This is a genomic window from Nostoc sp. FACHB-190 (assembly GCF_014696905.1).
In the GTDB taxonomy this organism is placed as follows: domain Bacteria; phylum Cyanobacteriota; class Cyanobacteriia; order Cyanobacteriales; family Nostocaceae; genus Nostoc_B.
On sequence record NZ_JACJQW010000022.1, the window covers coordinates 1 to 57,671 of the forward strand.

Consider the following 57,671-nt stretch of genomic DNA (forward strand, 5'->3'; position numbering starts at 1 on the left):
GTATCAACTATTTTTTGGCGAAAGTCGAGGGAATATGGTTTCATTTTTACCCTTGAGTAGATACACTGATTTATTTTAATTAGTGTACTTCATTAGACTGGTAAACGCTATAAGGCTACTGAGCATTGAGCGACTTGCCTTGAGCGTAGTCGTTCGCGTTAGCGTCTCCGCAGGAGAAAGGAGTCGAAATGCTTCTTATAAATAAATAATTGTGTCTACCTACTTACAACGTCTCTACAGCAACTTGATTAAATCTAGAAATTGTCAACCTCTCAACTGCTATACATCTCAAGATATAGAAGCAATATAATTTTTTGATTTAAATCTATTCTCAAGATAGTAGATATACTTGCGGCAACATTCTAATCTAGTTCTCGAAGCTATGAAACAACATACTTTTCTTTAAATTCGAGGGCATAAATTATGGCTAATGAAAAATTTAAAAAAGCAGTAGATTCATCCGAAAGAGCAGAAGTAGATACTTATGATAGAGGCATTGTACCTGCTGAAACTGCTGCTCGGAAAGAAAGAGAAGGAGATTTATATAAAACATTACCCACAGAAGAAAGAGAAGCAGCAGCCTCTACTGATGACCAAACCGACGCAGAAAGTATCCACACTACAGACGGTTACACAGTGGATAAAGAAGGTTTATTAAATAACTACGCAGTTGAACCAGAAATGTATTACGAAGTTCCTGGTGATGCACGTCAAGAAGCCGCCGAAGATAGCACACAACGAATGAACGAACTTCAAGAAGTCAATGAAGATAAAGCAGGCGAATTAACAGAAAAAGGTGACAAACGCGGTAGAGGCCCAGGAATAATTTAAGTAAGTGGACATAATTATCTTAGAAGACGCATTTCGACTGACGCTACGCGAACGCTCAATGCTCAGTACGTAGGATGTATTAGCGACAGCGTAACGCATCTACGCAAAGTTTTCGGTGCGTTCGCCTTACTCTAAATCCTTGGCTCTCTTCGCGGTTTGTTTCTTAAGATTCTGTGCATCTTCATACAGAATTAGTATCACTTGCCAACTGTTTGATAAAACTCCACCAATAACCTCTCTTAAAAAGTTTAAGAGAGGTTTTATTTCACAGCACTTTCAACTCAGCACTCAGCACTTTTATTAAGTACTGCTTTTCCTAAAGATTGACAAATCACATCATTTTGTGGTGTGTGAATACGACTGCACAAAACATCACGATAATGTCTTTCTAAAGGATTTTTCTTCATTAATCCAGGATTACCAATAAGTTCTAAACCAATTTCTACTGCACGAATTGAATTGGTGGTGCTGAGATATTTTACAGCTTGTGCTTGTAATTCTACATTAGGTTCAGACTCGCCTTTGTCAACTGCTTGTGCCAAGTTGTAAATTAGTTGGCGGTTAGCATACAGCAGTGCTTCGATTTCACCGACAGCTATTTGAAAGCGTGACAAACTAGCAAGTGGTGTTCCCAAATTTGACGGAGTGCGATCGCCCAGGTATTCTATTAACCAGTCTCGCCCAGCTGTGGCAACTCCCAAATACAAAGCACTCAATGTCAAGCTGTTCCACACGGCTGTCATCGGGTCTGGTGGTGATTTAATAGAGACAGGACGAATATCTAAAGCATATTCATCGGGAATTAGGACATTTTCTAAGATTAAATCATGACTCCCAGTTGCTCTCATTCCCAAATGATCCCAAGTTTCGACAATTCGCAACCCAGGTAAATCACAAGGAACTAAAAAATTACCAACTTGGGGTTCATCTTCATCTGTTTTTGCCCAAACCACAAAGTAGCTGAGAATTGGACTACCTGTGGTGTATTGTTTATGTCCAGTTAACAGCCAGCCTTGTGGTGTTTTTTGGGCGGTTGTTGCTGGTAAACCGCCTCTGGCTGGTGTACCTAACTCTGGTTCTACACGGGCGGCGTTGATGAGGGCGGAGTTGGCGATCGCTTCCCGACAAACTTTCTTGTATACTTCAGGATGCCAGGAACGACTACGATTAGCTTTAGCATGTTGTAAATAGTGCATATTCAACACTAAAGCCGTAGAAGCATCACCACTGGCTATCCCCTCAATAACTTGACAAATACTAGCCAGCCCTAAATCCTGTCCACCCAAATCACGGGGAATAGTTAAACCCAACAGTCCTGCTTGATGCAGCGCCGTAAAATTTTCAAAAGGAAATGAACCATCTTTATCATGCACTGCGGCGCGAGTCGCAAAATCTTGTGATAGGGTTTTAACTTGATCAAAAAGTGACAAAGAAGTTTCTAAGCCTTGATTTACAAAGGTTTCTAATACTACTTGCTTCATTTTAATGCCAGCCCAAAATGGACTTAAAATTACAGATATTAGTCAATAAATCGCAAATAACAAAGTTGATATTTCCTCACTCAGCATATCTGAGTGAGGAGCAAAAACAAGAATTGGATAGACGCTTAGAACTACATTGACAAAACCCAAACCGGGGTTCCAGTTGGGAACAGGTTAAACAGCGACTGGGTTTTTTAGGACTTACGCATAAAAACGAAAAATCAAGGGTTTTGGCGAGGGTGCAAGGGTACAGGGTATAGGGGTGTATATATCTAAAACCCTTAAGCCACACACCCTTACACCCTTACACCCAATCTTCATAGACAATCTTTGTGCGTAAGTCCTGTTTTTCTCAAAAATATATCAGTTAATAGTTGCAATTTATGACAAATATCTGAGAAAATGAGAAAAATATGAAAAACTCCTAGTAACAAAAATACTGCCTGTGAAACTTGACACTGCGCCTGTGGTTATTTCTGCGAAAGACCTGCCAGAATTAAAAGAAAACGCTAAATCTCAACTGGATGCTGCAAATATTGAGCCTCTGCAATCTGTAATTACGGAAAGTCCCAAAAAGCGAGAATCGACATTTGTTGTTTTCAGCACAACATTCATTACGATATTTCTCGCAGAAATTGGTGATAAAACCCAGCTATCAACCTTATTAATGAGTGCAGAATCTCACGCGCCTTGGGTAGTGTTTCTGGGGTCTGCGGCTGCATTAATCAGCACAAGTTTACTAGGTGTACTTTTGGGAAGTTGGATATCTAGCCGCCTCAGTCCCAAAACTGTAGAAAAATCAGCCGGAGTTATGTTGCTGTTAATTTCCGTCATGCTGTTTTGGGATATATTGCAAGGTTAATTTATATCCCTATTCCCCACTCACCATTCCCTACTCCCCTTAACATTATGGATTGGCATCTTTTAGGACTAAGTTTTATTACAGTTTTTTTATCAGAATTAGGTGACAAAAGCCAGTTAGCTGCGATCGCACTTTCTAGCCGTGGCCAGTCTCAAAAGTCGATATTTTTTGGCACAGCAGGCGCGTTATTATTGACTAGCCTTTTAGGCGCATTGGCTGGCGGTGCAGTTGCAGAGTTATTACCTACACGGATATTAAAAGCGATCGCGGCTGTAGGTTTTGCAATTCTGGCTGCAAGGTTATTATTTTTTAACAATGAAGAATCACCCGAATCGGAATAAACACCTTGAAGAAGCAGTCAGAATCAATTTAATAAATTTTGACTAAAAAATGAGAACCCCAGTTTTTCTAAAAAGCTGGGGTTTTTTCACCTTCAATTTTCACCGACGGATTAGTTTTTCAATTCAAAGACAATATTTGTAGCACTTTTGAAGTTAGTGAGGTACACCATGAGTAATAAGTAAATTTCTAACTCATTACTTTTTTCAATCAGTTGCTGTAACTCATAAACATCGAATCTGCTGTAGGTGAGTTTCCTGTTATCGACTCCCAATTCCCTATTATTCAGCCTGCATCCGCCAGCATTGGCCTAACAATATTCCGCCAGTCAACAGCTTCACTGCATCCAATACCCAGTAACCACCATGTAATAAATCCATTGCTGCGGGAATTGTGGATGTTTCAAACAAATTGAGATGAACACCAGCCGCGCACATATTGGGAGTTAAAAAATAAGTTTCTAGAAGAGATACTGTGAGTAAAATAACCGCAAACACAATAGTGTTAGGATGCCAGTTATGTTGAGTTTTACTCAAAGCCAATACACCAGTTAAAATGATCGCCGCCGATAACAACTCTATGCGATTAAAATTCCAAAAAATTGCGTAGCCTGCTGTAGTAAAACCAGCTTCATTCATCATGCCAGAAAAATAAAGGGTAGGCATTATTACCCAATCTAAAATCAGACTAGCACTTAACCAAAAACCCAAGGTCAACATAATGGCGGGTTGCCAAATTGACCGCTTGAATGCAAATGTAGAAAGTGTATTCATAATACGAAATAATTACTGTGCTTTTACTCTTAGTTTCTAACTTTAAGAGTAACTTTGACAACAAATATCAATTAAATTTTGCAAAATAGTATTAACTAAGACCAGAAATAAGTAACAAAGATGTAATAAAAATATTTATGCTTGTGCTTGTTTAATGCTGAAGATGATGGCAATAATACAGGCACGACGCACTCAACTTACAATATAAATTAAGTAACCATCCCAAAAATTTATGCGTCCTAAAGTATTATTGGGTGCAGCGATCGCCAGCATAACCTTAATCAAGGGCTATCTCCTGCCAAGTTACGCCATTCAATTACAAGATGGCACAGTGTATTTTGCACAACCACCCCGGTTAGTTAATACTGTCACTACTTATAACGAGATTTACGCCTGGGGTGCGACATATTACTTTACAATCAGTTTGCCAGAAAATGCGGGTGAACCACTACAACGCCTAGCAATTAATCAGCATGAAGGTGTAGACAATATTACTTTTGATTTAAACGACAGTGTGGCTTTTGAAGGTAAACCTTCTGGTAAGGGACAAAAGGTAGCATTACAAACTGTAACAGGCGATCGCAAAACCAGGACAATCACCTTGACATTTGACCCGCCAGTGTCTCCCGGTAAAACCATTACCATTGGTTTAAAACCTTGGCAAAATCCCCGCAGTAGTGGTGTTTATCTGTTTGGAGTTACGGCTTTTCCTACAGGTGAAAAATCTCACGGACAATTTTTAGGTTATGGCAGATTACACTTTTACAATAGCGGTGACTCAGTTTGGCGGCCTGGTTTCTGGCGCTAAAAAATCGTCATCAATTAATAAATAAGCTTGATAATTTATGTTTAATTTACCAGCGATCGCCATCAGATATCTTTTGTGATTATGGAGGGCGATCGCTTTGGTAAAATAACAGACATTATCCGGCGTAAATCATTTAAATAATGACGATATTTATTCATGATCAATTCTCCAAAGACTATTTAGAAGAACTACTAAAACCCTTCGGACAAGTCCAAGCACCAAGCCGAGTCGCAGCCGAAGTCAAAGAAATAGACGTGTTATTTACACCAATTCCCAACCAAACAGCTAACTTAAACACCTTGGGAATATTAGGCAGAATGGCGACAACACCAGCCATCTTTGAACCCTTTCGCAACCCAGTATCCATCGAAGAAATTAAAGATTGTCTTTCAAAATCATTAGAAGTAAACAAGGCAATTCAGCGAGAAGCAAATCGCAGCAAAAGCAAAATCTCAGACTCAGAAATTCCTCAACAATGGATACTCACACCCACTGCATCAGAGTCAATCCTTACTGGTTTTGGTGCAGTTCTCAAATCAGATTGGGTGGAGGGAGTATACTTTTTACCTGAATATTTGCGAACAGCTATAGTCGTAATTCATCAGTTACCATCTATTCCCGAAACACTATGGCTGAGAATCCTGGGGCGTGGGAAAGTGCAGCAACGAGCGATTGATGAATTAACAGCACTACCAGCAAATCACCCCTTTCAAAAAGTGACGCTAGAATTACTTTATAGCCTGCAACAAAATTTACGAATTAACCAAAATATCGAAACAGATGATCGGGAGTTAGTGATGAGATTAGCACCACTGTATCAGGAAGACAGAGAACGCGCTAGACAAGAAGGTTTAAAACAAGGCTTACAACAAGGCTTACAACAAGGAGAACAACAGCTAATTCTGCGGCTGTTAAATCGGCGTTTAGGAGAAATCGATCTATCTTTAATCGAGCAAATTCAAGGACTATCTATTGAACAATTAGAATCTCTGGGAGAAGCATTGTTAGATTTTGCCACAGTGGCAGATTTAGAAGCTTGGTTAAGCCAACACAAAGATAAAACGAATCAGTAAACCGATTGAAAAAAGTAATGAATAATGAGTAATGAGTTAGAAATTTACTTATTACTCACTATTTATTACTCATAGTGTGATTCACTTACTTCAAAAGTGCTGTAATACCTGATTGTAGAGAATTGTAGAGACGTTGTATACAACGTCTCTACAGTATTTAATAGTAGTCACATATATCAAATATCAAATATGAGTCCTATATAACAATCCTAAATGATATGTGAGAGTTCAAAAAGCCTCAAACGCTTATAAAACAAGGATTTTTATCTACGTATTTTCTCACGTTTGGGGTAGGATTGCTATAGCAGTCATATTTGATTTCTGAAAAAAAATCAGTACACTCGGATCAGACTTCTTTCCTACTCCCTACTCCCCATTCCCTACTCCCTACCTACACAAATTCAGGAATCAAACCTTATTCCTATAAATTGCATCTGCTCATATTACACAGATAATTTTACTTTTCATTAAACGTCCAAACGCCGTCATCCCAATCGAAATCAGTTGGGGGTGATTGTAGCCAATGCTGACAACGCAAAAGATGTAACATTGCTGCTTTATCTTGGTTGTCAAATGCTAAAACTTTGGCAAATTCAGCCCTCGCATAAGTGAACTGACGCTTGAGATAATACTCACGTCCTTTGTGATAGTGTTCGATAACTTGCAATTTTTCACTGGGAATTGGGTCAGAACGTAAACCAACTAATTCATAGATAGATACTGGTTCGTTTCTACCTTTGACACGAATGTAATCTAATTCTCTCGCCCAAATATATTCTTGGCAGGGTTTAAATGTATTGTCACTCAGAATAATATCGCAACCATATTGTTTGCTGACGCTTTCTAAGCGAGAACCCAGGTTAACACCATCACCAATGGCGGTAAATTCCATCCGCTTACTTGAACCGATATTGCCACTAATCACGGTATCGGAATTAATGCCAATGCCAATATTAATTCTTGGTTTATTCGCAGCGTAACGACGTTGATTAAATTCGTGCAAGCGATGACGCATTTCTATGGATGTTTGTACCGCCATCCAAGCATGTTCTTCTAAAGGTAGAGGTGAACCAAACACGGCCATAATGGCATCACCGATGTATTTATCAAGTGTGCCTTTATGTTTAAAAACCGCTTCTACCATTGATTCAAAATATTCATTTAGCATACTCACCACTTCTTCTGCTTCTAGGTTTTCTGTCAAAGTGGTGTAGCCGCGAATATCCGAGAACAAGATGGAAACTTCTTTGCGATCGCCTCCTAATTTGGCATCATCTAACTTGAGTAATTCTTCCGCTAATTCCTGAGTCATGTAGCGGTACATAGTACTCTTGAGGCGTTTCTCATCGCTAATGTCTTCCATCACCACCAACGCACCCCGGACTTGCTGTTGGTCGTTGACATCGGCTATGGAGTTAATTGATAAATTAATACTGTGTTGTTCTTGTTCTGTACCAGTGCTGATGAGCGTGCGGTCTGGATAATATTGCTGACGGCGTTTGATATCATCTCCGTGTAGAGCGTCTTGAAACCATTTGCTAAAGTCGCCTTCTTTAATTGCGATCGCTTCATCAATTGATTTCCCTTCTAAACGTTCTTCGGCTTCTACACCTAGCAAGCGTTTCGCACTTTCATTGGCAGCAATAATACAACCTGATTTATCGGTAGAAATAACACCATTAGAAAGACTCCGCAAAATATCTCGCTGCATTTGTTCTTGTTGCTTAACTGTGGCAAACAATTGAGCATTTTGCAGCGCCACCCCCGCTTGAATATTAAAAGCTTCCATAAAATCTTCGTCGTTGCGGTCGAAGCTGGCTTGGAAGCATTCTGGCGCTTTTGGCCAAGTTGCAGGATTATAAGGCGGAAATTCACCCGATTTCTTTTTATTGACCAACTGTGTAACACCAATCAATTGTTGATCGGCGTTAAACACTGGCATACACAATAAGCTACAGGTACGGTAGCCATTTTGTTGGTCAAGTTTTTTGGCTGTTTCTGAGTCGGGATTATCGTACAAATCAAAGGGAATATTTAGGGTTTTGCCAGATGCAGCCACTATCCCCGCAAAACCTTTACCGATGGGTACACGTAATTCTCTTTTTGTCCCATCATCTTGAGTAATTTTCGTCCATAATTCATGACGATCGCGATCAATTAACCACAAGGTACTGCGATCGGCGTTCATCAGTTCCTTGGCTTCGTCCATTACCCGCTTCAGGGTATCTTCTAAATCCAAACTGCTTTGGCTCAAAGATTTGATGGCTTTCATCAACGCCGCCGCCGCCCTTTGTTTTTGCGTCGCCATGTAAAAAGAGCGCGAAGATTCTAAAATCAGGCGAATTGATGGCGCAAATTCTTGAAATAACTGTTCGTCACTGCGTGTAAAACCTACTGTATCAATTCGCTCTGCTAATGGGGCGTTGATATCGTGGATAGACTTTAATTTGTTCAGTAACTGCACTACTGCTACTAACTGCCCTTGTTCATTTAACAGTGGCAAAGCCAGCATTGTATAGGTACGGTAGCCGGTCACTTTTTCTTGGGCTTGGGCAAAGATTGACCGGGGGTCACTATAAAAATCAAACGGAATATTAACTACTTGTTTGAGGGTGGCGACTTCACCCGCAATGCCTTTATCGGCTGGGATGCGAATTTCTAAGGAGCGATCGCCTTCTCCCGCCGCTACAATTGACCATAATTCTTGTTTTTCCTCATCTAACAAAAATATAGTCGTCCGGTCTGCTCCTAATAATTCCCCAGTTTTTAAGGTAATGGACTGCAACATTTCTTGCAGGATTGTCTCAAACCCATGAGAATCTAGCATTGACAGGGTTTGGTGTACAATCTGTAACTTATGCTCAACTTCAGTCACCACTTGTTTAAAAGTGTCCTGAGTCAAAGGAGCCAGAAAAGTAGAAATAGTTCCTTTTCTTCTAGCAAGGGCACCCACAGGAGCTGAATTGGGTTGTAATTGTTGATTTTCTTGGTTGTGAACACCAATAATTAAATCAGCGGTCTCCCCAACACCACGTTGATGCACTGTCATAAGTAGTTTTTTTATAGCAAGAATTAGACTTTAGGAATAATTAACAATGTCATTAGTTTTATTTATGTATAGCTCAAAGCTATACAAGGATTGACATTACCCACAGTTTAATCGCTTGTTGAGCAAGCGTCATCCTGCTTTACCCCTGTCTTTGCCAATCCTCGGTTTGATGGAATTTGGGCGTAAACAAATATAGTGCTTTTTCTGGCCATGTTCTTTGCTGAAGATACGATAGCGAAAACTCAGCTGTCATGCGGAATTTTCGTGGATGAGACCAAATTCCGTCAGATGTGATTGATCTGGCAGACAATATCTATGAGACTAGTATTTTGATAATTCCCAAAGTTTTGGCTAAACTAACAGCCCTAGTTTTTGGAAAGATGGTAGTTCCCTGTAATACTTTAATTTTATCAATTTTTAGAATTTTCTGGAGTTGACTCAATTTTGTACAAATTGCCCAGTGGCGATGATACTGAGTTCGACAAGGTAGACAGGGTAAATTGTTGAAATTATCTGTAAAGGCGGGGAGTAGGTAGGGGCGGGTTTACTCAATCAATCTGTACATAAAATTCTTCATCAACCCGCCCTTACAGAAGTAGGAAAGAGCATTTTATTAGAGATTTTTGATTTATCAAGCATAGAAACTAGCGTTGATTATTGAATAAATCTAGATATCTGTGAATTACTAGAAATCTATCTTTAGATAAATGAAATTTCCCCAAAATTTCGTATTAAGTTTAAATTACTTTTTAATTGCTTGTTAAAGAAATATAACATTATTGAGGTCTGTAACATCGCTCTAGACTGACTTTACAGCTAGGTTTTGCCGCCGCGAAAGAATCTCCAGCCTAATACCGTAGTTTAAAAGCTGAATAGATTAATTATTTGCGAATAAACATCACTATTTTAGGGGTTATTGTTGAGTAATTCCGGTAAATTTATCGGAATTAATGTCTTCAAAAAATGATAAAAACGTCTATTGACCCCTGAAAAATATCAGATTAATGTTATAGGTAAGTCCAGCAAAGGACGCGATAAAAGCATCAAAAAATCAGGAGATTTTTCTTATGATGATGATGATGACTGAATCCATGACTGCGGAAATGCAAACCTGTATGAACGCTTGCATGGAATGTCAGAAAATGTGCATGGAAACTATGACTTACTGCATGAGTAAAGGCGGTATGTACATGGATATGTCCATGATGGGCATGATGCGTGATTGCTCTGAGATGTGCATGATGTGTATGAACATGATGATGGGCGGTTCCGAATTTATGGGACGCACTTGTATGTTGTGTGCTGAGATGTGCGATCGCTGTGCCATGACTTGTGAAAAAATGAGCGATGATGCCAAAATGATGGAATGTGCCGCAGCTTGCCGTAAATGCGCCGAAGCCTGCCGTTCTATGCACATGATGCCTGCTTAATTTAATTACTTCGCAGAAGTTTCTCTGCAACCTATTATTCAAACGCCCAGACTGATACAGCCTGGGCGTTTGAAGTTGTTTTGGAGCAGAAGTCAGAACTTGTCATACCAAATTTAAAAATGATTGCGACAAATGAATTGCCCAAAAGCTTATACCATTTCACGAAATTACTGATAGAAATCGCTTCCTCTGCAACTCTGCTTCTGGTCGCCGAGCGTTCGCGCAGCGTCTCCGTCAGGAGAAGTCGAGGCGCTACTTGCATATCCGTATCATTTTTAAAGTGAAATGGTATTACCAGTAAAGCCTGTCTCAATCCAAAATCTGTCTTGAAAAGTTTGCTCAAGTCGGGGAACCCGCCCACGCAACTTTTCGCAAAATCTAAAATCCAAAATGGTATAACCTGCTATAAATTGCGGAAATTGTTGTGGAAAAGTTGGAGCTATTATTTCTGGATAGTTTAAAAGATCAGATTCCCAGGAGTGAATTATGCAAATTCACAACAAGCAAATTCAGCAATGGATTTTGTCACCAATTTTGATGAGTTTAGTCGCAGCAGGAACAATTGCTTACCAAGTTCCAGTTAATGCTTCTGTAACTAACCAAGCGATCGCAAAACCAATAGGGACATTAGCACAAGCTTCAGGAGTTTACCGCAGCGATCGCTTTCGTTTTCGCTTTGGTTACTCCAACAAAGATTTTGTCATAGATAACAAGATATCAACTCCGAAAAATAATGTTGGTGAGCCTCTCGCAGCTATTGACATCTGGACTAAACAACACGCCCAAAAAATTCGCGCTGGAGCTTATGCAGGTGGTACAGAATATCCTGCTAATGTGCAAGTTGCCGTATACAATAATCCCCGCAAATTTTCTTTGCAGCAGTGGATAAAACAGAGTAACCAGTTTTCCGCAACCCGTGACTTTAAATCTGCGAAAATTGCCGGACAAACGGGCGTAAAATTTTATTCTAGTGGATTATACGAAAACGAACACGTTGCTTTTATTAGTCCTAAAGATTCTCGAATTATTGTTGTGTCATTATCCAAAACTGGTTACGGTAACGATGATGCTGTTTACAGACGAGCATATCAACAAGTTGTAAACTCCTTCACGTTCCTGAAATAGATCAAAAGGGATAGGGATGTACTTGCTCAAAACCCTTACACCTCATACTCTTTCACCCTTACACTCATTCTTAACTAGGACTTATACCAATTTAATATGAAGACGCATATAAAAATCAATTACCCCCCTTAATCCTCCCTGGGAAAGGGGGGAAATAAGACAATCTAGTTCCCTCCCCTTTATAAGGGGAGGGTTAGGGAGGGGTAAAATACTGTGCAGCTTTACATAAAATTGGTATTACGCATCAAAACGAAAAATCAATGGTTTTGGCGAGGGTGTAGGGGTATAGGGGTATAGGGTGTACTTATTCAAAATCCTTACACCTAATCTCCACAGATAATCTTTGTGCGTGAGTCTTGAATAAAAAACAGCAGGGGAAAGGTGAATCCATTTTCCTCTGCTGTTGAAAAAGTCTGTGATTTAATTAATTGCTAATAAGATTGAGTCGACGAATCATTCAAAGGCATTTGATGTTGTAGCCAATCTTTGCCTACTTGAATGCTGACATCAGAATATAGGCTACCAGTGCTTTCGACACGGACTTCGCCAATTCCTAGAAGATCCCGTATTGATTCCGCACTACTGCCGTCTCCTTGTTGAGCAACAATGTGGGTGACTTCTAATGGTTCAGTCCAAGGCTTGGCGATATAAACATTCCGATAACCAGCCCTTTCTAAAGCGCGAATTAAAGGACGTAGGGCGGCGCGATCGCTTCCTGTGCTATCTTGAATGGCAACGCGCACAGAACCAGGATCACTCGCTTGTGGCTCAGTATTTTCAGCCTCTGATTCTAAGCCGAATTGTTTAGCCATAAGCTTGGCAATGCCATTTTTGCTAGGCAACCAATAGCTGGCATCATACTCGCCTTTCTCGCTAAAGCGTCCTGGCAGCATTAACATCTCCATGTTGGAGCGATTAGTCCGCACACCAAAGCCTAATAAAGCAACTAATTCTTCTACCGTTAAGTTAGTGTCAATGTGTTCTTTGACTACATTCAGAACTTTGGGTAATTGCGCTAAAGTTGCAGGGTTGAGGCTTTGATCAGTTAAAGCTCGGATGACCATTTGCTGGCGTTGAATCCGACCAATATCACCTAATTCATCATGACGAAAACGCAGCAATTGTAGTGCTTGGTCGCCGTTGAGATGTTGCTTACCCGCTTTTAAATTAATATATAGATGTTGAGATTCATCTTTGTATTTCATGTCTTTGGGAACATAGACTGTAACGCCACCCAAAGCATCAATGAGTTTAGCAACTCCCAAAACATTAATCCGAATGTAGCGGTCAATACCAACACCACCCAAGAGATTGCTGACGGTTTTGGCTGTTAAAGCCGGGCCGCCTTCCACATTGGCGGCGTTAATTTTTCTTGTGCCATAGCCTTCGATTTCTGTGCGAGTATCTCTGGGAATCGAAAGCATGACTATTTTTTTGGTCTGTGGGTCAAATTTGACCAATAGCATGACATCCGAAAGACCATCAAAAGAGTTGACTTGGGGCAAGTAGCGGAGGTTTTTAGCTTCTTCGGGAGGATTTTGAACATCGGGGGGTAGTACGCTCATCCCCATGACTAAAAGATTCACCGGACGAGTTAATTCAGAAAAGCGCAACCCACCACCGGCGATCGCATCGCTGTCAAAGACGGCTTCTTCTTGGGGACTGAGATCGGCTTGCTGCAATGGCGTTCTAGTCAAAGAAACTGCCAATAAAGCACCAGCCATTGCTGATACCATTGCAATGCCGCTCATCCCCACCCAGAACCACAACCAACGTCCCGATTTAGGGTTTATCGACTTTCTACCCTTCATATTGGGGGTTTTTGAGTGGTTTTCTTCCGCCGAAGTTCTTTGAATGGTCACAGACTTCCTCACACTTGCTGATTAAATTCGGTAAATTTGCAGATTATCAGTATGCAAATAATCAACTCATAGTAGTTAACTCTTAATTAACCATGTTGACTTTTCGCTATTATGTCAACCACAACACTTATAGCAGGATTTTTATTTTTTGGGGCAAATCCTGATATGTTTTATTGAAGTATGACAACAATAAGTCACTTTGACTAGATCCGCTAGAAGATAATTTGTAATTAGATAAAAATTCAGTAAAAATACCGTCTAGAGATTGACAAAACAGCATCACGATAAATACTTGCCCAAGACTCGCTCGGCTAGGTAGCTCAACCCTGGTAAACGACTAGATTGACCGCGAATAATCCGAAAAATTAGCCAAATACTCACTAAAAAATAACCAGATGTCAGAAAGCTATTGAGTATTAATAAACGCAAGGCAAAAAATTCCGAAGATGCTGATCCAGTTGCTAATAAGAGATAAGCTAAAAGCCAAGCAAATGTCATAGTAACAGACTGGCGGCTAACTATTAGTTGTTCCCGACTTCCTTGACGACGGTAGAGAGTCCACAGAGATGGCAGCACCCCAATCACGGGAATAACATAAATCACTAAATTTATTTTATTGGGGCGGGAGTTTTGACTAAAAATCTCAGGTGAGGTAGGGTGATCCCTGTCCTCTCTGCCGAAAGAATCATGAATTGGGTCAAAATTTTCCATTTGGCTGAGTCTAATCCTAAACTAGAGGGATGAAAGACTGTAATGTAGTTAGAGATAATAGGCTTTAGAGAAAGATTTTATTTAGTTTTATCTCGCAAGCGGCTAAAGATGCAGACACGCAAGCTAATCGACTGGTGGCAGACCCTAACACCAATAGCGCGAATCGGAGCGATCGCTCTATTCGCACCAGTGCTAGTCCTCAATGGGTGGGCAATTTCCGCAATTTTTGATTATTTCCATTCTCTAATAGTTATTTTAGTCGGAGCCTCAGTACTGGCATTTCTCCTCAACTACCCTGTTAGCTGGATGGAACGCCACGGGGCAAAGCGAGAGCAAGTTGCTGTGCTGGTGTTTTTACTAGCATTATCAATTTTGTTAGCATTGGGCGTGACTCTGTTTCCCCTGGCCCTCACCCAAGCGCAACAACTGGTGGCGCGTATACCAGAGTTAATTGACTCTGGGCGATCGCAGTTGATGATGTTAAACGAAAAAGCAGAACTCCTCGGCTTACCAATTAACCTTGATGCACTTGTAGTCCAAATCAACGATCGCGTCAAGGGACAATTACAAGCGATCGCGGGACAAGTCCTCAACTTGGCTGTTGTCACCTTCACCAGCTTGCTCGATTTTCTGCTGACGATGGTTTTGACTTTCTATCTTTTGCAGCACGGTGATGAACTCTGGCAAAGTTTAGTAGAGTGGCTACCCAGCCGATTTCGGGAACCTTTCTCCCAAACAGTCCGCCTCAGTTTCCAAAACTTTTTTATCACCCAGCTAATTTTATCTACCTGTATGGCATCCGCCTTAATTCCTGCCTTTTTATGGCTCAAGGTGCCATTTGGGTTGTTATTTGGCTTGACGATTGGGATTATGGCGCTTGTCCCCTTTGGCGGTTCTGTGGGGATTATTCTCACGACTTCATTGGTGGCGTTGCAAGACTTTTGGATGGGAACCAGAGTTTTACTCGCAGCTGTAATTGTGCAGCAAATTTTAGAAAATTTAATTGCGCCGCGCATCTTGGGCAGTTTTACTGGCTTAAATCCAGTGTGGATACTAATTTCTGTCTTGACTGGTGCCAGAATTGGCGGATTGTTGGGTGTAATTGTCGCTGTACCTACGGCTGTGATTGTTAAAACTGCATTAGTCGCCCTCCGTCCTGGGAAGTTTAGTGAAACCGATGACAGCACGGCAAAATGTGATAAACAAACCACCAGCGTAGTTGATGAATCACCCAAAGCTGAAGTCAACAACCCCCTCAGCTTTTCGGAACCGACTTTACCTTAATAATTCAGTTGGTTTTTAAAGGGTAAATAAAATTTATGTATTTTTGTGATGGCGATCGCATAAGTTGGGTGCGATCGCTTTTTAGTCAAATCTGGTATGAGTAATTTCTCTAGATCAGGACTTACGCAAAAATTCCCAAAAAGCTTAATTTATCGTAGACGCGAAGCGGCTTCCCGCAGGGTACCGCCAAGTCGCCGAGAACGCCAAGAAATCGTAGAGTCTGTGTAAGTCCTATAGATGTGATGAACTAATACATTACAGTGGTAATTAACCGCAGATAAACGCAGACGGACGCAGATGATTATGGAACAACAACCGATACAAGTAATTGGAGGTGGACTAGCTGGAACAGAAGCAGCATGGCAAATTGCTCAAGCTGGAGTACCTGTCATTTTCCATGAAATGCGCCCTCAACGCTTCAGTCCTGCCCATCACACAGAACATTTGGCAGAGTTAGTTTGTAGTAATTCTTTTGGGGCGATGGCCAGCGATCGCGCGGCGGGATTACTGCACGAAGAACTGCGACAATTAAATTCTATTGTCATATTTAAAGCTGATGAACATGCAGTGCCGGCGGGTGGGGCGTTGGCTGTGGACAGAGGCCAATTTAGTCAAGATTTAACCGCAACTTTATCGAACCATCCTTTAGTAGAATTTCGGCGCGGTGAAGTCAAGGCTATTCCTGAAGGTATTGTGGTGTTAGCAACCGGGCCGTTAACTAGTCCTGAATTGGCAGAAGACTTGCACCGCTTCACGGGAATGGAGTATATGAGCTTTTTTGATGCGGCTAGTCCCATTATTGTTGGTGAATCGATTAACCGTGATGTTGCTTTTATGGCATCGCGCTATGACAAAGGTGAAGCCGCCTATCTCAACTGCCCGATGAATAAAGAACAGTATTTGCAGTTTTGGCAAGCTTTGTGTCAAGCAGAACAAACAGAATTGAAAGATTTTGAACGGGAAACAGCCAAGTTTTTTGAAGCTTGTTTACCAATTGAAGAATTAGCACAACGGGGCGAAGATACAATGCGTTACGGCCCCTTAAAACCAGTCGGTTTATCTGATAGCCGGACTGAGGAACGTCCCTATGCTGTGGTGCAGTTGCGTCAAGAAGATAAAGCTGGGCAACTGTGGAATATGGTAGGTTTCCAAACTAATCTGCGTTGGGGTGAACAAAAGCGAGTTTTTCAATTGATTCCAGGTTTGGAAAAGGCAGAATTTGTGCGGTTGGGAGTAATGCACCGCAACACTTTTATTAATGCACCCCAACTAATGCAGCCTACTTTGCAATTTAAACAACGTCCCACATTACTAGCGGCTGGACAGTTAATTGGTACGGAAGGTTACACGGCGGCGGCGGCTGGTGGTTGGTTGGCGGGAACTAATGCCGCCCGGTTGGCTTTGGGCAAAGAACCGTTGATTTTACCGCCTACGACAATGCTAGGGGCGTTATTAGAGTTTATTAGTTCAGCTTCACCGAAACATTTTCAACCAATGCCGCCTAATTTTGGAATTTTGCCAGATTTAGGTGTGAAAATTAAAAGTAAGCCAGAGCGTTATGGACGTTACCGCGATCGCTCTTTGGTAGATTTAGCTAACTGGAAAACTCAATTAGAGTGCTGAATGCTGAGTAAAAATTCTCCTGCCCTCTTCAAGCACTCACTAACGACACCAGCACACCATTCAAATCGCGCACACGCGCAACTGTCTGTCCTCCTGGTATGGCTTTAGGTGCATCTAAGGGTTTTGCCCCTGCACCTATCGCTTTCATGTAAGCTGTGCCAACATCCGGTGTGACAAATGAAAGTTGCATTAGTGCTGGTGGTTGTGCAGGATCATGACTGCGAAAACCACTCGGAAATAATGTTTCGGCTTCACTGGTTGAGGAGAATGCTAAGGTGGTTTCGCCAGTTTCCATTTCAGCCCAAATCGATTTATCTGTTTCTTTGAGAGTACGACGCACTAGCCCGAATGCTTTTTCGTAAAATTCCACGGTCTTAATGACATCGTTGACCCAAATAATTGTATAACCCAGTTTCATTGTTGATTCTCCTATCAGCACAGTAAGTAGTTGCCCAAAATTAAATTCATTAATTTAACTTCCTAAAATATTCCCGTCGGTGGCGAGGGTTTTCGCTGCTGTTTGCACTAAATTGATATCTGCTTGCGACCAAATGCGGGGTGCTTGACATTGATGCGCGACTAGCAGCCCCCACAAGCCTTTGGGAACTAAAATCGGCACTACTAAATTGGCACGTACCTGGATGCTGTGGAGAAACTGACGGTGACAAGCTGGTAAAGGTTCAAGGTTAGTATCTGCGATCGCTCTCACTCTACCAGCTAAATATAAAGCTGCATATTCATTGGTAAAACAATTATCTGCCCCTGTGGAACCCAAAATCGAATATTTATCAGAACTTAAGGATTCAAATGTAACTTGGCCATGCCATTGCCAATAAAAGTAATATAAGACTACGCGATCGGCTTGGAGTGATTCTCTCAATTCATGAGTTGTTTGCCGAATCAAAGCATCGCGCTGCATTGTTCTGACAAGGCGCTCTAAAACTCTTCGTAACCCCTGCTCAACAGGCTGGTTTGATCTAGGATCAAATTCTGAGTGAGAATGAATTTGCACAGTTCTACTAATGACGAGTTAGGTCAAGTCTGTAGAAATTTTATAGTAATTTATCCAACATCTGAGAGTCGATTTCTAAAGTAAATATTAAGTATGTTATTTTACAGCTAAATCAGGATTAGCAGTCGAGTAACAGAGTTTTGGGTGCGTTAGATTAACGATAATTTAAGCTTTGCTAGATAAAGTATCTCTGAAATAAACAACCTTAAAACATACATCTTACTAATTTGATGTTAATCGAATTACCTATAGGAATAATATTTTATTTCTGAAAAAATGTCAGTAGTGGCGTGGCAAGCCTTAAATGTTGCATTAAAAAATAGATTTTATCTGTGTTCATCAGCGTTTATCTGCGTTTTTATCCAAATCTAATGCACTACTTTAGCCTTGCCACGCCAGTAGGGTGTGTTAGTTGTAAGCCGTAACGCACCGAAAACTTTGCGTAGATGCCGTACTCTCGCCAATAAAACATCCTAAGTACATTTCAGAAATAAAATCATAGTTCTATATTACTTACCCAGCAGCATATTCAAGGATAAATCAGACCAAATTATATGTGCATAATAAACAAAAATAAATCTAAATCTCAATTATAAATTACATATAAAATCTAGTATATCTCAAAGTTAATTCGGATTTTACGCAGTTTCATTTTTGCAACCATTGATAATTATTATATTCTAGCGAATACCAACTTATAATAGTTAGCTATAAATTTAACAATCTCTGATTTTGAATATCATAAAAACTAGCCGAGCAATTTTTATGATATTTTTCCTAGTACTCAAAATAACTGTTTTTTATTGATTTAAATGATATTTCTAGAAGAACCGCTTCACCTCTAGTGAAGTTGACAAATAACTGTTAACTCGCAGAATCACATTTCGATGCGTAAACCTAAAATTTTTAATAATCCAGAGCGTTTTATTGAGGGCTGGTATTGGGTAATGCCATCTCAAAATCTGCGAATAGGAGAGGTAAAGCCTGTTACTATTTTAGGAAGAAATTTAGTTGTTTATCGTGGTCAAGACAAAAGAGTAGTTATTTGTGATGCTTACTGCCCTCACATGGGCGCTCATCTTGCAGAAGGTAGAGTAGAAGGTAGCGAATTACGCTGTTTTTTCCATCATTGGAAATTTAATGAACAGGGGATTTGCGTAGAAATTCCTTGTTTAGATGAGCCATTACCGATTAAGTTAAAAACTTGGCCGACAGATGAAGAATATGGAATGATTTGGATTTGGACTGGAGAAACACCACAACACCGATTGCCATATATTCCAGATTTAGCAGCTTATGAATTTGATGTGGCTTTTGGGTTTCATTTTGTGAAAAACTGTCATCCGAATGTGGTGATGTTGAATGCTATTGATGCTCAACACTTTAATACAGTTCATCAACTAGGATTAGACATTGTTTTTGACAAACATGAATATCATCACAATGCCATCATTTTCACAAAAATTACAGACCCAAGGAGAGATTTTAACTTCACTAAACTGATTCGTGTTTTTTCTAAACACCCCATTACCTATAGTATTTGTTATTGGTATGGCAGTACTAACATAGTCACTCTTGGCCCTGATTTTTTAGGGTTTCATATTATGTTTGCTCTACGTCTGTTAGCAGAGGGCAAAACAGAAGGGCGAACTATTTTTATGATGAAAAAACGTCGGGGAATTTTGGGCAGGTTGTTTAATAAATTTGCGTTGTGGTTAGCCAAGCTTGTGGGTACACATTTTGTTAAAGGTGATAGTAAGATTTTCCAAACTATTCGCTTTGACTTAAAAACACCCATCAAAGCAGATCACTCTATTGTGCAGTTTATTAACCATGTTGAAAAACAAAAGCCATTGATGTGGGGAACTTGGCAATTAGCAAGAGTACGTGAGGCTGAACCTCCAGAAAATCTCAATAAATGGCGTGATGATTTGACTAATGATTAGGTAATGCGAAAAAGTGAAAAGTTAAATCAGACTTTTGACTTTTATATGGGATATGGCTCAAATAAAAAGAAGTGGCAGAGCCACTTCATCATTCCCAGGTAGAACCTAAAAATAAGTATAGCGATTTCCAAAATCAAAAATGGTATAAATAGACACTAATTAACTTGAGCTTCCGTTTTTTCTGTCGGTAAGCAATAAAATTTTCATTCCTACTAATGTGCAGGCTAAACTCCAAAAAATAAATCATCCCATGTTCTAACTCAACAAGACTTATATCTTCCTTGTCTTCTTTGTCTCCCTTGTCCCCCTTGTCCACCTTGTCTCCCTTATCTCCCTTATCCACCTTGTCCGTAAATGATGAAGTCCCTTAATACTGACTGGGGTTAAGTATGACAATCATCTCAGCAACTCTCATATCTAAAGGTTTCCAGTGAGAATTGCTAGAGGAAAAAGTGCTGTCACCGAGGACGGCTTGATAGTCTTGGGGGTATTTTTGGTCAGCATTAGGCGCAGAGTCTACGCGGAGGATGAGTTTACCTTGATAGCGGGATAGTTTACTGCTGTCTAGCAAAATCGTACCGCTATAGTCCCAACCCAATCCATAAAGTTTAAAGTTACCTAATTTTTGGCGTAACTCGCGCCACGGCGTACCCATACCAATACCTTCGCGGGTTTTCCACGCTGTACCTAAGTTACGCACATCTAGGGGTTTAGTGCGCGTGTTATCACTCCAGACTACCAAAAGCGATCGCTCTCGGCCTAAGTTTACCTGAGTAGCGGCAAAACGACCGATTCCTTCTGGGCCATAAATGGTTTTATCAGTTAAGCGCGATGTACCAAATAGCTTGACTAAATCTTTTTTGGTGGTTTTGCGGGTAATTAGCCCGACTCTTTCACCAGGCACAATTAAAGTATCGTTTAAATGTTTTGATTGAGCAATGGTGAAATTATGAGTGTTACTTTGTGGTAATGCAATTGCTGGGTTGGCTGAGTAGCTAATTAATAAAGCTAACACAGTAGTTGTGATGTTTTTAATTGGTAGATTCACTTGATTTCTCTATTAAGTAGTAGGAGTTAAACTGACGACTCCTATAGCAGACAGTTCCCTGACTACTTCATAATTCTGGTGGCGTTAAAAATTGCCAGCAAGGCTACACCAACATCAGCAAATACAGCTTCCCACATGGTTGCGACACCTAAAATTCCTAAGCCAATAAATGCAATTTTAATTGCTAAGGCAAAACTAATATTTTGCCAAACTATTTGGCGAGTTTTTCTGGCAATTTGAATTGCTGTAGCTACCTTAGAAGGTGCATCTGTCATGATGACGATATCGGCAGTTTCAATTGCTGCATCTGAGCCTAACCCACCCATAGCCATACCAACATCGGCTCTAGCAATCACAGGTGCATCGTTAATACCATCACCAATAAAAGCGACTTTATTATGTTTAGGATTAGTGCTAATTAACTTTTCAATTGCCGAAACTTTTTCTTCTGGTAATAACTCGGCAATATAAGAGTCTATGCCAATTTTTTGAGCAATTCGAGCCGCGATCGCCTGATTATCTCCTGTTAACATAACTGTTCTTTCTACGCCGATTTTTTTGAGTGCTTGTATCGCTGCTTTCGCATCGGCTTTTAACTCATCTGCAATAATAATATATCCAGCGTAAATATTATCTACCGCTAGATGTACAACTGTACCTTCTACGTCGCAGGTATGATGGGTAATCTGCTCTTGATGGAGTAGGCGATCGCTTCCTGCTAATACTAGTTTATTGCCTACAGTTGCCTTAATTCCCTGTCCTGCTATTTCTTCATAATTTGACACTTCGGAAATATCAAAACTCTCAGTATATGCGGCTCGAATTGATTGAGCGATGGGGTGATTGGAATGAGCTTCTACTTTGGCGGCTAATTCTATTATTTCTTTTTCGCTATATCCGTTAAATGGCACAATTTCGACTACTTTAAACACACCTTTTGTTAAAGTTCCTGTTTTATCAAAAACTACTGTTTTAACTGTAGTTAAGGTATCTAAAAACATCGAGCCTTTAATCAAAATCCCGCGTTTGGCTGCACCACCAATTCCCCCAAAATAACCCAGAGGTATACTGATTACCAATCCACAGGGGCAAGAAATTACTAATAATATCAAAGCGCGATAAACCCATTCTGAAGAGGTCGCCCCAGGAATTAATAAAGGTGGTAATATGGCGACTGCTAGAGAGATAAAAACAACTATGGGCGTGTAATAACGAGCAAATTTTGTAATGAATTTTTCGGTTTCTGCTTTTTTACTTCTGGCATTTTGTACTAAGTCTAAAATCTTGGCGATGGAAGATTCATTAAATAGTTTTGTGACTTGAATTTTGAGCAATCCAACTTGATTGATAGAACCAGCTAATACTGTATCGCCAACCCTAACGGTTTGTGGTACTGATTCTCCTGTTAAAGCTGATGTATCAACTTGGGAATTTCCTGTAATAATTTCCCCATCTAGAGGAATTTTTTCCCCTGGTTTAATAACTACGATGTCGCCAATTTTTACGGCTTCTGGAGATACTTTATTGATAGTACCTTCTGTTTCCAGATTAGCATAATCTGGGCGTACTTCTAATAAAGCTTTGATGGAGTTACGCGAACGGCTTACAGCTATATCTTGAAATAATTCGCCTATTTTGTAAAACAACATCACACCTACAGCTTCGGGTAATTTATGAATTGCTAAAGCTCCTAGTGTGGCGATTGTCATTAAAAATGTTTCATCAAAAATTCTGCCTTTGAGGATATTGCGTCCGGCTGTTTTTAACACAGTCCAACCACTCAAAAGGTAAGCAGGAATAAACACTAAATATTCGCCAATTGCATAAGGTGTGTTATGTAATTGTTGTTCAAAAATTAGCCCAGATATATACAAAACACCAATGACAATTAGAGAATATATCTCATTTTTGAAAATAAATTCTCCGCCGTGGTCATGGTTATGATTATCATCGTGATGATGCTCATGGTTATGGTTATGATTATCATGATGATCGTGACCGCAACAATCGGAATGGTCTGAATGTATTTTATGTTGCATTTTGGCAAAATCCCGGTTTATTTAATATATGAGCATATATTCAAATTTATGAGAAATTGCTATTTTATGCAAGTTGAATTTTTTAAGAAAGAGAATCTTTATCAAATTCGGATGATTTGAATGTTATTAGTTAAAATATGGAAAATTACTGCAAATATGAAGGGGTGAAGTTGATGAAGTATATCCAGCAAAAAATTGCAGTTTTGGGAATTACAATTTTGTTGGGTGCAACACCTGGGGTTGTCTATGCCAAGACACCAAATGATCAAACAAGTTTTCAAGTATCTTATCAACAAGGGATACAGAAGTTAGAACAAGGCGATTTTCGTGCAGCGATCGCAGATTTTGATAAAGTAGTACAGCAGAATCCCAAATTTTACGAAGGTTTTTGTCTGCGGGGTTTAGCTAAATCACAAATTGGAGACTTAAGCGCCGCAATTACCGACTTTAACCAAGCACTCAAACTCAATCCCCAGCACATAGACGCTTATAATAGTCGGGGAACAGTTTATGCCCAAATGGGAAATTTACCAAAAGCAATTGCCGACTTTAACAGCACAATCAAAATTGATCCGCAGTCTGTAGATGCTTACTATAATCGGGGACTGGCTTACTTTAAACAACAAAATCCCCAAGCCGCAATTGCTGACTTTAATCAAGCAATTAGCTTGAATCCAAATTTAGCAGATGCTTACGGTAATCGCGGACTGGCTAAATATGCTTTAGGAGATCAGCGTAACGCGATCGCGGATTTACAGCAAGCCGCAACACTTTTCCGTCAGCAAGGCGACACCGTAAACTATCAACAAACACAAAACTTAATTCAACAGGTACAACCTTAGACTTGTAGTGTCAGCTTGACTGGTAATTGCGGTTTACTAGCTTCAGCCTCAAAAGGTATAATTTGACCAATTGGCGGTTCCGTAGTTAATTGCACCCTTGGTTGGGGTGACTGAGACAAACCCGCAGAGTGATGAAAGCCAACACTCATCAACCCAACCGCTCTACTAACGAGTAGATAAACCTTAAACTTTTTGATTTTCAGCATATATCCAGAAGCGGCTAGACTAGCTTTTTTAGCCCTAGGGATCGCCATCATTTTGATAGATTTTGTCATTAGTAGTCATAGTAGTAACCAAGGCTTACCCCATAATTTAGTCAACTTGACCCTAGAGTTACCACTTGTTATTGTCCGAAGCATGAAATACCATTAGGACAGTTAGGACAGCCTTAGTAATCTTAGAAGGTGAAGCCTTAATGGTGTCCATTAAATTATTATTGTCCACTTTAAAGAATTATTGTCATTTTTTTAATCAGCCAGCTAATCGCCAGAGTGCTGAATAGGTAAAGGTTTTTGCGATTTTGCTTTAAAATTATCCTCTCATCACTTTTAAAGCAAATGATGTCATAAATACTTTAAACTTTTAAAGTAAATGATGTCTTTTTTTTCAGGAGCAGCTTATGCCCAGGAAGACTACCAGCCAAGCCTTTCCAGCATTTGAGGCTGAAGAGACAGCACAAACGGATGAAAAACAAACAAAACATCTGCTTGTTAACGAAGATTCTCCAGAATATCTAAAAAAGGTGGACTTGATAGATGCTATTCGTCAAGCACCTAACAAGGCGGCTCGTAGAGATGCGATCGCAGATGCAGCCAAAGCCCTGGGTAAAAGCACTCGAACTATTAAACGTATGGTAGAGAAAGTTGAACAGGTAGGAGTTGCAACGTTAGCTGTTGGGCGTAAGGATAAGGGACAATATCGTATTTCCAAGCAATGGCATGATTTTATTGTGAAGCTTCATAAATGGGGTCATAGAGAAGGTTCCCGAATTAACCATAATCAGATTTTTGGGTATTTAAAAGCTTTAGCATCTAAAGGCAAAAAACTGGAAGACCAGAAATATAATGAAAAATTTAAAGATTACTCCCAAGTGCGAGAAGATTTAATAGCAGGACATTACCCTTCTCATGTCACTGTATATAAAGTAATCAATTCCTATTTAGAAGAAAAAAATAAGACAGTTCGTCATCCTGGTTCACCGATAGAAGGGCAAATTATCCAAACAACAGAAGAGATTTTAGAAATCACCCACAGCAACCAGATTTGGCAGATAGACCATACTAAATTAGACATTTTGTTAATTTATGAGGATGACAAAAAAGTTATTGGTCGTCCATACATCACATTGGTAATGGATAGTTATTCTGGTTGTGTTACTGGGTTCTATTTAGGTTTTGAGGCTGCTGGCTCACATGAAGTTGGTTTGGCTCTGCGTCATGCAATTCTTCCAAAATACTATGGAGAAGAATATGAGCTTCAAAAAACATGGGAGGTTTATGGAATTCCTGAATATGTAGTGACAGACCGTGCAAAGGAATTTAAGTCAGAACATTTAAAACAAATTTCACTACAATTGGATTTTAAACGGCGTTTACGTGCTTTTCCCCAAGCAGGTGGTTTAATTGAATCAATATTTGACAAGATTAATAAAGAAATTTTGTCATTATATGGTGGATACACGGGTTCTAGCGTTGAGGAACGTCCTCCAGAAGCTGAAAAAACTGCCTGCATAACGCTTGATCAGTTAGAGAAAATATTAGTCAGATATTTTGTAGACCACTATAATCATCATGATTATCCAAGGGTAAAAAATCAAAAACGTATTGAGCGATGGAAATCAGGTTTTTTACTAGAAGAACCTGAACTTATCGATGAACGTGAACTAGATATTTGTTTAATGAAGATTGCTATACGCAATGTAGAGAAATATGGTTCTGTAAACTTTCTAGGTTGGGTATATCAAGGAGATTGCTTATTGAAGTATGAGGCTAAACAAGTTTCTCTAAGATATGACAAGCGTAATATTACAACAGTTCTGGCTTATACTCGCCCTATTAATGGTGAACCAGGAGAGTTTATTGGTGTTATACACGCTAGAGATTGTGAACAAGAAAGGATGTCTCTGGGTGAATTGAATTATATTAAGAAAAAATTACGTAATGCTGGTAAGGAAGTTGATAATTCTTCTATTTTGAATGAACGGTTATCTAGATTTGAGGATGTTGAACAAACTCGTAAAGACAGGCGCAGACAACGCCGGAAAAAAGCTCAACAAGAACATGAGGTTAAGACTAACAAATCAAAAGTAGTCGAGTTGTTTCCTGAAAATCAAGTGCCAGAAGAAGTTACAACTTCAGAAAAAATTTTAGTCAGTAATAGTTTTGACCCAGATTCACCAAACATTGTAAATTCTATAGATAAGCAAGTTATACACGAAAAACCTGCTACCAATCAAACAGCCAAAGCTAAACGACGACCTAAATTAGGTGTAAAAGATTGGAATCAATTTATGAGAGATAATTGGTAAGTGCCATGTCAGAGACAAACTTAGCTCATGCCAATCTAGAAGTTCAGCAGCAGGTAGGTGCAGATTTTCAACCTACTGAGGAACAGAGGCGATCGCCCCAAATCCAAGCTGAGGTTGAGCGAATTGGTAAAGCTAACACGTATTTTGCTCTTGACCGTGATACGGAATTGTTTGACTGGCTTGACGATCAGCGTGATGCAAAACTCTGTGGTTATGTGACATCTGCTACGGGTTCTGGCTTATTAAAAGCCTGTCAACTTTACAGGACACAATATGTAAAGCGAAGAGGAACTCTGTTAGAAATTCCTGCGACTGTCATCTACGCCGAAATTGAGCAGCATGGTGGGCCAACGGATTTGTATTGTTCCATTCTGGAAGAAATAGGTCATCCACTTGCTCATGTTGGCGCATTAAGAGATTTGCGATCGCGGGCTTGGGGTACTCTTAAAGGATATGGTGTAAAGTTACTCGTTATCGGTAATGCAGATTACCTGACGTTAGAAGCGTTTAACGAGCTAATTGATGTTTTCACAAAACTCAGAATCCCCGTTATCTTAGTTGGGACTTACTATTTAAGTGAGAATATTCTGGAACGAAAAAGTTTGCCCTACGTGCGCGTTCATGACTCATTTTTAGAGCCATACGAATTTCCTAATTTAACTGAAGATGAAATTATTGAAGTTGTGGATGATTGGGAAGCAAAATTTTTGCCAGAAAATGGTCAATTAAAACTGACACAAATTGAGAGTGTAATTGCTTATTTGAGGCTAAAGTCTGGGGGATTGATTGAGCCTTTGTATGATTTGCTGCGGAAAATAGCAATCTTGAAACTAGATGAGCCAAATTTTGAATTGAATCAAGTTAATCTAACTAAGAAATTTGGCAGACGCAAAGAACCAAAAGTTAAGTTAAAGATGAAAAGTTGAAGCAGCTTATTTGCTTTAGGTTTAAGTTTTAATTCAAATTATGAACCAGAAGTTATGGAGCCAGAAGCAGTTCATAATCCACCTTGGTACATCGAACCCCAGGAAGGGGAGAGTATCAGTCACTATTTTGGTCGATTTAGGCGACACGAAGCGGTTTGCGTATCGTCCCCTGGAACTTTAAGTAAAGCCGCAGGTATTGGCCCAGTATTAGCAAGGTGGGAGAAATTTCGGTTTAATCCGTTTCCCAGCCAAAAGGAATTAGACGCTATTAGTAAATTAATTGGTTTGGATACAGACCGAATTGCTCAAATGCTCCCACCCAAGGGTGAAAAAATGAAACTGGAGCCAATACGCTTGTGTGCTGCGTGTTATGCAGAGCAACCATATCATCGATTGGAGTGGCAGTTTCAATCAACAGTGGGATGCGATCGCCACAAGTTACGTCTACTTTCAGAGTGTCCCTTTTGCAAGGAGCGTTTTGCTATCCCAGCGTTGTGGGAACAGGGAGAATGTAAAAAATGCCATGCACCTTTTAGAAGTATGAAAAAGCGACAAAAAGCATACTAAGCAATTCCTAAGTTCCACAGATTAGAAGGCAAAGCCAATAAAAAAGAGACGGGAATAACCACGTCTCCAGGTGATGGAAAATTTATTTATCAACGCTTTTACGCTGCTACATCTGCCACTAGCAAACCATTAACAGCTATGATGATCAACTGCGCTTGCAAAGGAGTATCGTAACAAGGTCTTTCATCCCTATTACAAGGTTGTGCCACCCATTTACCCTCAAGATTTTGATAAAAAGTGCCTAGCAATTGCGAGCCATGCCAAACTCGATAAAGTTCTCCAAAATCATCGGTTACAGAGTCAATTTCTATTTCTGGTGGTGCTGGGTCAGTTAACTGGTCAATATATTCGTCAAACTCTGATTGCGTCAAAGTTTGGTCGTCAAATCCCTCTTGTATAATCATGTGAATAACCTCACTGATGGGGTTTTACAAAAAGCGATCGCATTACTCTTGGCGGAGGGCGATCGCCTTTGTTTTGTTACTATATTGTAGTTACTTGTTATTACTAAAGCAAGAGCGTTACTACAAAGTTTTCCAAACCCTGCAAAATCGAGGTAAATAGAGTTATTACAGATTTAGGGTTTGAAACGATAATTAACATGGCAAAGCGTCAGACAACAAAGCTGAATAATCAAATCATCGTCAGAATGGACGATGAGACAAAGGAAGCTTTTATGGCTAAAGTTCAGTCTGAAGGGAAAACGGCTTCGGAATTAATTATGGGATGGATTCGTTCTTATCTTGCAGAAGAACGCCACGAAGCGCCAGATTTAGCTAAAATGCACAGTGAATTAGAGAACTTAAAGCAACAAGTTGCAATCATTCAAAACGAACTCTTGGGAAAAACCGCAGCCTGAGAGATGAAAATGATTCTCTCAGGCGATGGATAGACGAAATTATTAATTCTGCACCCAAAGTTTCAAAAGGCCCGTCAGACACATGACGGGTTTAGCTTTATTAAAAGGTAATTTGTTATTACAAGTCTATATGAGTAGTAACTAATTAATCGCAGTTGCGATCGCACTCAAATGAATAGCTCCTTGTATCAAAGCTCTGCAAAAGCCAGTTACCAAGCCGGATTTATCCCCTTTTTTCGCACCCCCTCGACAAGGGTAAAATTCTCTTAACCTCTTACAGGTGGTATTTGACCGTGTTTGATTTTTGGCAGAATTTTGGCTAATTGCAAGCAATAATTTTATGCTTATGCCACCCACATTCCAGGGATGAGTTGCAAGTTATTGATACTATTCTTAATATAAGTTATTTTTTTGCATTAAATACTTCTATGATCCTTATAGATCATATACACTCTAAAGTGTTTTTGGCAGTAGAGTTTTAGACATTTTATAAAATTTCGGATTTTGAGAAAGCTACCCAAAAGCAATTTTTACAATATATTTACTTTTTGTGAAATTCAAGTTTTAACCAAGTGTGGTAGACTTCCACTTGATACGTTAAATCAGGCAAGTGGAGAGTATGAATAGTGTTGATAAATTGTTTCTTAACATTGAAATTAGTAATAAACCTAATATATTTAAAATGATAGATTGGAATTTACTTCGATAAATTAAAACCTATTTTTTAGGTTTTTCGAGAGCTTTTAAGTATTAAATTATATTTAGCAAATAGCATCAGTAATTGAACAAAAACAGAAATGCAGAATTTGAAAAAAAATTAAATTTACTGAAAAAGCTACATAATTCTTTTGAGATAATTTAGTCCAAAAATTGGAATAAAAAGGAGAGATTCCTTGCATAGATCAGGGATTTCCTTACTATCAGCTGAAACTCTGGGTCATCCACAAGTCTGCGTTGCTGTACTCGACGGACTAGTTGATTTAGAGCATTCCTGTTTTCAAGGCGCAGACTTAACCGTGCTACCAACGCTAGTGAGTGGACAGGCCAAATCCGATGGCAATATGTCACTTCACGGAACTCATGTTACTAGCGTCATTTTTGGTCAGCCGGGTAGCCCAGTTATGGGGGTTGCTCCTAAATGCAAAGGGCTGATTGTGCCTGTGTTTCATGACGATCGCCTCAACCTATCCCAACTTGATTTAGCTCGCGCGATCGAGCAAGCCGTTAATGCTGGGGCGCACATCATCAATATTAGTGGCGGGCAACTCACGGATGAAGGTGAAGCAGAAGGGTGGCTCAAACGCTCGGTTCAGCTTTGCCAGGACAATAACGTGCTACTTGTAGCAGCAGCAGGTAATGATGGCTGTGCTTGTTTACACGTTCCGGCAGCTTTGCCTGCTGTGTTAGCGGTTGGGGCGATGGATGAGTTAGATCAGCCACTCGCTTTTAGTAACTGGGGTGAAACTTACCAGCAGCAAGGTATTCTCGCACCTGGTAAGGACATTTTAGGCGCACAGCCGGGAGGCGGAACAACCCGGTTAAGCGGTACCAGTTTTGCCACGCCCATAATTACGGGAGTGGCAGCACTGTTATTAAGTTTGCAACTTCAACGGGGAGAAATCCCCGATCCGCAAAAAGTGAAGGAGGCAATTTTAAAAACTGCCTTACCCTGTACCACTGCTGATGGCTCTGCTCAACAACAGTGTTTAGCTGGCAAGCTCAATATTCCTGGTGTACTTAAATACTTATTTGGAGGAACAGTGTCAGATTCAGAAGAAACGGTGGCGGCTTCTGGTTGCGGTTGCGGTGGAACAGCACAAAGCGGGGTGGAATCATCAGATCGCTCTTTTGGTGAGGCAGAGGATTTTATCAATGCTCAACCTCTAATGGAAAGTGTTGCGGCCGTGCAACCTGCTGAAGTTGTTACCACTGCAAGAGAAAATCAATCTCAAGTAGTTACAAGTTCAGTAGCGCCTTCAACTCCCGCTTTTTTGATAACTACACCATCTACTCACTCGATAACTTCTCAAATACCTGCTATGACTCAATCTCCATCGAACTTTGTCACCGCCAGCCAAGCACCCAGCGAACTCGCTGACAGTCAATTTGTCTATGCGTTAGGCACATTAGGTTATGACTTTGGCTCGGAGGCGAGGCGAGATTCCTTTAAACAATTAATGCCTGCCTATAGTATTGGTGGGGTAACTGTACCAGCAAACCCTTATGATGCTCGGCAGATGGTAGATTATCTGGCGGCTGTGCCTTCGGAATCGAGATCGCTCATTTGGACGTTGAACATTGAATTAACGCCAATTTATGCAATTGAGCCACAGGGGGCATTTGCACGAGAGACTTACGCAGTTTTGCAAGAACTACTAGCAGGGCAAATTCAGGCAGAAAGCAGCGAAGAATATGTTGAACGGGTAAGCATTCCCGGAATATTGACAGGAAAGACTGTCAAGCTATTTTCAGGGCAAGTAGTGCCGTTAATAGCACCGCAAAACCCGCGCGGGATGTATGGCTGGAAGATTAATACCCTGGTGAGTGCTGCCATTGAAACAGTACAAAGTACCGTTGGAGATGCCCAAGAAGAAGCAATTCGACGCACATTAGGCAGTTTCCTCAACCGGATTTACTACGATTTACGCAATCTCGGCACTACGTCTCAGGATCGGGCGCTGAATTTTGCCGCAACGAATGCCTTTCAAGCAGCTTCTACCTTTGCTGAAGCGGTAGCAACGGGTATGGAACTCGACAGTATTACAGTGGAGAAAAGCCCCTTCTGTCGCTTGGATAGCGATTGCTGGGATGTGAAACTGAAGTTCTTTGACCCAGAAAATAGCCGCCGTGCGAAGAGAATATTCCGGTTCACTATTGATGTCAGCGACCTGATTCCGGTGACGCTGGGCGATGTGAGAACTTGGTCTTCGGCGTATTAGGTAGTGCCGCGCGAACAGTCTTCTTTTACACAGAAGCAGTCAGACCCACCGACTGAGCAATGGCTCGACAACGGGATACAAACAAACTACAAAAGGACAAAAACTCTCATGGATAAGCAAAACCTAATGCCCCAAGCAGCCGAACCTGTCAACCGCACTACCACAGGACAACTGCCGGACATACTAGCTGAACTGTCGGAAGAAGCCTTGCAACAGGAGGAGGGAGGCTCCACTGCTGCTGTGTTCGCTTCTTATTTGGATAGGGCTTGTTGGTGTATATGTGCCTGCTCCCATGACGGAGATGATGCAGAATAGTTTCCCGCTTTAAGTAATTAGACAGAATTAATTACACATTGATTCTTTGTTGATTCCTTACTAAACAAGGCTTGTAGCCCGTAGTGTTGTGTAATTAATTGTGTTCTACTACTTACCTATGTTTTCAAATTCCCTCAAAGCTTCCGTTCCCCTCGTCCTGGAACTTGGTTCGCTCGGATGAATCGCTCCGCAATTGCTTTTAAGCCAGGTAGGGTTCAACGAAAATCTTCTTTTACAAAAGGAGACGGTCAGACCCACCGACTGAGTAATGGCTCGACAACGGGACATCCACAAACCATAAAACGGAGAAATATATCTCATGGAAAACTTTAATTTGATGCCCCAAGTGGCACAACCCGTCAACCGCATCACCACCGGACAATTGCCGGATGTACTGGCGGAACTGTCAGAAGAAGCTTTGTCCCAACTGGGAGAGGATGCCTCTAGTAGTGCATCTGTACTAGCATTGAATTATGGACGATTGAAGTGTTACGTATGTTCTTATGACGGAGACGACGCGGAGTAAGTTCCTGGGCTACCCCGAACTTCTTTTCCCCTCAAAACTGCCTTTCATCCCGTCTGGGAGCCTGGTTAGCGCGGATGAATCTATCCGCAATTTCCCTCACGGCGAGGGTTTCGTCTCCCTGGCACTGTGACGGAGAAAGGGCAGGGGCAGGGAGAAATGGGGCAGGGAGAGATGAAGGTAGGTTGAGTTGGATTGGCTGAGTTGTTAGTTCGATTCTGTTGATTCCTTCCTTGGTCTCTACTCCCCTTGCCGACTTTGAGGTCTAAGCCAGCTAGGAGTTTATTTCCCCAATGACACTTTCTGGCTGTCTTACTTTTCGGGTTGTACCGCTTGCAAAATCCTCAGTATTTCCCAATACGGTTCAGTTAGCGTTAAAAAATTGATTTCGTGTAGTAGCGCGGCAAGCTTAATTTGCTAGGTTCAAAAAATGGAAATGCTAATTCTGTCATTGCGAGGAACGAAGCAATCGCAAGGGCTAGGATTGCTTCGTCGTTCCTCCTCGCAATGACATTTTAAATAATTTAATCAACCAAACATTTTAAGCTTGTCACGCTACTACAATTATCCTTTTGAATCGGTTCAATCAAGTCGTGGATGTGGTTTGACATGATGCAAACGGCATATAGCTTAAAGTTGTATTTCTCAATCGCTTGTTTGATGGCATATAAAAACACCTCCCGGCATTCTCACCGTTGTAGTTTAAACTCCCGGTTGTTACATCGAGTTGTGATGTGGTAAGCATACCCAGTCTGGAAGTGACGGCGTTTTCTCGACATAAGATAAAAAAACTTTATGGCTCATCCCAGCCATAATGCACTCCAAATTCATTCAAAATACCAACTATGAAACTTCCCAAACAATCTCCTCCCGTCAAACGCCCCGATTTAATTCAACCCCATGAAGCTGTCGATGTGGTTAACGGCAGTGTCGAACAATTGGTTAACATTCGGATGAAATTGTTGCATGGAGCAAACTTCAACGATCCAGCCGCCTTTGAATACCGTAGCTACAATCAACTCAAAACCTCTGGTGGCTGCGGTTGCTTTCGCGGTTTCGCTAGTTCTGCGTTTTTCTAATTCAGTTCCCTAAAATTTCATTTTCACAAGCTGAGGGAGATGTGTCGCAGTTATGGCTAAATCAAACAAAAGTTCAACAGAATCTTTGCAGCCAGTGCTTGTATTTGATGGACAAGATAGCGCGGTAGATTTAGGTAAAAAACCTGAATTTAAAATTAAGAAAGAAATTACTCTAGAAGCTTGGATTTGTGTAGCATCTCAAAAAGCTTATGCTGGGATTATTAGTAATATTTTCGATACTGGCTCAACAGAAAGTGGATATGGTTTGCTGCTTGACGGCAATAGTGGGATTTACTTTGGTTTAAAAGTTGCTTCACTGGGAATTCAGTATCTCAGTAGTGGAGCCAACACAATTATTCTCAATCAGTGGCATCATATTGCGGGGACTTATGATGGTCAGGAAATGAAATTGTATATTGATGGCATAGAAAAAGCTAAACAAACATTGGCAGGAAATAACATCAATTACAATCCCGAAAATGACTTATTATTTGGAATGTATAAAGATAATGATGAATTTCATACCTTTGCTGGAAAAATAGCTGAAATCCGACTTTGGAAGATAACTCGTACCCAACAAGAAATTCAAAATAATCTCTCCCAACGGCTGGTAGGTTCGGAGTCAGGATTGGTTGGTTATTGGCCTTTAAATGAAGGCAGTAACAATCTAGCTCATGACCGAACCAGCAAGAGCAATCACGGTACAATTACTGGTGCTTCTTGGGTGCAATTAGACCTGCCGATGCCTACGGCAAGCTTCGCTAACGCACAAGCAGAATCTGAAAAACTCAGCGAACCTGCGATCGCTCCTCCCAATGTCGTACCTAGTCCATCGACCGTACCAGACAAACAGTTTATACCAAGCGAATCATCTGGTGGACAGAGTGAACCTGCAACTGCTCCGCCCAATGTCGCACCCAGCCCACAACCTTCTGTAGCATCAGGCACTTCCCCTACATCAACCCCTGAGACTACTCAACCCATCCCCCCGGTTGCCTTGCAGGATCGGCAGAGTGTGTTAGTGCTGGATGACAAACATCAAGGTATATCTGCGGGTAGTGGGGCGCTCAAGATCCAAGGAAACTTCACAATTGAAGCCTGGGTGTACCCGGCTACTGATGCTGGCAAGCAGGTGATTTTTGCTGAAGGAGAAACGCTATTTTATCTCGAAGGCGGCAAACTCAAGTTTCAGACTCCCCTGGCTAAAGAAGCGATCGCATCTACCCAGACAATCGCCCCTAAAAGTTGGTATCACGTTGCCGTCGTCAGGGCGGGAAGTTCTGCTGGTGCTACCAAGCTTTATATTAACGGCGTACACAACGACAATCAAATTGCCATTCCCGCAGTTGTCTCCTCTGGCAATACCTATCTGGGGGGACATCCCGACATACCCGAATCTCGCTTGCAGGGTAGGCTGTTGGAAGTGAGGGTGTGGCGATATGGGCGATCGCTCTCGGACATTGAAGCAAATTGGCTGTATCCCCTCACAGGTCGGGAACTCGGCTTAGTGCGCTATTGGTCTTTGAATGAGAAATTGGGGACAACCCTTCACGATAAGACGACTAATCGGGCAGTGGGAACATTCAGTGGTGATGCTGTTTGGGAGGAAGTGGAAATTCCCTTAAAGCTAAAGCTAGACCCACAGGAAGTGCTAGTGCGATCGACTGGATTGGAGGATTACGGCTACTGGTTTCGAGAAATGGCCAAACAGCAGAAAACCGAGGCCGAGCCAAGCTTTCGCCGTGGTCGAATCTGGGCGTAGAGATGAAGTTGCTTGATCTCATCAGTCTTCTTTCACAAAGGAAGCGGTCAGACCCACCGACTGAGTAATGGCTCGACAACGGGACATCCACAAAACATAAAAACGGAGAATTATATCTCATGGAAAACTTTAATTTGATGCCCCAAGTGGCACAACCCGTCAACCGCATCACCACCGGACAATTGCCGGATGTACTTGCAGAACTGTCAGAAGAAGCTTTGTCCCAACTGGGAGAGGATGCCTCTGGTAGTGCATCTGTACTAGCTTCTTGGGGGATACCAGGTGTCTGTTCTTATGACGGAGACGACGCGGAGTAAGTTCCTGGGCTACCCCGAACTTCTTTATCCCCTCAAAACTGCCTTTCTTCCCATCTAGGAGCCTGGTTAGCCCTGAGATACCTGACACTGGGCGCGGTCAGCAGGGAAGTCTTCTTTTAGAAAAGGAAGCGGTTAGACCCACCGACTGAGCAATAACTCGACAACGGGACAAACACGAACAACCAAAAATTAGAGAAAAACTCTCATGGACAAGAAAAACTTAATGCCTCAAGCGGCACAACCCGTCAACCGCATCACCACTGGACAACTGCCTGCTGAGTTGGCTGAACTCTCGGAAGAAGCCCTGCAACTGTATAGCGACGATGCTTATAGTGCATCTATTGCATCTGTACTAGCGTCAAGCTGGACGGACGAAAATGCCTGGTGTTCTTATGACGGAGACGACGCAGAATAGGTTCCCACTCTACCGATGTCTCTTAATTTCCTCAAAACTGCCTTTTCTCCCGTCTAGGAGCTTGAGCAAGCTCGGATGAATTGAGCTGCAATTGCCCTCACCTGGGGGGTTTCCGTCAGGAGCCGTCGTGACGGGATAGGGAGAGGGGGAGACAGTTCGGCAGGGGAAGAAGTTGATGATTTTACTTCCTCCCTTGCCTCCTTTGAGGTCTAATCTTAATTTCCTCGACATTGCTATTTTTTATGTGAGTTGCACAATGATGACTTCTGATATTCAAACACTATTACTTAGAGATAGGAGATTGCACTTCATTGGTAAGCACCGAGCAGCCTTTGAAGTCGAACCTTTATATCCTTTAGAAATCTTTGAAAACTTTGTGGCGAATTTTGATGGTGATTGTGCAATTGAAGCTTCCTGTAAAGTCGAATCAGATAAAGTCCTAGCAGGCAGATTTTTAATTTTTTTCGTTGAACAGTTCGAGGCGCAACTAGCAAAAATTTTAGATTTTTTTCGTCGAGTTGAAAGTCGAGTAGATGTTAAAATTAGCTACGATTTGCTTCAGGAATTTCTAGGAAAAAAATTTGATTTTACTAAAGTGAAACGTATAACAACTGGAATTGATCTGCGGACAAACCTTGCTGATTCCAGCCTTAAAATTCACTTTATTCTAGAGAATTATCCAGAAAAAGTAGATACAGCTTTAGCTCTCGACGGCAATAGCTCCGCGGCTCTACGTTCGATTGCATTGCAAACTGTTTCTATAATTGGGTTTGACTTTTACTTAGATGGTCGCAGTGAGATTGAACTTTATGCTGAACTGACAGAAGATCAGTTTCAACAGCCTGATACCCAGGCTTTTCTGAAGCAAATATTTCCGCCACTTGTGCTACAACGCCTCAAGGCAGCAGATGATTTTTTAATAGGTTTGTCAAAAGCTAATATTCAGCCAGTGTTGTACTACAAATTAAAATATCAAAAAGAATTACTCAACTATTTTGCGATTAACGATACAGCACACAAAGTTCATACTTTTTACCAACATCAAGAGGTTTATTGTATGTGGATTGGCGTAACTCAAAAGGAGTTAGAGAAGAACAAAATTGAAAATGTTAGATTGTATTATACCCAGACTTTTATAAAAAACGGAAGTAAATAGATTAGATTCCAAAATTATAAGATGTTATGAAAATTCCCCAAATTAAACCTCATTTTCGCGTCGAAATTGTTGAACCCAAAAATGTCTATTTACTGAGTGAATATGCCACATACGCACTAACGGGTAGCCTTTATTGCCAAATTATTCCTCTGCTCAACGGTCACTACACTAAAGAAGAAATTATTCAGAAACTAGATGGGCAAGTCGTACCTGAACATATCGAATATGTCATAGATCGCCTCGATGCCAAAGGCTACCTCACCGATGCCGCCCACAATCTTAAGCGCGAAGCTGCTGCATTTTGGAGTCTGCTTGGTGTAGAGCCGCAAGCAGTAAACGAGGGATTACTGAATACTCAAGTATTAATTACCACAGTTGGAGCCGTTGACGCACAGCCCTTGGTTGAGTCATTACAGGCGCTACAAATTCCGGTGCATGAGGCAACAGGGGGAACAGAGGCGGCGCAATGGGGAAATAATTCTTTGCTGGTAGTTCTCACTGATGACTATCTGCAACCAGAACTGAGCCGTATTAATCAAATGGCGCTGCAAAAAAAGCAACCTTGGCTACTAGTGAAACCAATTGGTGCAATGCTGTGGTTTGGTTCTATCTTTCATCCTGGGGAAACGGGATGTTGGGAATGCCTCGCCCATCGGCTCAACGGTAACAGGGAAGTAGAAGCCTCGGTTTTAAAGCAGAAAAAACAGGAAAATGGATGTTTACCAACTGCTGTTGCTGGCTTGCCTTCGACAGTGCAAACTGCAATTAGTTTAACCACCACCGAAATTGCCAAATGGCTGGTTAACCAGTGCATCAGTGAAGCAAAAATTCCGACATTAGCCGGAAAAATCATCACCCTGGATCAAACGAATTTCACCCAGAAAACCCACACCCTCACCAAGCGCCCTCAATGCCCTGCTTGCGGAAATCCCGATTTAGTCAGCCAACAAGTTAAAAGTGAGATTGTACTCACCAGTCGCAAAAAGCTATTTACGCAAGATGGCGGACATCGCGCCTTTACACCAGAGCAAATTCTGCAACGCTACGAGCATTTAATTAGCCCCATTACCGGGGTTGTCAGCGCCCTAGTGCGGGTTTCTGACCCCAACAATCCTTTTGTGCATACCTACAGCGCCACCCATGCCTTCGGTACATCTTCTAGCCTCAGTAAGTTGCGAAAATCACTCGGACACAAAAGCGGCGGTAAAGGGAAAAGCGATCGCCAATCCCAAGCTAGTGGATTTTGTGAAGCGATCGAACGTTATTCTGGTATTTATCAAGGGGACGAACCCAAAATTCGGGCGACATTGGCTGAATTAGACGCACTCGCCATTCATCCAGCCCAATGCTTGCTGTTCAGCGATACCCAGTATCAAAACCGGGAGGAATTGAATCAAAAGATAATTGTAGACCACGATTTTATTCCCCAACCCTTTGACGAAACGCAAGCGATCGATTGGACTCCCGTATGGTCATTAACCGAGCAACGGCACAAATATCTGCCAACTGCCTTTTGTTACTATGATTACAAACTGCCCAAGGAACACCGCTTCTGTTTTGCCGACTCCAACGGTAATGCTGCGGGAGGAACTCTAGAAGATGCCATTTTACAAGGATTTTTAGAACTGGTAGAGCGGGATAGCGTTGCTATTTGGTGGTATAATCGTCTTTCTCGTCCCAGTGTAGACTTAGCCAGTTTTAACGAACCTTACTTATTAGATTTACAGAATTGGTATCGCAGCCAACAGCGCGAACTGTGGGTACTCGATTTAACCACAGACCTGAATATTCCCGCCTTTGCCGCCGTCTCTCGCTATATTGGCGGCGGTGACGAACGCATCATCGCCGGATATGGAGCGCATTTCGACCCGAAAATTGCCATTTTACGAGCCGTTACCGAGGTCAATCAAATTGGGGTGGGTGTAGACCAACAGGATTATTCAACTGCTCCAGACTCCGCCTTACATCATTGGTTTACCCAGGCCACCTTAGCCAATCAACCCTATCTCGCACCCAGCACTCAGCAAAGGGCAAAACTGTACGCAGATTACCAAGAGCAATGGAGTGATGATATTTATCAAGACGTTTTGAACTGCGTGGAAGTCGCCAGAGGTGCAGGGCTAGAAATGCTGGTACTCAACCAAACCCGCCCCGATATTGGCTTACCTGTAGTCAAAGCAATTGTTCCTGGTTTGCGCCACTTCTGGTCAAGATTTGGGGCAGGAAGGCTGTATGATGTGCCTGTGAAACTCGGATGGCTTTCTGCACCTTTGACCGAAAACCAAATGAACCCGATGCCAATGGTATTTTAATCATGTCCGATTCTTTCACCCTTTCTTTGCGCCCTGATATCGCCCTCACAACTGAAAGCGATCGCCTGATGCTGCAATCGACTCAACACCGCCTGACCTTGGAACATCCCCAACCGGGATTGAGAACCGCCTTAGAAAGCCTCAAGTATTCCAGCCAAACTTTCTCACAACTCCAAGCTGTTATTGCCGAGTTAGATGGTATCGAAGCCAGTCTGAATTTTGAGTTTGAGTTGCAAAAGCTAATTAACCTTGGTTGGATTAGTCATTCTGTTTTACCATTGGCAACGGCTATTGCGATCGCCGAAAATTATCAATTTGTTGTTCCACCTTTTGATGAGGAACAACCTTGGTTGGTGAGCGAAGCCGAACCGTTAATACTGTCTCGGTTTGCCTTTCTGCGACAAGAAAAACAACAGTTTATTTTAGAATCTCCCCTTTCTCAAGCCAAAATTATTTTACTAGATTGGCGGGCAACAGCCTTAATCGGAAAACTGGCTGAAGTTGATTCGCCATTTACATTCTTAACTTTAGCTGATGGGTTGATTGATGCAGAGATAGCGCGATCGTTCGTGCAGTTGCTCATCGCCACCAAAATGATCCAGCTAGAACCAGAAAGTAAAGCTTTAACCGAATGGCAATTTCATAACTTGCTATTTCATCGCCAAACTCGTTTAGTGCCATTAGACGAGCCACCGAAATCAGAAATTCCTCAATTTGAGGATAGCGAGCGATCGCACTTTGTAAAATCGCCCATGAGCGACCGAGTAATTTCCTTAGAGAAACCTAGCCTAGAAGCGTTAGCTCAAACAGATATTTCCCTCACCCAAGCAATTGAATCAAGACAATCAATTCGAGAATACGGTGAAGCACCAATTACATTGTCTCAGTTAGGAGAATTTTTATATCGCTGTGCGCGAGTCAAAGAAGTTTACACCTTTGAAGACGATCTGATGAATATTGGAGAATGCACAAAACGTCCCTATCCCTGCGGTGGTGCATTATACGAACTGGAGATTTATCCAGTGATAAATCACTGTCAAGGATTAGATGCAGGAGTTTACCACTATCAACCCCTCGCCCATAGATTACACCAGCTTACCGAACCAAATCCAGATGTGGAAGCTTTACTCTATGATGCCTGGAAAGCAACAGGGCAACAAGATATCCCGCAAGTGTTGCTGATTGTGACTGCTAGATTTGGGCGATTGTTCTGGAAATACCATGCTATTGGTTACGGTTTAATTTTGAAACATATTGGAGTTTTGTATCAAACATTTTATCTTGTCGCAACGGCAATGAAATTAGCCCCGACTGCGATCGGTGCAGGTAACTCCCAATTGTTCGGCAAAATCGCCAACCTAAACGAACATGAAGAGTCCTCAGTGGGAGAATTTATGCTGGGTTCACTCAAACAATAAAAACCCTTATTTATCATATTTCTCAAGAATTTATTTAATTTTTAAAATTGCTATGCCTGACTTAATTAAAATTCCCGGTTTTGCCGAACTTCAAGCCATCACACGCGGCGACTCCCGCATCAAAATCGCTGTTTTGGATGGCCCTGCCGACCTCGATCGCGCTTGCTTTGTGGGTGCAAATTTAAGTAGAGTCAAAACCTTTTGGCAACAAACACTAGAGCCAATCGATCCATTCTACATTCAACAGCAACTTAAAATTAATGCACTTAGTGACAAGAAAAAGGCTTTAAAAAAGGCTTTGAAGCAGAGCGAAAAGGAGAATGCAGATACAGAAACAGCAACTTCACAAGCCACGACTGGTGTTACAGCGTCGAATGTCATGCTGTCACACGGCTCCGTTACTAGCGTTTTTAATGCTTTGCTAGAAAACAAAGATGCAGCAGTAATCGAGCAATATCGCTCCTTAAGTGCCTCCAAGCAGCAAAACTCGCCCTTAAGAGAAATATCTTCAAATATCAACTATGCTGCCGCCATTAAAGAATTAGAGGCAGAGATTAAAGCTTTAGAAGATACAATTCCCAAACAAGTGCAAGAGCGTCTGAGTGGTGTATTCCACGCGACTGGCATTTTTTCGGTGATGTTTGGGCAACCTGGTTCTCCCGTAGAGGGAGTAGCTCCCTACTGCACCGCCATTAACATTCCCCTGTTTGAAACAGCAACTAGCGATGAAGCACTATCTCCCCTGAACATAGCTCATGCCTTTAACCTGGCATTAGAACTAGGGGTGAATATCATTCACTGTGCAGCCTGTCACCCCACCACAACCGGGTTTGCCCAGGAAATGATTCAAAAAGCAGTCAAACAATGTCAGGATAATAATATATTGATTGTTGCGCCCAGTGGCAATAACAAAGGCGAATGGTTTTGCGCTCCAGCGATTTTGCCAAATGTCCTAGCAGCAGGCATGATGAAGGATAACGGACAACCCGCAAATTATAGTAACTGGGGCGGTCAGTATCAACAACAAGGCATCCTTGCACCGGGCGAAAACATTCTGGCAGCCCAACCAGGCACTGATGAACCTGTGCGCCAAGAAGGAACCAGTCTAGCCGCCCCACTAATGACTGGTCTTTCGGCGTTAATGATGAGCGTGCAATTGCAGCGCGGTGAACAACCCAACGCCGAAGCAGTGCGGATGGCTTTTCTCAACAGTGCTATCCCTTGCGATCCTCAAGAAGTTGCCGAACCAGAACGTTGTTTGGCTGGTAAATTGAACATTCCTGGTGCTTATCAATTGCTAACTGGGCAGTCTTTACCCAGCGTTCAACCACCTGCTGCTGTTCGCCCACAAATCATTGTGCCTGCCAACAATAATTCCGTAGATATAGCTGAACCTGCGGTCATTAGCTCCTCTGTACCTTCCAATGAAGTTCACAGTTGGGCAACAACTCCACTTGTCACCGCTTCAGCCACTGTTGTAGACTCCGCGATTATTGCAGACAGTTCTTCCCCTGACCCTGCTTCCTCTACCTTTCCGAATTCCTCTAACATCGCCCCCAGTGCTGTCTCCAACAAAGTCTACGCCCTCGGAACCATTGGCTATGACTTCGGCTCCGAAGCCCGCCGCGACACCTTCAAACAACTAATGCCTGTGGTTGAGATTAATGGGGTATTAGTTCCCTCTAATCCCTATGATGCTAGGCAGATGGTCAATCACTTGGAGTTAAATCCAGCCGAAGCTAAATCTCTCATCTGGACTTTGAATCAAGAACTCACCCCCATTTATGCCCTAGAACCCCAAAAGGCTTTTGCTAACGAAATCTATACTGTCTTTCAAAGGTTGCTGGCTGGACAAATTCAACCTGAATCTAGCGACGAACACATTGAGCGAATCAGCATTCCCGGTACTCTCACCGATCGCACAGTCGAACTTTTCTCTGGTCAAGTTGTTCCTGTGCTGGCTTTACCGAACATCCGAGGAATGTATGGCTGGCAAGTCAATCCCCTTGTCGAAGCAGCCATTAATGCCGTCAGCCCCGAAGCCAGCGCCCCTAATACTGTAGCAATGCGGCGTTCCCTCAAAAGTTTTCTGCACCGCATTTACTACGATTTGCGAAACTTGGGTCAACTCGATCGCGATCGCGCTCTTAATTTCGCGGCTACTAACGCTTTTCAAGCTGCTTCTACCTTTGAGTTAGCGATCGGGAGCGGTATGGAGCTTGATAGTATCGAAGTTGAAAAAAGCCCTTTCTGTCGCCTCAATAGTAATTGCTGGGATGTGAAGCTGAAGTTTTTCGACCCAGAAAACGGCCGTCGGGCTAAGAAAATATATCGATTCACCATCGATGTTGTTAATATCATGCCAGTCACATTAGGCCAAGTGCGATCGTGGTCAGTTCCACGTTAGCCATATTAACTGGAAAAAGTATCTACTAGTTATTCATCTGTTAGAGTGCGATCGCTGATCATGATATTGCTACACAACAGCGAAAAAGTGCGATCGTACCATTGGTCTGTAAAATTTATTGGGAAATGGCTGTAGGCGATACTTAAGGTAAGAGATTGAAGATACATTGCTCTTGCCAGTAAGTTGACACATAACGCGAAACTGCGATCGCCTTTCTCTCAGAAATCACTTGTTAACAGCAGCGTTGTCTACCTACGAAAGATAGGAAGCAACTAATAAATACAAAACCTTGCTTTCAAGTTTCTACTATCCGTTCCAAAGTTCCTCGCAGGTATGAATTGGAAATGTTATTTAGCCATGTTATTGCTGTGGTGGTTTTTCCTGCTTCTCCCGTGCGTCAACTGCCTTACTGACAATCCTCACAACAAGATTACTGATAGGACGGTCTTCTTCCTCAGCCCATTTGACTAAAGCATCATAAACATCTTTTGGGAAGTATACAGAAGTTTGTATGCGATCGCTCTGACTCATCAACACTACAAAGATTTGTTGCCAGTTCATCATACTCCCGTAACCTTGAAACAAGGCTCAATAATGTTTAACAATGTGTGACAATGTTTTGTGGTAAATTGAAAACATGATTGAACAAGTGCGACAATTCCGAGGTTTTTGGAAGGCGATCTCGTCCAGAAGTGGCGATCGTTATCTGGCAAAGAGCAATAAAAATTGTTTGTTTTACCGAAAGTTTGCCACTATGAGCCGTAAGAATAATAGGAAATCTACATCTGCAATCCATAGAACAGTTAGATGCTATTTGCACACTAGCGAAGATGTACTTCGTAAAGTTTGGGAAGAAATGACCCAAAAAAATACTCCTCTGATTGTCCAACTATTGAAGGCTGTAAGTGAACAACCAGAATTTGAAGCTAATAAAGAGAATGGATCAATAAATAAAAAAGGAATCACAGACTTACGTAGAACAATAACAGAAGATTCTGATTTTCAAGAACAGTCAGGTCGTCTTCGCTCGTCAGCAGACTCTTTGGTAACAGAGGTTTATTCCTCATGGCTTACGCTATACCAAACGAGAAAAAAGCAGATAGAAGGTAAAGAATATTTTCTCAAAAATATCCTAAAAAGTGATGCTGAACTTGTAGAACAAAGTAATTGCGAATTACAGATAATACGTTGTAAAGCTAAAGAAATACTTGGTCAGATAAAAGAATTCATAGAACAAATTAATAAGACTGAACTAAAGATAAATCAAACCAGTCCAGCCAAGAAAAAAGCCAAGAAAAATAATAAAACTATTGACACAATATTAAATAATTTCTTTAGTAAAAATGTCAGTAAAAGTACGGGAAAAAACTTAAACGATACTCTATATGAAATTCATAGAGAATCATCGGATAGTTTAACACAGTGTGCGGTTGCTTACCTAATAAAAAATGATAATAAAGTTAGTGAGGCAGAGGAAAATCTCACACATTTGAATAAACGTCGCGCTGCAAAAGAAGTCGAAATTAAACGTTTGGAAACACAGATACAGAATACTCTATTACCTAATGGTCGAGATATAACAGGAGCAAAATATATTCAAGCATTTAACAATTTAATCAATCAAGTACCTAAAGATAACGAAGAATTTGCAGAGTGGATAGCTAATTTTTTGAAAAAAATATCAAGCCTACCATACCCAATAGATTATCTATATGGTGATTTAACTTGGTACAAAGATGAAAAAGGAAAAATTTTTGTTTATTTCAATGGTTGGTCGGAATACCACTTTCAAATTTGTTGTAATAAACGCCAACTTCATTTTTTCCAGCGTTTTCTAGAAGACTACAAAGCTCTGGAAGCAAGTGAGAAGGCAGAAGAAAAGCTCTCAGGTAGCTTGGTTACACTACGTTCTGCACAGTTGTTATGGCAACAAGGTAAAGGTAAGGGTGAACCTTGGAAAGTCAATAAATTAGCCCTGCATTGTACCTATGATGCTCGTTTATGGACAGCAGAAGGTACAGAAGATGTGAGGCAAGAAAAGGCTGATAAGGCTCAGACAGAAATAAATCAAGTAGAGAGTAATGAGAATTTTGATAGTAAGCAACAGAAAAAGCTAACTAAAAATAAATCTTCGTTATCTCGGCTTAAGAATTCATTTGCTCGTCCTAGTAAACCAGCTTATAAAGGTCAATCTAATATAATTGTTGGTATTAGTTTACATCCTGTCGAATTAGCAACACTCGTTGTAGTTGATATAAATACAAAAGAAATACTCATCTGTAAAACGGCCAAAGAGCTACTAGGTGATGCTTTTCACCTAGTAAGTCGTAGAAGAAGACAACAAGTTCATTTTCGCAAGGAGAGAGAAAAAGCTCAGAAGAAAGATTCTCCATATCATCTAGGAGAGGCAAAGCTAGGAGAATATGTTGATAGACTACTGGCAAAACGAATAGTGGAAGTCGCTAAAGAATATCAGGCTGGGTGTATTGTATTACCTGGATTAAAAAGCATTAGGGAAATTCGTACTAGCGCAATTCAAGCAAAGGCAGAAACTAAATTTCCAGGCGATATCAAGGCACAAGAATTATATGTGAAGGAATATAATCGCCAGATACACAATTGGAGCTACAGCAGGCTTCAAGAATCTATAAAATCAAAAGCTGCTGAATTAAAAATTAGTGTTAAATCTGGTACACAGGCATCTTATGGCACTCTGCAAGAAAAAGCGAGAGATTTAGCATTGTCTGCTTAGTAATGTAAGATTCATACTATTGGTAGATAAATTTATATCTAAATGTTGTAATATCTAACTTAAGAAATCGGTGCCATCTATTATGATGCGGCAGTATCACCCCTTTGTTTAGATACTGTAAGAATGGGTTAGTTTATTAATGACGCTTGAAAAAGTGTTTTCTTTCTGGCCCTGGTAGCTGCCGACTCTACCTGTGCGTTCATCTAAGTGTTTGTTAGCAGTAATTGTTAGGGTAAGCAAATGCTGCTTTTAGATGAGAAAGGACTCGCACCGAGACGCATAGGAAGTATAAGGTGTTAGGGTTTCAAACAGCCCAGAACCTTTGCTCTTGACATCAAACTCTTTTAGCTTGGTGTTGGGTGCCAGAGCGGCCTGTATCACTGAAATCTTTGATTTTGGTTTTACGAGGACTTCTATCTCTTACTTTATAACAAAGTAAGGGTACGGGTATACCGTCACGGTGGCTACTGAACTACCACCCCCTACTTCTTAATTTTGATTTTTGGCAAGTCAAAGCAGAGGCAAAATTCCCAGTGATCTGTCAAATTGCTAAAACTCTTACCTTGACTGAATTTTAGAATTTTGAAGGCGAATCAAAGTTTATTTATCGGCGATAGAAAATTAGTTTTGAGGTAGACCTGCCAAAATCACTTTTGAAAAATAGTAAAGATAAGCGTTTGACAAGTCAGGGTTTCAACAACCCTCACGGTAGGCGGTGGGTTGAAAGAGATAGCAGGCTTTTGGAAACGTTTAGCTCGTGAGTTTCAACAACCCTCACGGTAGGCGGTGGGTTGAAAGTTGGTACACCTTACTGCATCATGATGCCGCCCCCAAGTTTCAACAACCCTCACGGTAGGCGGTGGGTTGAAAGAAAGATGTCTTGAATTTCTCTGACTTGCTTGGGATGTTTCAACAACCCTCACGGTAGGCGGTGGGTTGAAAGACTAGGGAGCCAAAGTATTCCCAATCAAAATCAGGGGTTTCAACAACCCTCACGGTAGGCGGTGGGTTGAAAGTTTATTTAACATATTTTAAGTTCTCACACTTGTTTTGCATAAGCTAAGTTTTACCAGTGGATATCGTATAATTATGTATTAGGGTGGTATGAAAGGAGTGCTGCGATCGCACAATGTAACGCAGCAGCAGTTTTATAAAAATTAGTTTTTTTCTTGAATGAAAAAGTTACATAAAGGCAACTAATAATTTGCAATTATGAAATATTGCGCTTGCTGTAACATCTAGTATTAAAGTCAATACCTCTTACTAATTTGTATAGTCTGATTTTGGACAAGAATTCTTTAAAACTGGTTTCAACTTTGGACAAGAATTCTTTAAAACTGGATTGATGGCTGAAAACCAAGTCAATATGTAGCTTATGCCGTTCAAACCTGTCAAACTGGACAAGAATTCTTTAATACTGACAATAATTATTTAATGTACAATGGAGAATAGGAGACTCGAACCCCTGACCTCTGCGGTGCGATCGCAGCACTCTACCAACTGAGCTAATTCCCCTTAAAATAGTGCTGAGTGCTGAGTTGTGAGTGCTGAGTTAAGAAGAATATCAGCAATTTAATCAACGCTCTGCCACCAAATAACATTTTAACACTCACTTACCCTTGGCTGCGGTTCTTTGCCAGAAAACACGTTCTGCACTCGTTCGAGTTCTAAATCAGTCAAATAATCTACAGTCCAGTTACAGCAACGCTGAAGTATATGGAAAGGATAGGTATTCGCTACACCCACAACTTTCATGTTAGCTAGTTTGGCGGCTTGGATACCTGCGGGGGTGTCTTCAATGGCGATACATTCTTGGGGTTGCAAATTTAATTCGGGAGATTGTTGGTTGAAGCGTTCCACTGCTAACAGATAACCATCTGGTTGGGGTTTACTGGTGGTGATGTCGTCTCCTGCAACAATAACTGTAAAGTATTCTGCGAGTTTGGCGCGGTTGAGTACTAATTCTATTTCTTTACGGAGTGCGCCACTAACTAAACCTAAATAGAGATTTTGGGAACGTACTTGATAAATTAAATCTTCTACACCTGAATATATGGGCAGTTTTTCTAATTTTTCCAGTTCCAGCACATAAGCTTCAGCTTTGCGGTGAAGTAGCTGGTTGAGATACTCTTCCGTGACTACTCTACCGCGATTTGCCAGCAGTTCTTGAAAACAAGCGCGATCGCTCCTGCCCAAACAAGTCTGACGCTCTTGGGGTTTTTGGGGTTGGAGATTCTCATTCACGAGAATCTCATCGATTAATTGCAGGTGAATACGTTCATCGTTAATGATGACACCATTAAAATCAAACAGAACTGCCTTTAAACTCATGCCGTTATGCCAAATACTGGAGATTCTAAACCCTCCAAATCATTATTATCTATTGTGCTGTCTGTTGATCCCTGACTATGCTGGCGGACTGTGGCTTGTATGGCTGAACCTGTGATTAGAGTTGGTTTTATCCCGCTACTTAGTTGATGTATCCACCAAACATCTTCGGTGCGTACTCCTTGAAACCCCGCCGCACCCAGCCGCGCATCTACACTGTCAGCAGCATACTCATGAATATAAGGTTCCTCAAAGATATTATTCAGCCAATCTAACTGACGCAGGGTTTTTTGATTGCCATCTAAAATTAAAACCTGTCCACCAGCTACTAATAACCGAAAGCTTTCTTGCAAAATTGCTTGGGTAACTGCACTTGGTGTTTCGTGAAATAGTAAAGACGCGGTAACTAAATCAAACGAAGCATCGGGGAAATCAGTTTGCGCGGCGTTGCCATGTCGCCAGATAATATTTAAATTGGTAGTTCTGGCTTTATCTTCTGCCCTCACCAGCATATATGGAGACAAGTCCAAACCAATCACTTCCGCTTGGGGGAAAGCTTGTTTTAACATCAAAGTTGTGGAACCCGTACCACAACCTAAATCAAGTATGCGCCTTGGTTGAACTTTCACCGCATCAATCAATGCTTGACGCACCCAAGTTTCATTCGGAGGTAAGACGTATTCCGTAATTGGGTCGTAACTTACCGCCGCACTAGAATTGAGATATCCGCCTTTGATACCGTGAAAATTTTGCTTGTAGTACGCAGGAATTGTAACATCGGCAGAACGAATTACATCGCCCTCTTTTTCCCAATCAATACTCAGTGCGTATCTTTGTAACTTCTCCTCATCAATCAAAAAACGCACTACCGGAGATAAAAAACGTTCCCAGATGGTATCTTGAGCCGTTGCCATAATATTTATTTAGTCATTTTCTTGACAAATTTTAATGTATCTTGCCAAATCCTGCTTTGCTCACCAAGCACCAGGATTGACATCCATCTATTTTTTGTACTACAAATATATTACAAGTGATATTATGCAGGTAATTTATCGAAACTCAATGCAAAACTTGATTTACAGCAGAATTATCACCATCCAATATATCTAAAACAACAAAATGCCTTACGAAAACTTAGAAATTAACACACAAACACCCGTTTTGTCTTGGGCAAATCATCCTTTAGCAAGTGATGAAACCAAGATGGCGCAGAATGTGGCATCACTACCATTTGTATTTAAACACGTCGCCTTAATGCCAGATGTACATTTAGGTAAAGGTGCTTTAGTTGGTTCTGTAATTGCTACTAAAGATGCCATCATTCCTGCTGCTGTGGGCGTGGATCTTGGTTGTGGTATGTGTGCTATCAAAATGCCATTTAATGGCGATAAATTAGAAGGCAAACTTAAAAAAATTCGCCTTGATATTGAAGCAGCAATTCCCACAGGTTTCAACGAAAATAAAGAGATTGAAAAATCAGTTACTAACTGGCAACGTTGGCATGATTTCCAAGATTTGCACCCTGGTGTGCAGGACTTAGAAAATAAATCTATGAAACAAATGGGTTCTCTTGGTGGGGGTGAAAGATTGCCCCTTACTGTAGTAATACAGTAATCAAAACTCGTCCAAATCGGTGAAGGCTGAGATTGCTAATACCGAGGGAAGCGGTAAAACGCCCCGTAGAGAGCAGAGGGACTTGGGCATCCTAAAGAGCTAATAATTTAGGATGAAGGTGTGCTCCGAACTATACCGAATAAGAAGGTATAGAATCAAGCAGAAATGACTTGATCGATTGCTACTTTTATTTATGATATTGTGGTTTTATGGAAACCACTAATATTACTCTTGAAAACCCCTATTATGCCTATTTATTTGGATTCATTCAAACTGATGGTCATCTATACAAAAATACTCGCGATCGCGGTCGTTTAAGTATAGAAATCAATAAACAGGATGAACATATACTTTGGGCATTCAAAAATCTCATACCATTTAACTCATCAATCACTGAACGTTTACGGACAACTAATTTCAGTAGCGATACAAAAACAGTGATTTGGAGAGTTTATGATAAGCGTTTTCGAGATTATCTTGAATTGTGGGGTTTACCGAATGGGAGTAAATCACAGTTAATCAAACTGCCTAGTTGTCAGTTCTCTAAAGTTGATTACTTTCGAGGGCTGATAGATGGAGACGGTTCTTTAGGGCTTACTTCAAAAGGATTTCCTTTTTTATCTCTGGTAACATCTAGCTCAAATATTGCTTTTGGGTATTTAGACTTGATTAACCAGATTACAGGTAAGGTCAAGACATCCACTAGAAACACTAGAGACAGCGTTTATAACATAGTGGTTTACAAAGAAGATGCTCAGGTATTAGTTAGACACTTGTACTATGATAATTGCCTAGCTTTATCTAGGAAACTCATCAAGGCTAGTGAAGTACTAAATTGGAGCCGTCCAACTGATATGAGAATGGTGAAAAATAGAAAACTATGGACACCCGAAGAAGATCAGTTCATTACTACCCATTCAATTGAGTGTTCAATGAAAGTGCTTAATAGAAGTCAAAATAGTGTAGAAATGAGGCTATGGAGACTTAATAAATTAAGCCAGCAATCAGTAACAAATTGAATCATTTTATTGAAGTGTGCCTCGATACAGAGAACCAAGTTTGGCTAATGTTACATTCTGGTTCACGTAACATTGGGAATAAATTAGCTCAATGTCACATTAATACAGCTAAAGAATTAGCCAAGATGGCAGGGAATAATTTACCTGACCCAGACTTAGCTTATTTTGTGGCAAATACACCAGAATTTCAAGCTTACTGGAATGATTTGCAATGGGCGCAAGACTATGCACGTTTCAACCGCGATGTCATGATGATGCGTTTTAAGCACATTATTGAAAAACATTTGGCGGGTGGAAAAGTGACTAAACCTTTATTGCAGGTAAATTGTCATCACAATTACGCCGAAAAAGAAGTACATTTTGGCGAGGATGTGTATGTCACTCGTAAAGGAGCAGTCCGCGCCCAGACAGAAGATTATGGGATTATTCCTGGTTCAATGGGAGCGAAATCTTTCATTGTCAAAGGTAAAGGTAATGCTCATAGTTTCTGTTCTTGTAGTCATGGTGCTGGCAGATTATTATCCAGAAATAAAGCCAAAAATGTCTACACTCTTGATGACTTAATTGAACAGACTAAAGGTGTAGAATGCCGCAAAGATAATGATGTTTTGGATGAAATTCCAGGCGCTTATAAACCTATTGAGCAAGTAATGGAAAATCAATCTGATTTAGTGGAAGTTGTGGCGACACTCAAGCAAGTTGTGTGTGTCAAGGGTTAAAGCAACCATAACAAGAAAGTGGTGGGTATGAATCCTCCACTTTTTTGACAAGTTTGGTGAGCAGAATTAAATTTTACCGATATCGTCGCACAGATGGCGATCGCTGCATATCTTACACATAGCCCCGACGGATGGAATTTGCGGCTATAAAACGTGGACGCACAAGCAGTGTTATCGCCGTGGGTAGGCTTCCTGACTCCCTCTCTGGTGTGCAACTTCAGTTGCTAGGTGCAAGATAAGCGTAAATAAACTTAATATATATGTGATTAAAAAGCTTCACAATGCTGAAGAAAAATTCCTGTAATATTACGACACATTAACGCTATTCAAATTTAGTAAACAGGTATACCACGGAAAATTGCAGCGTGCTAGATTAAGGTCAAGGTACAGAAAGGTTAAGTCTAAGTGAAGTTAGCAACTTGAGATTAGAGCTTGTACCTCCCGCTCTAAAATCTAAATGAGCGATCGCAAATCAAACATGGCATCCTATGGAAGTGTTTTCGCCTTAAGTCTATTGATTGATTTTGTTGGAGGTTTTTAAACATACAGCCAGAAATGCCTGCCTATTAGAATCAAGGATGCTGAAAGAAGTTTGAGAGTAACGATTGCGTTTGTCCACCTTATTTGAGTTAGTTCTTCTGTTTTTTCAATTTTTTCAGTCTTTTCGGACGACCCTTATATTTAATCAACCGCCTCAAGTTACAGACATTCATCGGTCTTAACTGAGGCGGTTAATATTTTTCAGCACAAATATTCCCAGGCTAAAATTTTATACTTCAGACTTCATTAAAGTAATCACCGTAACTTCAGGTGGACAAAACAAGCGTCCTGGTCTGTAAGTTCCTAAGCCACGATTCACGTATAACTGATTATTAGCTACTTTGTGAAATCCTTGCGCCCATTCCCAATATCTCACGACCTTTGAGCAATCGCCAAACCAAAATGGAACCCAACGCCGGAGTTTTTTTGGTAATTGTTTGAGTAACTTTTTATAATAAAACACCGCAGGGCCAAAACCAGGAATAACAATGTGACCACCATGCGTATGACCAGATAATTGTAAATCAACTCGCCACTGTTCTAAAATTTTGGCAGTATCGGGATTATGAGATAAAACAATGCGCGGTGTGAATGGGTCGAGTTGCTGCATAACTGGTATAGGATTAAACTCCCGCGACCAATAATCAGCTAAACCAACCACTGGTAATTCATCGCCAAAGGGATAGGCGATTTCATTCCACAGAACATGGACACCAATACTAGTAAAAGCCTTCGTCACTTCAGCTTGAGAATGATTGTAGTGTATGTCATGGTTGCCAAGTACAGCATAAACACCACAGCGACTTTGTAGATGTTTGAGTCGCATCACAAGTTGATGAATTGGGGAAGGATCATCAGTGACATAATCACCAGTTAACACTATTAAATCAGGTTCTACTTCATTAGTCACTGCGATCGCTTCTTGCAACATTTCCTCAGAAAGTCGCATACCATCATAGTGAAAATCTGATAACTGGACTAACTTTATCCCTTCTAAAGATTGTGGTAATTCGGCAATCTTAACCGTGATTTTATCTACACTTAAACGTCCCGTAAACAACCAGTGCATAGCGCCAAAAACACTCCTCATATTAGCGTTTACAGCTTACCAAATATCAAAATCCATCTTAAGAAATTGTAAAAAATATAGAAGAATGCAGAATACAGAAGCCAGAATCCAGAATCAATTAATCAAAGATTCTGTTTTGTTACTCACAAATAATTTATACTGCATTCTGACTCCTGGCTCCTGAATTCTTGACATCACAACTTATTCTCTTTCTAAGGTAATAACTGTTACTTCTGGCGGACAAAATAGCCTTCCGGGAGAATAAGTTCCTAAACCACGGTTGACATATAGCAGATTCCTTCCTACACGATGTAAACCCTGCGCCCATTCCCAATGACGGAGGACAAAGTTATCTCGGCGTAAATAGGGAAAGCAACGCCGGATTCTGTGGGGTATTAGTTGCAGTATGTTTTTACGATAAGCAACCACCGCCCCCAGTCCGGGAATAACTATTTGACCACCATGAGTATGACCAGATAACTGCAAATCTACCCGCCAAGCTTGTAATATTTCCGCCGTGTCGGGGTTATGAGATAGCACAATGCGGGGTATATTTGGGTTTAACTGCTCCATAACAGGTGCAGGGTTAAATTCTGGTGAATACCTATCTGCCAGTCCGACTAATGCTAATTCATTCCCAAACGGATAAACGACTTCATTCCATAAAACACGCACGCCAATTTGAGTTAAAGCCTTGGTAATGTCCCTTTTTGAGTAGCGGTAATAAATATCATGATTACCCAGGACAGCATAAATACCTGCTTGAGTTTGCAATTGTTTGAGTTTTAAAACTAAGTCATTAATTGGTTGGGGACTTGTGGTAACATAATCGCCTGTTAATATGACTAAATCTGGTTTGACTTGGTTGCTCAGTGCGATCGCTTGTTCTAACATCTCATCCGATAGACCCGCACCATCATAATGAAAATCTGACATTTGCACCAACTTCTTACCTTGTAACGATGCAGGTAAACCCGCAATCTTCACCGTTAATTTTTCTACACTCAACGGCCCAGATAATAACCAGTGCATAATAGATTTATAAACTTCAATAATAGCGTTTAAAGTTTAACTAACAATCTGCCATTTGAAAGTTGCAAGTCAAACACTTTTGAGAAACTTGATAAATGTTAATTAAAATCTGAATTTTTTCTGCTGTGATTAGTCTAGAAATAAAATTGCAATAAACCCATCAGACTGAAAGCCTAATGGGTTTATGGGCAGCCTCTTATAGAATTGGTATTAGAGGTTGTTTGAAAAGTAGTCGGTTGTGATTATTAGCACTTCTTGATCCCCCCTAACCCCCCTTAAAAAGGCTACGGTGTACACACAAGTACTATCAGCAAGGGTTTCAGGCGTTATAGACCCCTTGAATTGTCATTACGAGCGCAGTGATAACGGAGCGAAGTAATCGCATAATCCCGTAGTTTTGGCGATTGCTACCCTGCGGGAAGTCTTACGCCTACGTCGTTCCTCTGGAGCGAGACGCTACGCGTAGCTTGCTTCCCCGCAGGGGTACGCAATGACAGGTTTTCAAAGCGATCGCAAAACCGAAAGCTAGACGATGAAACCAAACGTTAGGTAGGATTTCAAGACTTGTGTGTACACCGTAGCCTTAAAAAGGGGGGAAATACTTCAAAGTCCCCCTTTTTAAGGGGGATTTAGGGGGATCTAAAATGTTTTGCTACCAACAAGAAGACTTTTAAAACATCCTCTTACACCCATTTTCAACAGATAACCTTTGTGGGTAACTACTGGAATTATTCACAAGTTGGTGGAAGCATATTTACTTCCCTCCTCCGTTTGAAGTTTGTCCGTTTGGAGTTGGCTATGGCGGAGTTTCATTTGGCGGACCATTCCCGTTTCCTCCTTTATTTGCGTTCCAAGCACTTGCGCCTGCGCCGAAATTGCCAGTTGCTAACCATTCGGCTTTGAGGAGTGACCACCAATCAGCTGTGAGTCCTTTAATAATGTAATCATAAGGCATCCAGCCGTAGCCACCTTGACCCCAACGATTTCCCCAAGAGTTGCGAATTAGCAAAGCCCCCTCAAATCGCTCACCATCTTCATTTTCGATAATCTTGCGGTCATGATAGCCAACTGCAACTACAGTATGACCACCAATGACTTTATCTCGTTTGCTGGGTAAAGGGATATGTCCTCTACGGAAATTGACTTCATCGTAGACAGAATTATAAAGGGTGAATCCAAATATACAAGGAATTTCAGCAACTAGCAGCAATTTGACTTGCGAGAGGAGTGCATATTTAGAGATTTGACCATAGTCTAAGCGGAAATATTTGATTGTTTTGTAGTTTTCAGCAAAGGAATAACAAAAAGATGTTGGTTCTTCATTAAACTTATCTTCATTGTAAGGCCAATACTCTTCTGGGCAAACTCCAAATGTAACCATCGCCTTCATTGTATCTCTTACAGAAGCTCCTGAATCGCCTTCTCGTTGCATCAAGTTACGGGTAACTTGGTAAAGAAACAAAGGAGAAGCATCTGTGTAGTTACCACTACTCTTTTTTTGTGCATATTCTATTAAGGCAATTCCCGCATGGGCTGTGCAAGAATTTAAGGAACCTTGATCCTCTACAGGAGAACACCAATAGCTTAAATCTACAAATTCTGGTAATGATAAAAATACGCTTTGCTCATTACTTGGTTTATTTGTTGTCTTATCTATTTTTGCTTTAATCTGCTGATGGAGATTCTTATTAATCGGAAACAACAAACTATTGTTTAGTTTTTCTAAAGACTTTTTGCTGGTGTTATCAGCTTTTGTTTCTTGAAATCCCCCCCCTTCAAGTAACAATGATAGTTGAGAAGAACTAATTTGAAACAAAGGCTTTTTCAGGTGCTTATTAGTAGCTCTAGACTTGGGAGGCAGAAAACCAAAAGTTTGAGTAGAGTCAGAGGTCTCGCTACTGCTATTGCTACTTTTCAAGATAGATTGGATTTCTTCAAAGATAGAGTCAATTTTTGTCTCGAAATTTTTATGATCCCATTCTTGCCAATATATTTCATTGATCAAACTATAATCTTGGGCTACTGTGACATTATATTCCCGCATCGTTTCTTGAATTATTTTTTTGATATTTTCATTATTGTCTGTTTCTTCACTCAAGAAAGACCAAATTTTTACTATTCCTGCTTCCACAGCTTTGCTTAAGTTATTATATTGACCTAATGGCATCAATATCTGTATTAAAATTTCATTTAATGATTGTAAACTTGGATAGCTGTTATTTTCTTTTAAAGATTTTACAAGTTTTTTTATATCCTGGCTCTCTTTTTCAAGTGATATTTTTTTTCTTATTTCTGGTCGCTTGTATAATTTATTTATGAATAATTTCACAACTATTTCAGGAATTGGTGTCGATATAGGTATTTCTATTTTTTGGAATAGAGATTCTGGGATTTTTGGTGGACAACCTATATACAGCACTCCCATTAAATATTGAAGCTTTTTGAGTATTGTTTTGAGTATTGTTTGTAATTCTTCTTTTTTCAGGTTTTTTTGGATTTCATCTTTGTTTAAAACAGGGATTTTCATGATGTCTTGATATATTTTCCATGATTTATTAGTAAAACCCAAAAATTTTAAGCCTAAATCTTTATTTTCGGTTATCTCAGTTAATATTGTCTGGAATATTTCCTGTTCATACCCTTCAAAATGAAATTCTGGAGTTTTTAAGCTTTCAATGAATGAGCTTATAAACTTTCCGAACTCATTTTTGTTCGTAATAATACCTTGAATTAAAAACCTAGTTTCTTGGATAATTTCAGCATTTATTGGAATATTATCTTGAATATTAACGTTATTAAATTCACCAAGAATTACATTTAAATTTCCCCATATTCGATATAAGTATACACCTAAAATACCTTGGTATTTCTGAGCTTTTTCTACAGGATCGTCTGGCATATCTATTTTATTTATTTTTTTAAGAAAACTTACTAAGAA

Annotated in this window: 51 protein-coding genes, 1 tRNA gene, 2 pseudogenes and 1 CRISPR repeat array (1 of these 55 running past the window's edge); of the genes and pseudogenes, 33 read left to right on the forward strand and 21 right to left on the reverse strand. The window is 40.8% G+C overall.

Annotation, left to right across the window (positions count from 1 at the left end):
• Positions 1–423: 423 nt before the first annotated feature.
• Positions 424–831 (forward strand): hypothetical protein, encoded by a 408-nt coding sequence (locus tag H6G28_RS21725; protein WP_190674060.1) that lies wholly within the window; start codon positions 424–426, stop codon positions 829–831.
• 281 nt (positions 832–1,112) lie between these two features.
• On the opposite strand, the gene H6G28_RS21730 is transcribed toward H6G28_RS21725, so the two are convergent.
• Positions 1,113–2,312, reverse strand: a complete 1,200-nt coding sequence (locus H6G28_RS21730; protein ID WP_190674063.1) for an acyl-CoA dehydrogenase family protein — start codon at positions 2,310–2,312, stop codon at positions 1,113–1,115.
• 445 nt (positions 2,313–2,757) lie between these two features.
• Between H6G28_RS21730 and H6G28_RS21735 the strand changes: the two genes are divergently transcribed.
• A complete protein-coding gene (locus H6G28_RS21735; protein WP_190591866.1) occupies positions 2,758–3,174 on the forward strand; it encodes a TMEM165/GDT1 family protein in 417 nt (138 codons plus the stop codon).
• A 47-nt stretch (positions 3,175–3,221) separates the two neighbouring features.
• A complete protein-coding gene (locus H6G28_RS21740; RefSeq protein WP_190674066.1) occupies positions 3,222–3,515 on the forward strand; it encodes a TMEM165/GDT1 family protein in 294 nt (97 codons plus the stop codon).
• 279 nt (positions 3,516–3,794) lie between these two features.
• Here H6G28_RS21740 and H6G28_RS21745 read toward each other — a convergent pair whose 3' ends face one another.
• Entirely contained in the window at positions 3,795–4,286 is a 492-nt protein-coding gene (locus H6G28_RS21745) for a DUF4149 domain-containing protein (RefSeq protein ID WP_190591864.1), read from the reverse strand.
• A 232-nt stretch (positions 4,287–4,518) separates the two neighbouring features.
• Between H6G28_RS21745 and H6G28_RS21750 the strand changes: the two genes are divergently transcribed.
• The 3 genes from H6G28_RS21750 to H6G28_RS21755 are packed head-to-tail and all read left to right on the forward strand — an operon-like array spanning position 4,519 to position 6,167.
• Positions 4,519–5,094 carry a DUF2808 domain-containing protein gene (locus H6G28_RS21750; RefSeq protein WP_190674069.1) on the forward strand — a complete coding sequence of 192 codons (576 nt, stop codon included), beginning with the start codon at positions 4,519–4,521 and terminating at the stop codon, positions 5,092–5,094.
• Positions 5,070–5,198 (forward strand): hypothetical protein, encoded by a 129-nt coding sequence (locus tag H6G28_RS37420; RefSeq protein WP_277877201.1) that lies wholly within the window; start codon positions 5,070–5,072, stop codon positions 5,196–5,198. Before H6G28_RS21750 ends, H6G28_RS37420 begins: the two co-directional genes overlap by 25 nt.
• A 36-nt stretch (positions 5,199–5,234) precedes the next feature.
• Positions 5,235–6,167, forward strand: coding sequence for a DUF4351 domain-containing protein (locus H6G28_RS21755; RefSeq protein WP_190674071.1), 933 nt, complete (start codon positions 5,235–5,237; stop codon positions 6,165–6,167).
• Positions 6,168–6,624: 457 nt separating this feature from the next.
• Here the strand turns inward: H6G28_RS21755 and H6G28_RS21760 are convergent, their stop codons facing one another.
• Entirely contained in the window at positions 6,625–9,216 is a 2,592-nt protein-coding gene (locus tag H6G28_RS21760; RefSeq protein ID WP_190591861.1) for a GAF domain-containing protein, read from the reverse strand.
• 1,067 nt (positions 9,217–10,283) lie between these two features.
• Here H6G28_RS21760 and H6G28_RS21765 point away from each other — a divergent pair.
• Entirely contained in the window at positions 10,284–10,646 is a 363-nt protein-coding gene (locus tag H6G28_RS21765) for a four-helix bundle copper-binding protein (protein ID WP_190674076.1), read from the forward strand.
• A gap of 34 nt (positions 10,647–10,680) precedes the next feature.
• Here the strand turns inward: H6G28_RS21765 and H6G28_RS21770 are convergent, their stop codons facing one another.
• Positions 10,681–10,908 (reverse strand): hypothetical protein, encoded by a 228-nt coding sequence (locus H6G28_RS21770; protein WP_190674079.1) that lies wholly within the window; start codon positions 10,906–10,908, stop codon positions 10,681–10,683.
• A 224-nt stretch (positions 10,909–11,132) separates the two neighbouring features.
• Here H6G28_RS21770 and H6G28_RS21775 point away from each other — a divergent pair, with 224 nt between their 5' ends.
• Complete coding sequence (locus H6G28_RS21775; protein WP_190674083.1) at positions 11,133–11,771, forward strand: hypothetical protein; 639 nt, start codon at positions 11,133–11,135, stop codon at positions 11,769–11,771.
• A 431-nt stretch (positions 11,772–12,202) separates the two neighbouring features.
• Here H6G28_RS21775 and H6G28_RS21780 read toward each other — a convergent pair whose 3' ends face one another.
• Positions 12,203–13,633, reverse strand: coding sequence for an LCP family protein (locus tag H6G28_RS21780; protein ID WP_190591858.1), 1,431 nt, complete (start codon positions 13,631–13,633; stop codon positions 12,203–12,205).
• Positions 13,634–13,912: 279 nt separating this feature from the next.
• Positions 13,913–14,344, reverse strand: a complete 432-nt coding sequence (locus H6G28_RS21785) for a hypothetical protein (protein WP_190591857.1) — start codon at positions 14,342–14,344, stop codon at positions 13,913–13,915.
• Between the two features lie 108 nt (positions 14,345–14,452).
• On the opposite strand from H6G28_RS21785, the gene H6G28_RS21790 reads away from it, so the two are divergent.
• The 3 genes from H6G28_RS21790 to trmFO all read left to right on the forward strand — a co-directional run bounded on the left by H6G28_RS21790 (position 14,453) and on the right by trmFO (position 17,251).
• Positions 14,453–15,628, forward strand: coding sequence for an AI-2E family transporter (locus H6G28_RS21790; protein WP_190674086.1), 1,176 nt, complete (start codon positions 14,453–14,455; stop codon positions 15,626–15,628).
• 96 nt (positions 15,629–15,724) lie between these two features.
• Positions 15,725–15,856, forward strand: a complete 132-nt coding sequence (locus H6G28_RS37425; protein ID WP_277883243.1) for a hypothetical protein — start codon at positions 15,725–15,727, stop codon at positions 15,854–15,856.
• A gap of 75 nt (positions 15,857–15,931) precedes the next feature.
• On the forward strand, positions 15,932–17,251 hold the full coding sequence (gene trmFO / locus H6G28_RS21795) for an FADH(2)-oxidizing methylenetetrahydrofolate--tRNA-(uracil(54)-C(5))-methyltransferase TrmFO (RefSeq protein WP_190674088.1): 1,320 nt from the start codon (positions 15,932–15,934) through the stop codon (positions 17,249–17,251).
• Between the two features lie 28 nt (positions 17,252–17,279).
• Here the strand turns inward: trmFO and H6G28_RS21800 are convergent, their stop codons facing one another.
• Positions 17,280–17,669, reverse strand: coding sequence for a VOC family protein (locus H6G28_RS21800; protein WP_190674090.1), 390 nt, complete (start codon positions 17,667–17,669; stop codon positions 17,280–17,282).
• Positions 17,670–17,723: 54 nt separating this feature from the next.
• Complete coding sequence (locus tag H6G28_RS21805; protein ID WP_190591851.1) at positions 17,724–18,263, reverse strand: GAF domain-containing protein; 540 nt, start codon at positions 18,261–18,263, stop codon at positions 17,724–17,726.
• An 857-nt stretch (positions 18,264–19,120) separates the two neighbouring features.
• Between H6G28_RS21805 and H6G28_RS21810 the strand changes: the two genes are divergently transcribed.
• Positions 19,121–20,209 (forward strand): aromatic ring-hydroxylating dioxygenase subunit alpha, encoded by a 1,089-nt coding sequence (locus tag H6G28_RS21810; RefSeq protein ID WP_190591888.1) that lies wholly within the window; start codon positions 19,121–19,123, stop codon positions 20,207–20,209.
• Positions 20,210–20,576: 367 nt separating this feature from the next.
• On the opposite strand, the gene H6G28_RS21815 is transcribed toward H6G28_RS21810, so the two are convergent.
• A complete protein-coding gene (locus tag H6G28_RS21815; RefSeq protein WP_190674092.1) occupies positions 20,577–21,257 on the reverse strand; it encodes a hypothetical protein in 681 nt (226 codons plus the stop codon).
• A gap of 62 nt (positions 21,258–21,319) precedes the next feature.
• Complete coding sequence (locus tag H6G28_RS21820) at positions 21,320–23,296, reverse strand: heavy metal translocating P-type ATPase (RefSeq protein ID WP_190674094.1); 1,977 nt, start codon at positions 23,294–23,296, stop codon at positions 21,320–21,322.
• 173 nt (positions 23,297–23,469) lie between these two features.
• Between H6G28_RS21820 and H6G28_RS21825 the strand changes: the two genes are divergently transcribed.
• Positions 23,470–24,138 (forward strand): tetratricopeptide repeat protein, encoded by a 669-nt coding sequence (locus H6G28_RS21825; RefSeq protein ID WP_190674253.1) that lies wholly within the window; start codon positions 23,470–23,472, stop codon positions 24,136–24,138.
• Here H6G28_RS21825 and H6G28_RS21830 read toward each other — a convergent pair.
• A complete protein-coding gene (locus H6G28_RS21830) occupies positions 24,135–24,413 on the reverse strand; it encodes a hypothetical protein (protein ID WP_190674096.1) in 279 nt (92 codons plus the stop codon). The genes H6G28_RS21825 and H6G28_RS21830 overlap by 4 nt on opposite strands.
• Positions 24,414–24,757: 344 nt before the next feature.
• On the opposite strand from H6G28_RS21830, the gene H6G28_RS21835 reads away from it, so the two are divergent.
• Genes H6G28_RS21835 through H6G28_RS21845 form a run of 3 tightly spaced genes read left to right on the forward strand, consistent with a single transcriptional unit; the run spans position 24,758 to position 28,158 of the window.
• Complete coding sequence (locus H6G28_RS21835; RefSeq protein WP_190674098.1) at positions 24,758–26,665, forward strand: TnsB C-terminal domain-containing protein; 1,908 nt, start codon at positions 24,758–24,760, stop codon at positions 26,663–26,665.
• 5 nt (positions 26,666–26,670) lie between these two features.
• Positions 26,671–27,591 carry an AAA family ATPase gene (locus tag H6G28_RS21840; RefSeq protein WP_190674101.1) on the forward strand — a complete coding sequence of 307 codons (921 nt, stop codon included), beginning with the start codon at positions 26,671–26,673 and terminating at the stop codon, positions 27,589–27,591.
• Positions 27,592–27,645: 54 nt separating this feature from the next.
• A complete protein-coding gene (locus tag H6G28_RS21845) occupies positions 27,646–28,158 on the forward strand; it encodes a TniQ family protein (protein ID WP_190674104.1) in 513 nt (170 codons plus the stop codon).
• Between the two features lie 98 nt (positions 28,159–28,256).
• On the opposite strand, the gene H6G28_RS21850 is transcribed toward H6G28_RS21845, so the two are convergent.
• On the reverse strand, positions 28,257–28,562 hold the full coding sequence (locus H6G28_RS21850) for a hypothetical protein (RefSeq protein ID WP_190674107.1): 306 nt from the start codon (positions 28,560–28,562) through the stop codon (positions 28,257–28,259).
• 16 nt (positions 28,563–28,578) lie between these two features.
• Between H6G28_RS21850 and H6G28_RS21855 the strand changes: the two genes are divergently transcribed.
• From H6G28_RS21855 to H6G28_RS21875, 5 genes are all read left to right on the forward strand, one after another.
• Positions 28,579–28,722 (forward strand): hypothetical protein, encoded by a 144-nt coding sequence (locus tag H6G28_RS21855; RefSeq protein ID WP_190674110.1) that lies wholly within the window; start codon positions 28,579–28,581, stop codon positions 28,720–28,722.
• 37 nt (positions 28,723–28,759) lie between these two features.
• Positions 28,760–29,017, forward strand: a complete 258-nt coding sequence (locus H6G28_RS21860; protein ID WP_190674112.1) for a hypothetical protein — start codon at positions 28,760–28,762, stop codon at positions 29,015–29,017.
• An 893-nt stretch (positions 29,018–29,910) separates the two neighbouring features.
• The gene (locus H6G28_RS21865; RefSeq protein ID WP_190674114.1) at positions 29,911–31,956 is read left to right on the forward strand and encodes a S8 family peptidase; all 2,046 of its coding nucleotides are present in this window, start codon (positions 29,911–29,913) and stop codon (positions 31,954–31,956) included.
• A 108-nt stretch (positions 31,957–32,064) separates the two neighbouring features.
• Positions 32,065–32,271 (forward strand): DUF5837 family cyanobactin class RiPP, encoded by a 207-nt coding sequence (locus H6G28_RS21870; protein ID WP_190674118.1) that lies wholly within the window; start codon positions 32,065–32,067, stop codon positions 32,269–32,271.
• Between the two features lie 319 nt (positions 32,272–32,590).
• On the forward strand, positions 32,591–32,797 hold the full coding sequence (locus H6G28_RS21875; RefSeq protein WP_190674121.1) for a DUF5837 family cyanobactin class RiPP: 207 nt from the start codon (positions 32,591–32,593) through the stop codon (positions 32,795–32,797).
• Positions 32,798–33,318: 521 nt separating this feature from the next.
• On the opposite strand, the gene H6G28_RS36925 is transcribed toward H6G28_RS21875, so the two are convergent.
• Entirely contained in the window at positions 33,319–33,471 is a 153-nt protein-coding gene (locus H6G28_RS36925; protein ID WP_313949964.1) for a transposase, read from the reverse strand.
• A gap of 168 nt (positions 33,472–33,639) precedes the next feature.
• On the opposite strand from H6G28_RS36925, the gene H6G28_RS21885 reads away from it, so the two are divergent.
• From H6G28_RS21885 to H6G28_RS21920, 8 genes are all read left to right on the forward strand, one after another.
• Positions 33,640–33,873, forward strand: a complete 234-nt coding sequence (locus tag H6G28_RS21885; protein WP_190674124.1) for a cyanobactin biosynthesis system PatB/AcyB/McaB family protein — start codon at positions 33,640–33,642, stop codon at positions 33,871–33,873.
• 52 nt (positions 33,874–33,925) lie between these two features.
• Entirely contained in the window at positions 33,926–35,635 is a 1,710-nt protein-coding gene (locus H6G28_RS21890; RefSeq protein ID WP_190674126.1) for a LamG-like jellyroll fold domain-containing protein, read from the forward strand.
• Between the two features lie 119 nt (positions 35,636–35,754).
• The gene (locus tag H6G28_RS21895) at positions 35,755–35,952 is read left to right on the forward strand and encodes a DUF5837 family cyanobactin class RiPP (protein WP_190674130.1); all 198 of its coding nucleotides are present in this window, start codon (positions 35,755–35,757) and stop codon (positions 35,950–35,952) included.
• A 205-nt stretch (positions 35,953–36,157) separates the two neighbouring features.
• Positions 36,158–36,367 carry a DUF5837 family cyanobactin class RiPP gene (locus H6G28_RS21900; RefSeq protein ID WP_190674133.1) on the forward strand — a complete coding sequence of 70 codons (210 nt, stop codon included), beginning with the start codon at positions 36,158–36,160 and terminating at the stop codon, positions 36,365–36,367.
• A gap of 256 nt (positions 36,368–36,623) precedes the next feature.
• Positions 36,624–37,523, forward strand: coding sequence for a DUF5838 family protein (locus H6G28_RS21905; protein ID WP_190674256.1), 900 nt, complete (start codon positions 36,624–36,626; stop codon positions 37,521–37,523).
• Positions 37,524–37,549: 26 nt separating this feature from the next.
• Positions 37,550–39,835 carry a TOMM precursor leader peptide-binding protein gene (locus tag H6G28_RS21910; RefSeq protein WP_190674136.1) on the forward strand — a complete coding sequence of 762 codons (2,286 nt, stop codon included), beginning with the start codon at positions 37,550–37,552 and terminating at the stop codon, positions 39,833–39,835.
• A gap of 2 nt (positions 39,836–39,837) precedes the next feature.
• The gene (locus tag H6G28_RS21915) at positions 39,838–41,253 is read left to right on the forward strand and encodes a SagB family peptide dehydrogenase (protein WP_190674139.1); all 1,416 of its coding nucleotides are present in this window, start codon (positions 39,838–39,840) and stop codon (positions 41,251–41,253) included.
• 52 nt (positions 41,254–41,305) lie between these two features.
• Positions 41,306–43,660, forward strand: coding sequence for a S8 family peptidase (locus tag H6G28_RS21920; RefSeq protein WP_190674142.1), 2,355 nt, complete (start codon positions 41,306–41,308; stop codon positions 43,658–43,660).
• Between the two features lie 29 nt (positions 43,661–43,689).
• Here H6G28_RS21920 and H6G28_RS21925 read toward each other — a convergent pair whose 3' ends face one another.
• Both H6G28_RS21925 and H6G28_RS21930 read right to left on the reverse strand, forming a co-directional pair.
• Complete coding sequence (locus tag H6G28_RS21925) at positions 43,690–43,827, reverse strand: hypothetical protein (RefSeq protein WP_190674145.1); 138 nt, start codon at positions 43,825–43,827, stop codon at positions 43,690–43,692.
• A 193-nt stretch (positions 43,828–44,020) separates the two neighbouring features.
• Positions 44,021–44,224 carry a ribbon-helix-helix domain-containing protein gene (locus H6G28_RS21930; protein ID WP_190674148.1) on the reverse strand — a complete coding sequence of 68 codons (204 nt, stop codon included), beginning with the start codon at positions 44,222–44,224 and terminating at the stop codon, positions 44,021–44,023.
• A 73-nt stretch (positions 44,225–44,297) separates the two neighbouring features.
• Here H6G28_RS21930 and cas12k point away from each other — a divergent pair, with 73 nt between their 5' ends.
• Entirely contained in the window at positions 44,298–46,412 is a 2,115-nt protein-coding gene (gene cas12k, locus H6G28_RS21935) for a type V CRISPR-associated protein Cas12k (protein ID WP_190674151.1), read from the forward strand.
• 690 nt (positions 46,413–47,102) lie between these two features.
• Positions 47,103–47,428: direct repeats of the CRISPR family, unit length 37 nt; unit sequence GTTTCAACAACCCTCACGGTAGGCGGTGGGTTGAAAG.
• 426 nt (positions 47,429–47,854) lie between these two features.
• On the opposite strand, the gene H6G28_RS21940 is transcribed toward cas12k, so the two are convergent.
• From H6G28_RS21940 to H6G28_RS21950, 3 genes are all read right to left on the reverse strand, one after another.
• Positions 47,855–47,927, reverse strand: a tRNA-Ala gene (locus H6G28_RS21940).
• 87 nt (positions 47,928–48,014) lie between these two features.
• Positions 48,015–48,743 (reverse strand): HAD family hydrolase, encoded by a 729-nt coding sequence (locus tag H6G28_RS21945; RefSeq protein ID WP_190591848.1) that lies wholly within the window; start codon positions 48,741–48,743, stop codon positions 48,015–48,017.
• Positions 48,740–49,654 carry a class I SAM-dependent methyltransferase gene (locus tag H6G28_RS21950; protein WP_190674155.1) on the reverse strand — a complete coding sequence of 305 codons (915 nt, stop codon included), beginning with the start codon at positions 49,652–49,654 and terminating at the stop codon, positions 48,740–48,742. The genes H6G28_RS21945 and H6G28_RS21950 overlap by 4 nt, the downstream gene beginning before the upstream one ends.
• A 205-nt stretch (positions 49,655–49,859) precedes the next feature.
• Between H6G28_RS21950 and H6G28_RS21955 the strand changes: the two are divergent.
• The 3 genes and pseudogenes from H6G28_RS21955 to H6G28_RS21965 all read left to right on the forward strand — a co-directional run.
• Positions 49,860–50,321, forward strand: a pseudogene (locus H6G28_RS21955) (RtcB family protein); the annotation flags it as partial.
• Positions 50,322–50,563: 242 nt separating this feature from the next.
• Positions 50,564–51,373 (forward strand): hypothetical protein, encoded by an 810-nt coding sequence (locus H6G28_RS21960; protein WP_190591846.1) that lies wholly within the window; start codon positions 50,564–50,566, stop codon positions 51,371–51,373.
• A pseudogene (locus tag H6G28_RS21965) lies at positions 51,373–52,092 on the forward strand (RtcB family protein); the annotation flags it as partial. The gene H6G28_RS21960 and the pseudogene H6G28_RS21965, both read left to right, overlap by 1 nt.
• Positions 52,093–52,861: 769 nt before the next feature.
• Here the strand turns inward: H6G28_RS21965 and H6G28_RS21970 are convergent.
• From H6G28_RS21970 to H6G28_RS21980, 3 genes are all read right to left on the reverse strand, one after another.
• Positions 52,862–53,701 carry a metallophosphoesterase gene (locus H6G28_RS21970; RefSeq protein WP_190591845.1) on the reverse strand — a complete coding sequence of 280 codons (840 nt, stop codon included), beginning with the start codon at positions 53,699–53,701 and terminating at the stop codon, positions 52,862–52,864.
• Positions 53,702–53,902: 201 nt separating this feature from the next.
• Positions 53,903–54,733 (reverse strand): metallophosphoesterase, encoded by an 831-nt coding sequence (locus H6G28_RS21975; RefSeq protein WP_190674156.1) that lies wholly within the window; start codon positions 54,731–54,733, stop codon positions 53,903–53,905.
• A 796-nt stretch (positions 54,734–55,529) separates the two neighbouring features.
• On the reverse strand, positions 55,530–57,671 hold the 3' portion of the coding sequence (locus H6G28_RS21980) for a C1 family peptidase (protein WP_190674159.1). Its footprint extends 741 nt past the window's final position; only the last 2,142 of its 2,883 coding nucleotides appear in the window; the start codon falls outside the window, past its right edge — the gene reads right to left on this strand; its stop codon occupies positions 55,530–55,532.

Bases quoted from the DNA above. Each gene is read 5' to 3' on its own strand.
- H6G28_RS21820 (WP_190674094.1), bottom strand. From the start codon at position 23,296: ATGCAACATAAAATACATTCAGACCATTCCGATTGTTGCGGTCACGAT.
- H6G28_RS21870 (WP_190674118.1), top strand. From the start codon at position 32,065: ATGGATAAGCAAAACCTAATGCCCCAAGCAGCCGAACCTGTCAACCGC.
- H6G28_RS21845 (WP_190674104.1), top strand. From the start codon at position 27,646: ATGGAGCCAGAAGCAGTTCATAATCCACCTTGGTACATCGAACCCCAG.
- cas12k (WP_190674151.1), top strand. From the start codon at position 44,298: ATGATTGAACAAGTGCGACAATTCCGAGGTTTTTGGAAGGCGATCTCG.
- H6G28_RS21945 (WP_190591848.1), bottom strand. From the start codon at position 48,743: ATGAGTTTAAAGGCAGTTCTGTTTGATTTTAATGGTGTCATCATTAAC.
- H6G28_RS21900 (WP_190674133.1), top strand. From the start codon at position 36,158: ATGGACAAGAAAAACTTAATGCCTCAAGCGGCACAACCCGTCAACCGC.
- H6G28_RS21905 (WP_190674256.1), top strand. From the start codon at position 36,624: ATGATGACTTCTGATATTCAAACACTATTACTTAGAGATAGGAGATTG.
- H6G28_RS21760 (WP_190591861.1), bottom strand. From the start codon at position 9,216: ATGACAGTGCATCAACGTGGTGTTGGGGAGACCGCTGATTTAATTATT.
- H6G28_RS21750 (WP_190674069.1), top strand. From the start codon at position 4,519: ATGCGTCCTAAAGTATTATTGGGTGCAGCGATCGCCAGCATAACCTTA.
- H6G28_RS37425 (WP_277883243.1), top strand. From the start codon at position 15,725: ATGAGTAATTTCTCTAGATCAGGACTTACGCAAAAATTCCCAAAAAGC.
- H6G28_RS21920 (WP_190674142.1), top strand. From the start codon at position 41,306: ATGCCTGACTTAATTAAAATTCCCGGTTTTGCCGAACTTCAAGCCATC.
- H6G28_RS21875 (WP_190674121.1), top strand. From the start codon at position 32,591: ATGGAAAACTTTAATTTGATGCCCCAAGTGGCACAACCCGTCAACCGC.
- H6G28_RS21730 (WP_190674063.1), bottom strand. From the start codon at position 2,312: ATGAAGCAAGTAGTATTAGAAACCTTTGTAAATCAAGGCTTAGAAACT.
- H6G28_RS21975 (WP_190674156.1), bottom strand. From the start codon at position 54,733: ATGCACTGGTTATTATCTGGGCCGTTGAGTGTAGAAAAATTAACGGTG.
- H6G28_RS21915 (WP_190674139.1), top strand. From the start codon at position 39,838: ATGTCCGATTCTTTCACCCTTTCTTTGCGCCCTGATATCGCCCTCACA.
- H6G28_RS21725 (WP_190674060.1), top strand. From the start codon at position 424: ATGGCTAATGAAAAATTTAAAAAAGCAGTAGATTCATCCGAAAGAGCA.
- H6G28_RS21960 (WP_190591846.1), top strand. From the start codon at position 50,564: ATGGAAACCACTAATATTACTCTTGAAAACCCCTATTATGCCTATTTA.
- H6G28_RS21745 (WP_190591864.1), bottom strand. From the start codon at position 4,286: ATGAATACACTTTCTACATTTGCATTCAAGCGGTCAATTTGGCAACCC.
- H6G28_RS21765 (WP_190674076.1), top strand. From the start codon at position 10,284: ATGATGATGATGATGACTGAATCCATGACTGCGGAAATGCAAACCTGT.
- H6G28_RS21950 (WP_190674155.1), bottom strand. From the start codon at position 49,654: ATGGCAACGGCTCAAGATACCATCTGGGAACGTTTTTTATCTCCGGTA.
- H6G28_RS21970 (WP_190591845.1), bottom strand. From the start codon at position 53,701: ATGCACTGGTTGTTTACGGGACGTTTAAGTGTAGATAAAATCACGGTT.
- H6G28_RS21910 (WP_190674136.1), top strand. From the start codon at position 37,550: ATGAAAATTCCCCAAATTAAACCTCATTTTCGCGTCGAAATTGTTGAA.
- H6G28_RS21800 (WP_190674090.1), bottom strand. From the start codon at position 17,669: ATGAAACTGGGTTATACAATTATTTGGGTCAACGATGTCATTAAGACC.
- H6G28_RS21825 (WP_190674253.1), top strand. From the start codon at position 23,470: ATGAAGTATATCCAGCAAAAAATTGCAGTTTTGGGAATTACAATTTTG.
- H6G28_RS21790 (WP_190674086.1), top strand. From the start codon at position 14,453: ATGCAGACACGCAAGCTAATCGACTGGTGGCAGACCCTAACACCAATA.
- H6G28_RS21775 (WP_190674083.1), top strand. From the start codon at position 11,133: ATGCAAATTCACAACAAGCAAATTCAGCAATGGATTTTGTCACCAATT.
- H6G28_RS21830 (WP_190674096.1), bottom strand. From the start codon at position 24,413: ATGACAAAATCTATCAAAATGATGGCGATCCCTAGGGCTAAAAAAGCT.
- H6G28_RS21850 (WP_190674107.1), bottom strand. From the start codon at position 28,562: ATGATTATACAAGAGGGATTTGACGACCAAACTTTGACGCAATCAGAG.
- H6G28_RS21930 (WP_190674148.1), bottom strand. From the start codon at position 44,224: ATGATGAACTGGCAACAAATCTTTGTAGTGTTGATGAGTCAGAGCGAT.
- H6G28_RS21835 (WP_190674098.1), top strand. From the start codon at position 24,758: ATGCCCAGGAAGACTACCAGCCAAGCCTTTCCAGCATTTGAGGCTGAA.
- trmFO (WP_190674088.1), top strand. From the start codon at position 15,932: ATGGAACAACAACCGATACAAGTAATTGGAGGTGGACTAGCTGGAACA.
- H6G28_RS21785 (WP_190591857.1), bottom strand. From the start codon at position 14,344: ATGGAAAATTTTGACCCAATTCATGATTCTTTCGGCAGAGAGGACAGG.
- H6G28_RS21855 (WP_190674110.1), top strand. From the start codon at position 28,579: ATGGGGTTTTACAAAAAGCGATCGCATTACTCTTGGCGGAGGGCGATC.
- H6G28_RS21895 (WP_190674130.1), top strand. From the start codon at position 35,755: ATGGAAAACTTTAATTTGATGCCCCAAGTGGCACAACCCGTCAACCGC.
- H6G28_RS21890 (WP_190674126.1), top strand. From the start codon at position 33,926: ATGGCTAAATCAAACAAAAGTTCAACAGAATCTTTGCAGCCAGTGCTT.
- H6G28_RS21860 (WP_190674112.1), top strand. From the start codon at position 28,760: ATGGCAAAGCGTCAGACAACAAAGCTGAATAATCAAATCATCGTCAGA.
- H6G28_RS21885 (WP_190674124.1), top strand. From the start codon at position 33,640: ATGAAACTTCCCAAACAATCTCCTCCCGTCAAACGCCCCGATTTAATT.
- H6G28_RS21840 (WP_190674101.1), top strand. From the start codon at position 26,671: ATGTCAGAGACAAACTTAGCTCATGCCAATCTAGAAGTTCAGCAGCAG.
- H6G28_RS21740 (WP_190674066.1), top strand. From the start codon at position 3,222: ATGGATTGGCATCTTTTAGGACTAAGTTTTATTACAGTTTTTTTATCA.
- H6G28_RS21925 (WP_190674145.1), bottom strand. From the start codon at position 43,827: ATGTATCTTCAATCTCTTACCTTAAGTATCGCCTACAGCCATTTCCCA.
- H6G28_RS21770 (WP_190674079.1), bottom strand. From the start codon at position 10,908: ATGCAAGTAGCGCCTCGACTTCTCCTGACGGAGACGCTGCGCGAACGC.
- H6G28_RS21755 (WP_190674071.1), top strand. From the start codon at position 5,235: ATGACGATATTTATTCATGATCAATTCTCCAAAGACTATTTAGAAGAA.